A 56,909-nucleotide genomic window follows, 5' to 3' on the forward strand; every position below is an offset into this window, starting at 1 on the left:
AAGTTCCTGACGCATGGACACGGCAAACTGGACCGAGCCGGTTTCAGAGGAAGACGGAGAGCAACTCGCGAGTAGCGTCGTAGCCAGCGAAAGTAACAGGTAGATGGTACGCATCGGCATATGTGTGTGCCTCCAGTGAGCGGTGAAGCAGGAAGTACACTTGAACCGGTGAGTTGATCATAGGGAAATCGAGGACTCCCTGTGGGGAGTGGACTGGTGCAGAGAGGTGTAGAAGGGCGGATGACGTATAGGGCGAATAAGAGGGCGGTGGAGGGAGTGGGCTGGGGCAGAGGGGCCGAAGAGGGCCGCAGACGGGGGCCAGCAGGGCTGAGCACCCGGCGGGTGGAGAGGCCGAGCAGCTCCCATGGGGCACACGCCTGCTCAGGCCGCGTTACCCTCAGGGGCAAGGCAGGGGGCTTGGGTCTGTGGGCAACCGCGACTTGGCGCTCAACACCACGCGAGCTGCGGTGGCGTATAGGCGAGATAGAGGCCATGTTGAGGGTGAGGACTGGAGCGGAGGGGCCGAGGAGGGCCGCAGACGGGGACCGCCCGAGCTGTGCGCTAGTACTACTTGGTCACTTCGGGCACTGCCCGAGGTGGCTTTCCATTCAAGTTTCCACGGCGGCCTTTGACAAGTGACCAGGTAGTAATAGGGACGATGTCAGGCTCGATTTTTGACCCTGGCTTCCTCTGGCTTCCCTCTGAGAAGCCGTCCCTTTCTTCGCGCTGGAGCCACCCGAAATGGCGAAAGTTGAGTCAGAGACCGATCTCGCTCAGTCCTGAGTGATTCGAGGGTCGCGGTCCAAAGGGCCAGTGGAACTTGCGGTCCGAGGCGGAGATGGCCACGTCGTTAATGCTCGCCTCGCGCCGGCGCATGAAGCCGTGCTCATCGAACTCCCATTGCTCGTTCCCGTGAGAGCGGAACCAGTGGCCCGTGGCATCGTGACATTCGTACAGGAAGCGCACCGCGATGCGGTTCTCGTGCAACGCCCAAAGTTCCTTGATGAGCCGGTAGTCGAACTCCTTCTGCCACCTGCGGGTCAGCAGTCCGATGATCTCGGGATGTCCCTGGATGAACTCGGAGCGGTTGCGCCAACGGCTGTCCTGAGTATAGGCCAGCGCCACGCGCTGTGGATCGCGGGTGTTCCACGCATCCTCGGCATTGCGGACCTTCTCGACTGCGGTCTCGTAGGTGACGGGAGGCAGGGACGGTCGGGACTCGGACATGGGGCATCTCCTTGGGACGGCTCGGGATGGCACCACAAGATGACGATCATCAGGAAGAGTTTCGCTGCCTCCACCGCACGAGCGCGCACCCGAGCGAGAACCCCACGAGCGTGCCCGTCACCGTGGGCCAGAACGCCCACCAGACTTGCGCCTCGAGCGCCCCCATGGACTCGTAGCGCGACAGCCTCCACGCGAGCCCCGCGCAGGCTCCGGCGAGCGTGGGCAGCAGCAGCCGGAGGAAGGCCGCCCACGAGCCTCCCGGCACGGGCTCCAGGTGCCGGTAGCGCCTCGCCATGTACCCGAGAACCCCGAGCGAGCCGACCACGGACGAGAGGTGCTGGAAGACGCGGGCGAGCGACAGCTCCCGGCTCCCCACGGGGACGTAGATGCCCAGGTAGAGCGCGTTCGCGGGCCACATGTCGCGATGGGTGAAACCGTCCCAGAGCAGGTGCGTGGCGGCGCCCACCAGCAGGGCCCCGGGCACCGCGGCCCACGCGAGCATGGTGCGCGGAGGGCGCTCGGGCCGCACGAAGCGGCCCCACTGCACGCCCGCCACCTCGGGCAGGGCCCACCTGAGCGCGGGCAGGACGAACACCTCCAGCCACGCCAGCACCGCGAGCCCCATGGGGAGGCAGTACTGCAAGAGGCCCGGAACGGTGTGCGCCACCCGTCCCCACCCCTCGGGCACGTAGATATAGGAGAAGTCCGGAGCGCAGGCGCCGACGACGAGCGCGGTGCGCACCCAGCCGCTGGGAACGAAACGGAAGAACGGCAGGACCGCGGCGGCGTGCGCGGGCAGGGTCACGGGCATGTCAGGCGGCGTCCGTGCGGGAGGGGGCGTCCTCCGCCCCATCGGGTTTCCAGGGCCATACGCGGGGAGCGATACGCGCGTAAAGCAGGAACAGGGCCTCGCCCTCCCCGTGCTCCGCGCAGACCCGGGTGGCCTCGCGCAGCAGCGCGCCCGGCCCCAGCGACCGCCCGGACCTGCGCAGCATCTCGCGCAGTTCGACGGGCACCGCCGCGAGGATGTCCTCCTTGGTGAGCCGCTCGTCATTGGCCTCGGCGCACAGCTCCAGGTGCCGCGCCAGCTCGGCCTTCAACCGCGCGTCGTACCCGAAGACGTACGCGCACATCTGGAACAGCTCCGAGCCCGCCTCCGTCACCAGGTCCGACTGCTCGCGCGCGAAGCCCGGCTCGGCCGCGGCGCGCCACAGGCAGTCCCACCGCGCCTGGGACGCATACCGCGCGAACAGCGCCCGGGCCGTGAGGTAGCTCTGCATCGAGTCATGGAAGAAGCGCACGTGCGTGGGCACCGGGCCCGGCCGCGCGTCCGCGGGCACCAGCAGCCCCGCGTCCAAGAGCCCCTGCAGCTTGTGCTCGTCCGGACTGTCCCGGAAGACGATGAGCCGGCTGCGGTGCTCCCAATAGCTGTCCAGGCACAGCGTCTCCGCGAACGCGAGCATCTCCGAGGTGGCCGCGTCGTCCGGGTCGCGCTTGAGCAGTCCCGCGAACACGGAGCGGTAGAGGTTGATGACGCTGTCCACGCCCCCTCCGCCGAAGCGCAGCGCCAGGCGCACCAGCAGCGGCACATAGGTGCCGTCCGCCCCGCGCCCCCGGCAGATGCGTTGCAGGGCGCCGGAGAGCACCTGGGGCTGTCCCTTCTCGTCCGGGTACGCGGCCTGGAAACGCGCGAGCCCCGCCTCGTCCAGGCGCTTGGGCTCCACCGCCATCCAGCGCAGCGCATGGGACATCGCCGAGCGGTACGCCTCGTTGGGCCGGGCCGACAGGAGCAGCGGCGCATGCAGCCCCATCTCGCGCTCCAGGTAGCGGCGCAGCGCCTCGGGCTCCACCCGCGACTCGGTGAGGCCGTCCAGCACGAGGAAGAAGTCCCCCGACTCGAGCAGCGCGTCGCGCAGCTCCTCCGGCAGGCCCAGGTCCTGGAGCGCCTCCTTCGCCGCGCTCTCCAGGTCCTCCGCCGCGGGGTCGATGAAGACGGGCAGGGGCGAGGAGGGCTTCTGCTCGAAGCGCTCCAAGGACAGCCGCACGAGCTGACGCAAGAGGGCGCTCTTGCCCCGGCCTCCCGCGCACTGGAGGAGCAGGTGCGCGCGCTCGTGCGTGAGCAGCAGGCACAGCTCCGCGGCGGTGCGCTCGGAGGGAGAGGGCGGCACGCCGGGCCCCGCGTACTCGACGACGTGCGCGGAGAGGTCCACGAACACCTCGCCATTGGCCTGGGCCGAGGCCACGTCCACCCGGCGGCGCACCTGCCGCACGTGCGTGGTGAAGAAGCGGCGGCGGAAGGCGGGCGAGCGCAATAGCGGCGCGGCGGCCCAGGAGAACGGGTGGGTGAAGACGAGCTTGCGGAACACGGCGGGAGACAACAGGCCCAGGCACGCGCACAGCACGACCTCGGCGCTCACCACGCCCACCACCGTGGGCAGGTGGATGCGCAGTCCACTCAACAGGCCCAGCACCTCGCTGCCCCCCGCGCCCACGAGCGACACGCTGTAGCCGAGCAGGGGCAACCACCGGCGGGGCGCGGCCGAGGGACGCAGGAACACCAGGGGCAACAGCAAGAGCAGCGTCAACCCGACGCACGCGAGCGCGGTGCGCACCCACACCTGATCGAGCAGGGGCACGCCGAAGGGCACGTGGCGGAAGGTGGCGGTGAGCCGCGAGCCGTTCTCCACCTCGGGCGAGGACACCTGGATGTCGTAGAGGTGCTCGGTGCTCCCCGGCGGCTCCGTCCATTGAAAGAGCAGTCCCTCGGGCTCGACGAACCGCCGCAGGCCCTGCCCCGCCAGCTGGCCGTTCTCGTCGCGCACTTCGATGCGCAGGCCGCTCTCCAGGCCCTTCGCCCGCGTGAGCCCCGGCCACTCCACCTCCAGGGACGACAGCGTCGCCCCCGCCTCGGGCGTCCCGGTCATCCGGACCGCGCCCTCCGCGCCGCGCTCCAGCACGGCACCACCCTCGAAGCCCACCTCCACGCGCCGCACCTCGGAGGCGGGAGCCTGGACGTAGCTGCGCGGGGTGCTGGAGATCCAGAAGCGCTCCGTGCCCGAGATGGGCCGCACGTCGCCCAGGCCCACGCCCTCGAGCACCAGGGCGAGGGAGAGCCCCTCCGCTCCGAGCCGCAGCCGGTGCAAGCGCGTCTCCTCATCCGAGACGAACCACACGCCGTGCGCGTCCCACGCGCGTGCGACCGGAGCACGCAGGCCCGTCGAGACCCAGGCCGTCACGGAGAGCGCCGGGCCCTTCTCCGAGCCCTTCATGGACAGCAGGCGGACGAAGCCATCGCGCGACACCATCCAGGCGTGCTCCGCCGACACCGGCAGCAGCGCGTCCATGTCGGAGAAGGCCTGGCTGCGCGCCAACTCATCCCCCGTGTCGCCCAGGCGGTAGACGCGGTGCTCATCGCGCGCCCACACGGCCCCGTCCGGGGAATGCTCGATCGAGGGAGTGCCTTCCACCTGCACGCCGGAGCCCACCGGCCCCTCGGGCGTCACCAGCTTCAGCGAGAACCCCGCGGGCGAGGTGGCCGAGCCCTCGGGGGACTTCGCGGCCCGGGGCTCGGGGACCACCAACCAGAGCGAGTCGCCGCCCTGATGGACGACAGGCCGCTGGACCGTGTCGGGGAGGGGCGTTGGGGGCACCAGCTTCTTGTGGGCCCCACCCTCCGGGCCCGTCTGGAGCAACCGGGGCGCCGTCTGTCCGGACGACTCCACCACCCAGACACGCTGGGCCTGAGAGGTGGGAATCAGCTCCCTCACGTTGCGAGTGCTCAGCGGACGGGGGTTGAACTTGGATTTCGCCTGGAGATCCACCTGGTGGAGGTTCTGGTCGAGCACGAGCCAGCCCTGCCGCCCATCTCCCACCGGCACCAGCGTCGCCCGGCCCACGGCGGCGGAGGCCTGTCCCGGGATGGACAGGGGAACGCCCTCCACGCCCCCCGCCGGGTCGATGACCCAGAGGGTCTTCGTGGTGAACAGGGACACGACCCACAGCCGCTCATGGCCCTTGGAGGGCGCGAGCACCAGTTCCTGCGAGGGAAGCGCGTCGATGCGCTGGAGCGAGCCGTGATGATCCACGCTGTACACGGCGTTGGCCCGCCCGGCCTCCGGTGAGACCACCTCCACGTGGACCCAGGCACGCTCGGGGTCCGCCGAGGGGATGACGTCCACCACCCGCGCGCTCTCGTCTCCGAGCTTCACCGCCAGCTCGCCACCATCCGCGTCCACCAGCCCCAGCCCGGCCCGCTGGGGTGTCCAGGCCCAGACATGGTTGCCGTGTCCGCACGGCTCCAGGCGGCTGGCCCGGGAGAAGGGCCGCACCCAGTACCCCTCGACCGAGGCCTCCACGGGCGTGGGAGCCTGCTCGCTCCGGGCACAGCCCGCCCCACCCACGAGACCCAGCAGCACGGCGCTCACGAGCCACGGCGCCCGACGAAGCAGGCTCCGCCAGGTGAATCCAGCGCGGGGGGAAGTCTTCATGGGGGCGGCCCTCCGTGACACCGGAGAATCCAGGCGCCGATGCCCGGCCTCCCGCGACACACCACATTGTGCCACAGCGAGGAGCCCTGTCGGGCTCGCCTCCCAGGGTCTTCACCAGCCAACACTTCGAGGCCCCGCGGTCGCAAAAGAATGAAGGGGTGGGTGGTGCACTCCCCGGGAGGGAGACCCATCTTCCGCGCACGGTTATGACCAGGAGACCCGTGTCTATGCGGCTTGTCGCTTCCTTGTTGTGTCTTGGACTGCTGTCCGCCCCGGGGATCGCGCGGGCACAATCCTCGCAATCCACGGAGGCCTCGCCTCCCCTGCTCGCCCAGACGGAGCCCATCCCGGCGGCGCCGCCTCCTCCCGAGTACGTCCCGCCGCCGCCACCCAGCCAGGGACCCGCGGAGGCCCCCGCCGAGCGCGCGGCGCGCTACAGCCGCTTCTCCAGTGGCGAGGGCGGCCTGCTGCTCATCTTCACCGAGCTGCTCAGCGGCGTGGTGACGGGCGGCATCTACGGCCATGCGCTCGGGACGACCAACGGGGCGTACGTGGGCGGAGTCGTCACCGGGTTGACACTCGGCACGGCGGCGGCGGTGTACCAGTACTACGTGCCGGTGGAGCGCAACGAGTCGATGCTCGCCGCGGGAGGCGCGGCGCTCGGCTTCCTGGCGGGCTTCGGGTACGGCACCACGCAGAAGCTCAGCGACACCAGCCGCGCGGTCACCGCCCTGCTCACCACCCAGCTGGGCATCATCGGCGTGCTCGCGGCCACCGCGCCCTATGGGGACGTGAGTGATGGGGACACGGCGCTCGTGGGGATGAGCGCGCTCTACGCCTTCGTGCTCACCGGGCTGGTGCAGTCGACGTTCGTGCTCGCGGACGACCGGGACATCGATCTCACCCCGGCGCTGGTGGCGCCCCTGATTGGCATGGGCGTGGGCGGACTGCTGGCGGTGCCCTTCGAGCTGTCGCCTGGCCGCGTCTTCAAGCTCACCGCGCTGCCCCTGGGCGTGGGCGCGGTGTTGCTGGTGGTGGGCACGGCACTGGCGGATGGTCCCGCCGTGCCGCTGTCCGCGATGGGAGGCGTGGCGGCCACCTTCGTCATCACGCTGCTGGCCACGGCCGAACCGCCCACGGAGTACCCGCCCACGCGGACCGGGCCGGGGCTGCGCTCCACGCGCTTCCAGGCCATGCCGGTGCCGGTGCTCATGCGCAACCGCAACGACTCGATGACGGCGGGCCCCGGCATGCTGCTGCGCTTCTAGGCGCGGGAGCACATCGTGGCGGAGGGCGGGCACGCCCTCCCCCCCTTGTCTCGTGGGCAGGGCCCTCGTCTATCCTCCCGGGTCGTTTCCACTGGGGGGGGCAGCCTTGGAGAGACGGCACCGCCGTACCGACACGAGAGAGGGCCAGCGGAGACGAGCACGTCCACGGTGGGCGGCGACCGGAGTCCTCTGGCTGATTGTCCTGGTCCTCCAGGCGGCCTGCGCCACGAGCCTTCCTCGGGGCAGTCTGCTGGCGGAGGCCGGGGAGGAGCAGGGGGGCGAGGCCGCGGACGAGCGGGTTCGCCTCTCCCTGCCCACCCGATTCGGGGCCGTGCGGGTGAGCGACTTCGAGCTCGATGAAGCCCTCACCACCCTGGTGCTGAACATGCCGCTGCGGGTGGCCGGCGCCCACGTCCCGCTCTACCTCCACCGGAAGCTGGCGTTGGCCTCGGTTCCGCTCACGGGAGAGGAGTGGCGCACGCCCCTTGCACGGTCCTACGGGGGCTTCTGCGAGCGGCAAGGCACGCCGGGCGATTGCCTCGAGTTGTTCAAGAACGGGCCGGGCCTGGATGGCGAGGACAAGCGCGACCTCGCCCTGGCGCTCTCCGTGAATGCCGCGCTGGAGTCCCGGGATGCGCAGCTGCGCGGCATGCTCTCCACGGCGCAACTGTGGACGACGCTGAGCCTCACCCTCATTGGATACATGGCTTTGGTCGCGGCGCCCGAGCCCGTTTCCAAGGGCGTCGCCGCGGCCCTGGCCCTGCTCATGTGGGGGTACCTCGGCTGGGAGCTCTTCGACCTGGTTCGGGCTTACTTCCAGCTCTGGGAGGAGGCGGCGGAGGCCAGCACGTTCGCGGAGCTGCGCGAGGCGGGAGAGCGCTTCGGCAAGGTCATCGGGCCCAACAGCGTGCGGATTCTCCTCCTGCTGGGCACCGCGGCGGTGGGGGAGACGGCAGCGCTCGCGTCCAAGGCCCCAACGCTACCGGGCTTCGCGAAAGCCGCCGGTGCACTCAAATCCCAGGCCGGCATCCGAGACGTGCTCACGGCCGTACAGGAGGCGGACAAGGTGAAGGTCGCCGTGGCCGAGGGCACCTTCAATGTCATCCTACCCGCCCATGCCGTGAGCATGGCCGCCAGGGGCGCTCCGGCACGCGCGGACCCGCCGAAGAAGAAGCCGGAGGTGCACCACATCGCGACTGTCGAGAACAGCAAGTCCACTGCGCGCGGCGGGCCTTGGACGCCGTTGTTCAAGAAAATCTTCGACAAGGCGAGCATGTCGATGGAGCACCCGGCCAACAAGCTCAAACTGCCCGGGCACTATGGGCCGCATCCCGAGGAGTACCACCAAGCCGTTTTCAACCACCTCGACAAGGCGACGGCAACCTGTCCCAATCAACAGGCATGTGCCGTGGCATTGCAGCAAGCACTCCGCGAATTGGCCGCGGAAATCTCTACCCGGGGCAGCAGACTCTACATGCTGTTGACCCGAGGGGCGCCACCCTAGGAATTCTTCATGGCAAAGCGGTATTTCGATCTGTTCGAAGACGTCCACGTCCCGGGACGCTGGCATCTGGATGAGCCCGTGGACCAGCGGGGACAGAAGCTCGGAAACGGCCTGTTCAGACGGGGCGAACCCGCACACATCGAGGGGCGGCTCCGGATTCCCCTTTATTTCCCTGGCAAGGCGCTCGACTTTTCCCTGGCGGGTACGTCAATCCCGGTAGTCCATGCCCGGGTGGCGGCTGTGTTCGCTGAGCTGGCTCCCGACGATGTGCAGCTCATTCCGGTCGAGGTGGAGGGACAGAGCGAGCCATACTTCCTTCTCAACATCACGCGTGTCGTGAAGTGCATCGACGACGAGGCTTCCGACGAGGTGCGCTACGTGACACCGGAGCATGACTTGCCGGACCAGCTCGGAGAGTACCGCTCCGTCATCGGCATGCGCATCGATTCCTCGAAGGTAGGCAATGCCCAGGTGTTCCGTACTTGGGGCTGGGTGGCCATCGTCGTCTCCGAGGCCCTCAAGGAGGCCCTGGAAAGCGTGAGTGCTACCGGGACGAAGTTCACGGAGGTCACCGGTCCGAGTTCCATCAGCGCGGAGGAGCGCACGAGGGACCGGAAGATCCGCGAACTGCTGGAGACGGCGACCACCGCTCGTGAGGCGGCGTGGCGCACCCTGGGGTCACTGGACAAGGAGGTCTTCATGCCCATCGCCATGAGTGGCTCGTGGCCGGGCCACCGGCAGCTCTGGAGCGTCATCCGTCGCGAGGCAGGGCGTACGTTGCTTGTCACGCACGGGCTCTCGGACCCCTTCATCGAGCGCCTGGAGTCCTCCGTGGGCTTCGGTCTGGAGCTCGCCCTGGAAGTGGACGCGGCCGTGAAGGACATCTCGAAGGGCTGGCCCCTGCTGCTGCTGGACCGTGTGGCGGATGAAGTCGCCGAGCACGAGCAGGTGCGCGAGAGCGCGAAGGCGGGCCTCTTCTCCATGGAAGTATCCGGCAAGGGCCTGCCCAAGTCCCTCGTCACTGAGGAAGGCCGGGTGGCCGTGCTGCTGGGCGTGGAGTCACGCACACTGCCGGGTCACTTCTCCACGCCGTATGGGGAGGTGAAGCTCATCACCGTCAAGGCGCTGCTGCCCTCGGAACTGGCGTACCTGCTGGAGCACGGCGCGGACGGCCAGGCCCAGCTGGCGCGGCGCTTCGTGGAGAGCGGTGAGGAGCACCTGTCACGTCTCAGAAGGAAGCCCGTGGCGTAGCACGGTGCGGCGGTGGTTCCGGGCCAGGGCAGGCCCACCCGCCCGCTCACCCCTCGGTGTTGCGCAGGAAGTCGGCCACTTCGGCGAAGCGCTGGTCGAGGAAGCGCCGCACTCCGCCCTTCACGCCCCGGGCATCCAGGGCCCGCTGCATGCTGCGCACCCAGGCATCCCGGTGGCCGAGGTTCACCGGCAGGTGGCCATGGCGCATGCGCAGGCGCGGGTGGCCGTGCTTCTCCATGTAGTGCTGGGGACCGCCGAGCCAGCCCATGAGGAAGAGGCCGAAGCGCTCCCGGGTGCCCGGCCCCACCTTGCCGTTCGCATCCAGCTCGTGCAGCCGGGCGAGCTCCGGCTCGTTCGCGTCCATGGCGTCATAGAAGGCCTCGGCCAGGGCGCGCACGCCGGCTTCTCCCCCCAGGCGATGGAAGGGCATGTCCTCCATGCGGGGAATCCAGTCATCGTCGGCGTCGGGAATGTTCAGTCCGATGGGCTTCATCTCAATGGACATAGTGTTGTTCAACCCACTCTACCTCTGCGCCATTTCGGCGCGTCCCACAACCCCGGAGATAGGGCGTGGGCGCGAGCGAGCAGCACATGCGGTATGAGTCGTGCTCATGCGAGTGAACGGGCTCGGAAGGACGTCCCCGCGAGGGGTGGACCTGGGAGGGCGGGTCTGGGCTAAGCTGCGCCCCCTCATGCGACGCGCGACGAGTCTCGGAAGCCTGGTGGTGCTGCTGTGGGCGGGGACGTCGGAAGCGGGGCCGTGGCGGGGGTACGCCTCGCTGAGCGCCGGTTTCGTCATCGATCATACCTCCGGCATTGGAGCCCGCGGTGGAGGGCTCCAGGCCTATGTGGGCGTGGAAGCCCCCTTCGGGCTCTCCCTCGGCGTGGTGGGCGAGGGCGTGGAGACCTGGGGACGGCGCTTCCAGGGGCAGACGACCGAGCTGGACTACCTGTCGCTGGGAGGGGAGCTGCGGCTGCGCTTCCTGCGCGACGGCAACGTGACGCCCTGGGTCGGACTGCGCGTGGCGCAGAGCCGCGCCACGCCCCTGACCCTGACGGACCTGGGGACGGGCTCGCCGCAGCGCATGCTGCATTCGGGGTTGAGCACGGCGGTGCGCTTCGGCGTGGACGCGTGGCTGGGCGACCACCTGGGCATCACCGCCTCCACCGCCTGGCAATGGTGCGACGTGCGCGTGGACAGCCTCGAGTCCGCCACCGCCGAGGCCTGCGCCAAGCCGCTGCACTCCATCCTGCTCGGGCCCACGCTGCGCTTCTGAGCGGGCCCGCCCGGGGCCTCAGAGCACCTTGCTGGCCACGGCGTCGAAGAGCGCGTTGGGCACCCACCGGGCCATCCCCACCGCGCGCGCCATGGGCCAGGGGAAGCCGTACACGTCATCCCCGCGCAGGATGGCCTGGCCCATGTACTCCACGGCCGGATCCGCCTCCAGGAGGAAGGGCATGTAGTGCTGGATGGCCGCGGTGATCTCCGTCTTCACGAAGCCGGGCCGGATGCAGGTGACGCGCACCCGGGTGCCGTGCAGGTCCACGCGCAGGCTCTCCAGGAAGGTGTCGAGGAAGGCCTTGGAGGCGGAGTAGGCGGCGTTCTGCGGAAGACCGCGGCAGCTCGCCAGACTGGAGATGCCCACCAGGTGGCCGCGATCGCGCTCCACCATCCGGGGCAGCACCGCGGACAGCGTGGCCGCGGCCCCGGTGACGTTCACGTCGATGATCCGTTTGGCGTCCTCCCAGGGGAAGTCCAGGGCGTTCGTGGGAAAGCCCACGCCCGCGTTGGCCACCACCAGATCCAACCCGCCACAGGCCTCGTCCAGTTCGCGCACGCGCGCGAGCGTGGCGTCCGCCTGGGAGACGTCCAGCTCCACGGGCTCGATGGTGGCACCGAGGGCCTTGCCCTCCTGGGCGAGCGTCTCGAGCCGGGGCAGCCGCCGCGCGGCGGCGTACACCTTCACGCCCCGCTTGCCCAACCACAACGCCAGACCCCGCCCCAGACCACTGGAGGCCCCCGTCACCAGGGCCGTCCGATAGCTCAGCTCCGACATGTGCTTCCTCCTCGGCGGGAGGGCTTAGCGTGGGGCCCAATGACCACCAACACCGCTCTCGCGCATGGGCTCGCCAGAGCACACCGGCCGACATCCCAGCGGGTAGCGCCATGACATGGACTGTCCGGCGCAACACACGATCCGCGGGGAGTGGGTGCCTCGCTCCGGGTGTCAGGGAATGACGAAGCCCGGGTTCGTCTTGAAGCCGGTGTTGATGATGTTCTGGGCCTCGGTGCGGGCGAAGTCACGCATGGCCTGGGTGGTGCGGGTGCCGTCGACGCGGAACCACCACAGGTAGAGCACCTGATACATGTTGGCGCCCTTGTAGCCCCAGCTGCTGTCGCACGAGGCCCCGCGAGGGCACGACGTGCCGGCATCGTGGGACTTGCCCGCGCCGTGGCGGGACTCGTGGAGGATGGTGCCCGCGCGCTGCACCACGTTTTCCCCGTAGAAGAAGGGCCAGTACAGCTCGGTGTAGTTGTCGATGATGGGGCCGTGCACGGTCGTGGCGCGAGCGCCCGTGTTCTTGTCGCCGGAGCCACAGCGGCCATCCAGCTCGTCGATGTACGTGGACGAATACGGATAGGCCCAGCGCAGCGCGTTGCCGCTGAAGTCACTGGTGCTGCGGGCGTAGTCCTCGGCCGAATAGGCGAGCAGATACAGCGCGTTGAAGGTCCGCGCCAGGGGCCGGTTCAGATCGCACGCGGCCTCATAGCCAAAGCCATCGTCCCAGTCTCCCTTGTCGAAGTCGAAGTGATTCCAGAACTGGTCGATGTACTTCTGATTGCAGGTGAAGGCGCCATAGAAGGCGTCACCGCTCGTGGTGTTGTTGCCCGGCTGGTAGTAGCAGGTGGCGGCGCGCGCGGAGAGGGATGTCAGGCTGACGGCGGCCAGGAGCATCATCTTCGGAACGAAGTTCTTCATCGTGGGTTCTCCTCGAGATCAGGGGGACGGATTCAGCGGGCGATGGGGCTCTCGTCGTCGCGCTCGCGCGTCCGGGGCCGCATGTCCTCGGGGGTATCGTCCGGGTGCGCGACGCCGCGCACCTCGGTGACCCGGAGGGTGATGAGCCCGTGGTCGCTGGTGGGCAGGTTGGCCTGCAAGAGCTTCACCCGGGCGTCGTAGTCCGGACCGGCCGCGAGGTAGCCGCGCACCGCGCGCTGGCGGATGGACAGATCCGAGTGCTGGGAGAGGCGCAGCAGGTAGCTGCCGGCCTCGGTGACACCGAGCTTCGCCAGGGAGGCGAGCCCGTCCACGGCGGCCACGCGGATGTTGGACTCCTGCCCGGTGGTGAAGAACTCCGCGCTGCCGCGCTCGGCGGGAATCGTGGACACGGCGATGCGCACGAGTCCCGACAGGGCGTCGCGCTGGTTCAGCGACGCGAGCGTGTAGACGAGCTGCCAACGCAGGAAATACTCGGTCTCCACCGTCTTGGAATAGGCGTCCTGGAGCAGTCGCACGGCCTCGGGCTCCTTCTGGATGAGGCGCAGGGACTCCTGGTAGCGCGACTCGACCTCTTCGCCCACGGACACCATGAGGTTCAAGTGGCGAGTGAGCAGGTCGCCCACCGTCGACGAGGGGAAGAGCGGCGACGTGGGCACGGGAGCGCCGGGCTGGGCGACATCGGGCAGGGGGCGGGTCTGGGCATGCGCGGCCCCTCCGGTGGACAACAGGACGCAAGCGCTCAGCAGCGTGGCTCGAACAGCAGTCATGAGATCCTCGACGGGATGAAGGAAATGCCAGACAGCCAGTGCCCACCCCGCTCGGGACCGGGGGTGGGCTCCAATTCCTCGCTGCCTCGCATCTCCTCTACGCGGCGCCCGACGGATATTCCCGGGGCTTTTTTCGCGGCCCATGCGAGGACGGGCCCAGCGGAAATCCCGTGCGAGGCCCCTCAGGTTTTTGAGTCCGGCGGCACCTCGCGGCCTCCCTCGGACGAGCCCCCTCCTCGGAGAAAGGGAGCGGGCGGCCCTGGCATCCGCATTGCTCTTCCATCGTCCCGCGTTCTCTCCCTGGAGCCATCCATGCACTCGACCCGGCTGCGCCTGCTCTTCGCCCGCACCCTCCGTGCCTCACTCCTCTCGCCCCTGATGCTCTCGGGGTGTGGAATCATCGAGCCTGGAGGGCCCTGTGGAGAGCCAGAGCCGTACCGGGAGCAGTGTCCCGGCGTGGAGCTGACGGGCTACACCCTGCCCGCGTGCAACAAGAACTGGCTCGCGATGAGCGGCCTCTCGCCCGCGCTCCCTCCGGACGTCGTGCAGTTGCGGCTCTTCCAGCCGCGGCGCCTCCCAGACGAGGTCGCGCACCCGGTGGTCTCCGCCTCGGGCACGGCCTGCGCGACGGCGTCCGAGCCGTCGACGTGCCAGTCCGCGCTCGACCAACTCAAGGCGACCCAGGGCTTCCACGGCCGCTGCGAGGAGACGTGCAGCGCCTTCTACCTCGCGACGACCCGGGGCGACGAGGTGGCCGCCCACGCGTCACTGCAAGAGCTCAAGAACTTCCTCGGGACCATCGACACCCCCAGGAGGCCGTGCTGCTCGCCTTCGCCCAGGGACTCGACGTGGTCTGTGGGAGGTTGGAGTCCGGCGCGGTGAGGGCCAACCCCGATGGCACCTTCAACGTCGTTGGCAACCAGGGCGATACCTGTGGACCCGGCACCCAGCTGGACCAGGTCGTCCTGAAGGTCTCTCCATCGGGAGACGTCACGGAGGAGACGCGCACGTTGCTGCGGAAGGGCAATCCCAATTGCGTCACCGGCCGGAGGCCGGACGGGTTGCACGCCGCGGCGAGCGTGGACTGCGACAGCGCCCTGGGCCGTCACTTCGCCCAGGCCGCGCACCTGGAGGCGGCCTCCATCCAGGCCTTCCTCCGACTGCGCGAGGAACTCGCCCAGCATGGCGCGGACGAGTCCCTGCGCGCCGCGGCCCTGGCGAGCGCCCTGGACGAGGTGATGCACACCGACGTGAGCACCCGCCTGGCGCGCCGCTTCGGCGCGACGCCTCCCCGACTCCAGGTGGAGGCGCGGCCCCCGCGCTCCCTGTTCGAGGTGGCGCTGGAGAACATCGTGGAGGGCTGCACGCGCGAGACGTATGGCGCGCTGGTGGCGCACTACCAGGCACTGCACGCGCGGGACGAGGAGATCCGCGGCGTCATGGCGCGCATCGCCGAGGACGAGACGCGCCACGCCGAGCTGTCCTGGGCCATCGATCGCTGGGCCCACGAGCGGCTGTCGGACGCGGAGCGCGCCACCCTGCGAGAGGCGCGACAGCGGGCCGTGGAGACACTGCGCGAGGAGCTGGCCTCCGCGCCGGATGCCCAGCTCATCGACGCGGCGGGCATTCCCCCGCCCGAGGTCGCCGCGTCGATGCTGGCCTCGCTCGAGCGGGAACTCTGGGCCTGAGCCCTGGCGGCGGCTACTTCGCGGAGGCGCAGCGGCTGTCCGCGTAGTTGCCGGTGAAGGCCCCCAGCTTGGGCTTGTTCTTCGAGAGCGCCCACAGCTTCTTGCCGAAGTCCGTGAGGTTGGTGGGGCTGGTCCAATTGTCGACGGCGTTGAACTGGCCCGAGCTGGTCAGGTGGAAGGTGTCATCCCAGTTCGAGTTGGCGTGCCAGCCGAGGATGCCCACGCCGTAGGCCGGCGCGTTGTCGAAGCCCACCAGGCTGCCGGCCTTCAAGCGGGGCACGTCCGAGTCGGTCTTGTTCCAGCCCGTCTCGCCCACGATGAGCGCGAGCTTCTTGTCCTGCACCGACTTCAGGTACGCGATGAACTCCGCGGTGTGGGGCGAGCTGCCGCCGGCCTCGGCCCACGCGTTGTACATGTGGATGGAGAAGAGGATGTTGCACTGGCCCGACACGAGCTCCGGCCCGTGGCGGGGAATCAGGTTGCCCGGAATGCCCCAGCGGTTCCACTCCTGCCCCGCCACGCCGCCGTCGATGACGATGATGTTCTCCGCGCCCGTGGCCCGGACGGCATCGCGCAGCGTCTTGTGCACGCTCAGGTAGTTCGCCTCCGTCTGGCCCCAGACGGGCTCGTTGATCAGGTTGAACCAGACGTACGTGTTGCCCTTGTACTTGTTGGCCAACGTGACCCAGGCCTGCCGGGTCTGGTTCAGCATCGTCGTATCGATGTTGTTCCCGATCCACACCTTGTCGTGGAATTCGATCATCACGACGATCTTCTTCGAGGTGTAGGCCTGGACGATGCGGTCGATCTTGTCGAAGTTGGGCTTGGACAGCTCACCCGACACGAGCCCCTTCGTGTTGAATTCCGGGTGGGCCAGCTGCGCGCCATTGATGCGGAGGGTGTTCCACCCCCACTTCACGGCCGCATCGACCTGGTTCTCCGTGTCGCGCTGGAAGAAGTCCCACCCGTCGAGGTTGGCGCCCACCGGATAGAACTTGTTCCCACTCGGGTCCACGATGTCCTTGCCGACGATGTAGAAGCGGCCGGTGGGATTGGCGACGGTGGCCTCCCCGGTTCCGAGCACCTCGTCCCCCGTCGCCGCGGGAGCCACTTCACGCTCCGTCTCCAACTCGGGCCCAGCACAGGCCATGAGTCCGAAGGTCAGCAGGCACGCCATCTTCATCGGTCTGAGCGTCATCGATTCTCCAGGGGTTCGGCCGCGAGGGGCCCGGGGATGTGACGAGACCCAGAGCAAATCCGAGGCCCAAAAACGCTCTTCTTTTAAATCAAGAACTTACCGCCTACCGCGCTTCCCGGTTGTTCTCTCTCGAGGACAGGAACTGTTCACTCGACAGGACAGGACCCCTGAGAAGCCCGCACCGCGAGTGTCAGACGGCTGGGATAGAGAACAAGCAAGCAAACGCCGAACTCCCTTCCAGATGAGACTCATGAGAAAACCTTCCCGTCCCCTCGCCGCGCTCCTGACCCTGCTCGTCGTGGGTTGTTCCTCGAGGGACACGGATGGGCCCGATACGGGCTCTCCGACCGATATGCCGACCCAGGGCGCTCCGCCCGGCGACTCCCCGTTGGGCCTCGCTCCTCCCTCCGGGCTCGCGCCGCAGGCACTCGTCGAACTCGACACGGACTGTGACGGCCTGACGGACGCCGAGGAGTGGAGCAATGTCTACGTGGGGGTGAAGCTCACGGACCGGAGCAAGCAGGACACGGACGGCGATGGCCTGCGCGATGGCGTGGAAGTGACCCGGACTTCCACCCTCAACACCCAACCCGAGTGCGCGCTCTCCTTCATCGCGGACGCGGATCCCTCGAGCCGCACCAACCCGACCAACCCAGACACGGACGGGGACGGCATCCTCGACGGCCTGGAGGATCGCAATCGCAACGGCCGGGTGGACCCGGACGAGACGGATCCCGCCAGACAGGACTCGGATGCGGATGGTCTGACGGATGGCGAGGAAGACGCCAACCACAACGGCCTGGTGGACCCGGGCGAGACGAACCCCGCCCAACCCGACACGGACAGCGACGGCCTGTCGGATTTCATCGAACTCAAGACCAGCGGCACGGATCCGCTCAACGCCGACATGGACGGCGACACGTGCCTGGATGGGGCCGAGGACCGCAATGGCAACGGCATCCCGGATCCGGGCGAGACGAACCCGAGGAATGGCGCGGATTGCTCGGCGCCCAGCCCGGACACGGACGGCGACGGCCTCTCGGACGCGTTCGAGCAGGCACATGGCACCGACTGGCGCACCCCTGATTCGGACTGCGACGGCCTGTTGGATGGACCCAACCGGGGCACCTTCCTGGGCGAGGACCCGAACGCCAACGGCGTACTGGACCTGGGAGAGACGAACCCCACCCAGCGTGACACGGATGGAGACGGTCTGCTGGACGGCGTGGAGCGCGGCGTGACCTCCGGCGCGGCTCCTGTCTCGGGTTGTGGCTATGTGGGGGACATCGACCCGTCCACCAAGACGGATCCCACCCGCGCGGACAGCGACGGCGATGGCCTCTCCGATGGCGTCGAGGACTCCAACCGCAACGGCAAGGTGGACCCCGGCGAGCGCAACCCGGGTGATGGCACGGACGGCACCAGCACCTCGCCCGAGGGTCAGGCCTGCGCCCCGCAGAACCAGCGTCAGGTGATCTTCAAGGAAGACAACGGCAGCGACATCCGGCTGGCGCTCCGCCCCTCCTTCCAAGAGGTGAAGCCCATTTCCGTGGGCGGCGCCACCAAGGGATTCATTGGCTACGACAGCACCAACAAGGTGACCTTCATCGCCTACAAGCGTGGCCAGGCGGGCACCTCCACCACGGTGGCGGGCGACGAGCTGTTCGTGCGGAGCCAATTGGCGCCGTCGGTGACGGAGACCACCCAGCTCTTCACCACCTGGGACGGTCATCCCGCCTCGCAGGCCATCTACGAGCAGTCGTCCACCTCTACCCTGGCGGCCTACACCAACGCGGTGGCCAACGTGCTCGTCGGCACGGGGGCGGGGACGCTCGCGGGCGGCACGGAGGTCTCGGGCCCGTTCAAGATCCAGGCGCAATACGTGCACCGCTCCAACTCGAGCGTGCTCGTGGTGCTGGCCATCACCCCCAAGGCGCGCTTCGTGGAACCGGGGCTGTTCGTCATGGGCGACACCGCGGGTGGCACGGCGCTGGCCCAGTTCGGTGACGCGGACGCGGTGCGGTGCGAGACCTTCACCACCACGGGCAGCGGACCCACGGACTTCCTGTTCGTGGTGGATGACAGCGGCTCCATGGCCGCGTCCCAGAGCGCCCTGGGCAATGCGGCCAATGCCGTGGCCGCGCGACTGGGCAACTCCCAGCTCGACTGGCGCATCGCCCTGGTCACCACCTCCTACGGCGCGGCCTACAGCAACAACCGCAACATCTTCCGGGGCTTCACCCGGGACATCAACCAGTTCAAGGCCTGGCTGGATCAGAACGTCGCATGCCCGGACCCCACGCAGGGCTGCTGGATTGGCAACAGTGGCATCGCCGATGAAGTGCACCTGAAGCCGGCGCGCAAGGCCGTCAACGACATGACCGCCGCCACCACGACCGACGTCAACAAGCGGCTGCGTCCCGAGGCCCGCCTGGTCGTCATCTTCCTCACGGACGTGCGCGATCAGTCCACGGACAATGCCGCGCCCGGGTCTGGGGACACGCTTCCGGAGTTCATCAACTACTTCAAGGGCGCCAACCCCACGGGCAAGGCCATCCAGTTGCACGGCATCCTCTGCGATCCCGCCGACAGCACCACCCGGTGCAACAGCCAGGAGGACCACCTCAACCCGGTGCACAAGGACGCCATCCAGGAGCTGGGCGGCATCGTGGGCAGCATCCGCACCGCGACGGGCATCCAGACGGCCATCAACAGCATCCTGGACAACGTGATCGGCTCCGCGGGTTACAAGACGCTCGAGTTGCCCATCGGCGCGTCCGTGCGCGTGGCGCTGGCTCAGGTGCGTGACGCCTCGAAGTGCAACCCGAACGACCTGCCGCGCAGCCGCACGAATGGCTACGACGTGGACGGCCGCAGCCAGGCCCTGTCCTTCTACGGGGCGTGCCGTCCGCCCGAGGCGGGCACCACCCAGGGCGCCATCTCCTACCGCGCCTGGAGCGACGTCACGAGCAACCCGAATGGCAATCCGCCGCCCTGCTCCACCGACGTCTACTACGACCCGGCCGAGCCGGACTTCTGCCTGGGCACCCGCGTGTGCAACCGGCAGACGAATCGGTGCGAGTGACCCGAGGCTCGCGGCGGCGCACCCGGACTGAAACCGGTCGGGTGTGAAAGCAGGGGCCCGGCGGCGAAGTGGCCGCCGGGCCCCCGTCGCGACGGGCGCCTTCAGGGAGCGGGGGGCTGCTGGGCGAAGCGCCGGAAGAAGCTGTCGTCGTTCCAGCGCGGCCGGCTGGGAGCATTGGCCACGCCCTGGGTGAGCTCCTTCATCAGCCGCACGAAGCGGACCGCGGCCTCGAGGTTCACCGGTTGCGACAGGTCATCCGCCGGGCCGTGATAGCGCGCCGAGCGCCACTCCTTCATGAGGCGCTCCTCCCGGGAGCCCTTGCGGTAGCCCACCTTCAGGGCCAGCGCCGGAATCCCCTTGCGGATGAAGCTGTACTGGTCGCTGCGCACGAAGGAGTTCGCCTGGGGATTGGGATCGTCCACCAGGCGCACGCCCAGGCGCGTGGCGCTGGCCTCGAGGGAGGCGGACAAGGACGACTCCTGGGCCCCGTAGGCGAGGAGTTCCTTGAACGGGAGGATGGGCATGAACATGTCCATGTTCAGGTTGGCCACCATCTGGCCCGAGCCCTCGGGCGGGTGCTCGGCGAACCAGCGCGAGCCCAGCAGGCCCTTCTCTTCTCCCGTCACCGCCACGAAGAGCAGGGTGCGGCGGGGCTTGGGGCCCTTGTCGTGCTGGAAGGAGCGGGCCACCTCCAGCAGCGCGGCGACCCCGGAGGCATTGTCCATGGCGCCGTTGTAGATGCGGTCCCCCTTCAGCGGCTCCCCCACGCCCACGTGGTCCAGGTGCGCGGTGAGGACCACGGACTCGGCGGCGAGGGTGGGGTCGCTGCCCGGCAGGCGTCCCACGACGTTGCGGCAGTGCACCCGCGCGCGCTCCAGTGCCACCTCGCTCTGGACGGAGGTGGGCAGGGCGAAGTGCGGCAGGGGCTTGCCCGCGTCCGCCAGGGCCGCCAGTTCCTCGAGGGTGTGGCCACTGCCCGCCAGCAACGTGTGGGCGTGCTCCGGGTTGAAGGTGGCCAACCAGGGCAGGAGCCCGTCCCGCGGCGCGGGCTCGTCCAGCATCATCACGGGCTGCCGCGCCCCCGCCACGATGCGCTCCCAGGGGACTTCCTGGACGCTCGGGTTCGGCAACGCCAGCATGCCCACGGCCCCCGCGCGCAGCAGGGCCGCCGCGCGCTCCGCGCGTGAGCCGTAATGCGCGGCGAGGCCGCTGGACACTCCCTTGGGAATACCGCCGAGCAGGACGACGGCGATCTTCCCCTCGAGGTCCTGTCCGGCCAGGTCATCATGTCCGGCTTCCGGAATGCTCAAGCCGTAGCCCACGAAGACGAGCTCCGCCCGCAGGGGCCCCTCGCGGCTGGAGGCGGCGCCGAGCAGCACCTCCTTGCCAAGTTCCAGGGGCGTCTCCTTTCCCTCCCGCACCAGCGACAGCCGGCTGCGCTCCCACACCAGGCGCTGGGAGATGAAGGGCACGTCCTGGAAGAAGCCCCGCGGCGTGCCGGGCTGGACTCCAGCCTCGATCAGCTTCGCCGCGACGTACTCGGCGGCCCGGAGGTAGCCCGGGCTGCCCGTGTCGCGGCCTTCCATCTCATCACTGGCGAGGGCCTCGACGTGGGACCACCACCGTTGACCTTCGGGGCTCGGGACCTTGGCCCAGCAAAGGGAGGGAAGCAGCAGCAACAAGAGACAGATTCGCATGGGGCGCGAGCCTCTCCGCCCCCCGTCCTTCCGTCCAGGGGATCATCCCGCACGGCGGCTCCAGGCGGGATTCCAACCGGCGCGGCCCTGGCTCATCCAACTGCCAGGCATCCGTCCCCTCGCGACGGGCAGCGAGGTGACTGTCGCGCCGGACGATGGTTATGCTCAACCCCCGTCAGAGCCTCCACGTCCATCTCCAAGCGTCTCCGCCGTTTCGCGGCCGGCCCCACGTGTGCGCCCCGCGCCGACGGCCTTCGTCCCGCGCCATGACCACCCCGTCCTTCACGATAGCCACTCCCGATGAGCGGGCCACGCTCCTCTTCCAGGTCCAATACCTGGACATGCTGCGCTCCATCCTCGACAGCGCCTCCGAGGGCATGGCCGTCGTCGACATGACGGGCCGCCAGCTCTACATGAATGAGCAGGGCCACAAGCTGCTCGGCATCTCGCCCACGGACACCGCCCCGGACGATTGGAGCGCACATTACGGACTCTTCCTCGCGGACACGCGGACGCTGTGCCCCTCCGAGCGGCTCCCGATGAACCGCGCCTTCCTGGGCGAGGAGGCTCCCGTGGAGGAACTCTTCGTGCGCAACCGAGCCATCCCGGAAGGCCGGTACATCCACGTGAGCGCCAAACCCATCCGCGACCGCCAGGAAAGACAACTGGGCGCCGTGCTCTACGTGCGTGACATCCACGAGCAGCGCCACGCCGAGGCCGAGCGGCGCCGCACCGAGGTGCGCTTCCAGCGCATCGTGGAGGCCGCCCAGGAGGGCATGTGGATGGTCGACGGCGAGCGGCGCGTCACCTACGTCAACCGCTTCGCGGCCGAGCTGCTGGGCTACACGCCCGAGGAAATCATCGGCAGGGACCTCTACGAGTTCCTCGGGCAGGAGGAAGTCCGCCGCACCCAGGAGACCATCGAGGTGCAGCGCCAGGGCCAGACCGTCCTCATCAATGACTTCAAGATGTTGCACAAGGATGGAACGCACATCTGGACCATGATCTCCACCTGCCCGCTCAACGACGAGGGCGGCGGCTACGAGGGCTCGCTGGCCATCGTCATCGACATCCGCCAACGGCGCGAGACCGAGCAACAGGTGCACCAGCTCAATGCGCAGTTGGAGCGCCGCATCGCCGAGCGCACCGCCCAGCTCGAGTTCTCCAATCGCGAGCTGGAGGCCTTCGCCTACTCCGTGGCGCATGACCTGCGCACCCCCCTGCGCAGCATCTCCAACTTCACCCTCGCGCTGACGGAGGACTGCGCGGACAAGCTGGATGCCACCGGCCTGGACTACATCCAGCGCATCCGCACCGCCTCGCGGCGCATGGCCGAGCTCATCGACGGCATCCTCTCGCTCTCGCGCGTCAACCGCACCGAGTTCATCGAGACGGACGTGGACCTGTCCGCCCTGGCGCACGCCATCCGCGAGCAGCTCCAGCGCTGGCAGCCCCAGCGCACCGCGCGCTTCCACATCCAGGAGGGGCTCGTGGAGCGGGGGGACGCCCAGTTGCTGGGCGCGATGCTGGAGAACCTGCTGGGCAATGCCTGGAAGTTCTCCCGGGGCCGGGAGGTGGCGGAGATCGAGTTCGGCACCCTCGCGCCCCAGGAGGGCCCGCGCGTCTACTTCGTCCGGGACAACGGAGACGGCTTCGACATGGAGTACCAGAAGAAGCTCTTCGGCGTCTTCCAGCGGCTGCACACCCAACAGGAGTTCGAGGGCAATGGGGTGGGGCTCGCCACCGTGCAGCGCATCATCCAGCGCCACGGAGGGCACGTCTGGGGCGAGGGGCGCGTGGGACAGGGCGCCACCTTCTACTTCACCCTCCACGAGCCCACCGGACAGCGCGCCCCTCTTCCACCCGCCCAGGAATCCCCGAGGACAACCCCCCATGTATGATCCCACCCAACGCATCATCCTGCTCGTCGAGGACAACGCCGACGACGAGCTGATGACCCTGAGGGCCTTCCGCAAGAGCAACATCCACAACCCGGTGGTCGTCGTGCGCGACGGGGCCGAGGCGATCGACTACCTCTTCATCCAGGGCAAGCACGCGAACCGCAATCCGGACATCCGGCCCCAGGTCATCCTGTTGGACTTGCACCTGCCGCGCATCGACGGGCTGGAGGTGCTGCGGCGCATCCGCGCCCACGAGCAGACCCGGACCCTGCCGGTGGTCGTCCTCACCTCCTCCAAGGAGGAGAGGGATCTGGTGGACAGCTATCAGCTCGGGGTCAACAGCTTCGTGCACAAGCCGGTGGACGTCAGCTCCTTCTTCGAGGCGGTGCGGCAGCTCGGCATGTACTGGCTCGTCCTCAACGAGATGCCGCTTCCCCGACGCGGCTCCTGACAAGCCCCACGCGTGCGTGGCCGGCCCGTCAGGCGGGCCGGGAGGAGACGAGCGACGCCACCACCGAGAGCAACCGCGAGGCGTTCACCGGCTTGGCGACGTGCACATCGAAGCCCTCGGCCAGGGCGCGCCAGCGATCCTCGCTCCGGGCGAAGACCGTGAGCGCCACCGCGGGCAGCCGCTCCCCGCCACGCTCCCGGGCGCGCAGCTGGCGAATCAACTCGTAGCCGTCCTCTCCCGCCATGCCGATGTCCGAGATGAGCACGTCGACGCGCGGCGGGCCGAGCAGCAACGCGAGGGCCTCCTGGGCGCTCGCCGCGCACGTCACCTGGGCCCGGCTGCCCTCCAACACCTCGGTGAGCAGGGCCCGGGTATCCGGCGCGTCCTCCACCACGAGGACGCGAACCCCCTCGAGCGAAGGAGCCTCGGCCTCCGGAGACCCGGTACCCCGCACCGGCCGGACCCGAGGGGCGGGAAGCGGTTCTGGCGCGCCCGACGGCGCCAACGGCAGGACGACGCGGAAGGTGGAGCCCCGGCCCGGCCCTTCGCTGTGCGCCGACACGCTGCCCCCATGCATCTCCACCACGTGACGCACGATGGCCAGCCCCAGGCCCAGGCCCCCATGTTTGCGCGTGGTGCTGCTGTCCGCCTGCCGGAAGCGCTCGAAGACGTGGGGAAGGAAGGCCGGCTCTATCCCCTGGCCCGTGTCCTCCACTTCCAGCAAGGCCTCGCCCTCTCCCCGCTCCAGCCGGACCACCACCTGGCCTCCCGAGGACGTGAACTTGATGGCGTTGGTCAACAGGTTCCACACCACCTGCTGCAAGCGCTCGGCATCCACGAGCAGCGGCCCCATGCCGGGGGAGACGCGCAGGTCCAGCCGGATGCCCCGGGCCTCGGCCGCCGGGCGCATCGCATCGAGCGCCACCTCCAGCACCGGCAGGGGCTCCACCGGGCGCACCTCCAGCCGCATCTTCCCCGTGACGATGCGGCTGATGTCCAGCAGGTCCTCGATGAGCTGCGTCTGCGCCCGCGCGTTGCGCTCGATGGTCTCCAGGGCCCGCTGGCGCTTGTCCTCCGACATCGCGCGCGTGCGCAGCAGTTGGGCCCAGCCGAGGATGGAGGTGAGGGGCGTGCGCAGCTCGTGGGACAGCATGGAGAGGAACTCGTCCTTCGTCCGGCTGGCGGCCTCGGCCTCGTGGCGGGCCAGACGTTCCCGCGCCAGCAGGCGCTCGCGCTCCTGTTCGGCCTTGGCCTTCTCCATCGCCACCGAGGCGATGTGGGCCATGGTCTCGATGAGGTGCAGTTCCTGCTCCGTGGGGGCCCGGGGCTCGTTGTAATACATGGCCAGCGTCCCCAGCACCCGTCCCTCCGAGGAGAGGATGGGGCCGGACCAGCACGCCTGCAGCCGGAAGTCCTTCATCTTGTCCCGATAGGGCGCCCAGTTGGGATGCGTGCTGATGTCCGTCACCACCACCATCCGCTTCGAGTACGCGGCCGCGCCACAGGAGCCCACGGTGGGGCCGATCGCCAACCCCTCGACGACGGCGTTGTAGGCCGGCGGCAGGCTCGCCCCCGCCCCCACGTGGAGGATCCCCTCGTCGTCCACGAGCAGCACCGAGGCCATCATCCCCGGGCTCAACAACTCGATGGCGCGAGTGATGGAGTGCAGCATGTCCGGCAGCGGCGTGCCGCGCGCCACCAGCTCCAGCAACCGGTTCTGCATCGCCAGGCGTGCTTCCACCGGATCACGCTCGTCTGCCTTGCCGCTCGCGGCCTCGGAAAGCGTCTCCGAATTCCGAAGCGGCCCGTCCGGCACACCTGGCGAGGAAGCAGGGTGATGCTCCATGCGAGAACCTCATTCGCGCGAGCTTCGGAGAAAATGACGCGCAGTGGTATTCTACGAACCACACAGGTGGCGTACAGCGAGCCCTCGCCCGCTTGGAGCAGTCCAGGAATCGCGCGGCGGGAGCGAGGGAGGCACGCCGTCGGCAAGCAGCCCTGGAACTCGCTCCCTGCTCGAACAGTCCCGTGCCGACCCTCGGATGGGATTCTCACCCCATGTCTCATACGGGTGACCGACAGGGCGGGCCTCTCGGGAGGCCTGCCCGGCGCCCTCGCGGGAGGGCGCGGGACACGGGTGGCGCACTGGCCCCGTGCGTCATCCCTCCAGCCCTCCCGTGCGTCTCCTCCCAAGGAGGGCCTCGAGCGCATTCACGTGTCCAGACCCTCGGACGTATTCGCGCCTTCGGTCACGCGTCTCGAACCATCTTCAGTTCCAAGTGATAGGGTGGGTGACGGTTGACGACAATGAGTCGAATCACTCTGGTTAAAACCTTTTTGTGAGGGCGGTTGAGCCTTGAGAGCCCCCCCTGAGAAGGACCTGGAGTCACCTGGTGCGCTGATCGAGGAGAGCACGGAGGATCTCTATGAGAACGCACCTTGTGGCTACCTCTCCACGCGCCTGGACGGAACCATCATCAAGGTCAACCAGACATTCCTGAACTGGACGGGTTACTCACGGGAGGAACTCCTCGCGGGCAAGCGGTTCCAAGACGTGCTGGCCATTGGAAGCAAGATCTTCCATGAGACGCATTATGCACCCCTGCTGCGAATGCAGGGGTTCGTCAGCGAGCTCAACCTCGAGTTGGTGCACAAGGATCGCCAGAAGATCCCGGTCCTGATCAACACCCTCCAAAGAAGGGACGCGGCCGGAAATCCTCTCGTGAACCGGACGACCGTCTTCAACATCTCCGAGCGCAAGAAATACGAGCAGGAGCTGTTGCTGGCCCGGAAGAAGGCCGAGCAGGCCACGAAGGCGAAAGCGGACTTCCTGTCGATGATCAGCCACGAGATCCGCACCCCCATGAACGCCATCGTGGGGATCTCGAATCTCCTGCGGGAGACGCGGCTGTCGTCCGAGCAACAGGAGTATGTCCGCATCCTGGGCTTCTCCTCCGAGAACCTCCTCAACCTGCTCAACAACATCCTCGACTTCAGCAAGATCGAGGCGGGCAAGGTAACGCTGGAGGAGCGCGGCTTCGATATCCGCCAGTTGATCCACAACACCGTCTACAGCCTCGGCGTCAAGGCCGAGGAGAAGGGCCTGAAGGTCCAGGTCGACCTCGACGAGCGGGTACCGGCCTGCCTCCGCGGGGACCCGATCAAGATCGGGCAGCTCCTCACCAACCTGTTGAGCAACGCCATCAAGTTCACCGAGAGAGGTGGTGTCACGGTGGCGCTGCGGGTCCAGGAGTTGTTCCCGGATGCCGCGTCCCTCGAGTTCAGGGTCACCGACACGGGAATCGGCATCTCCGAGGATCGCCTGGGGCCCATCTTCGAGGAGTTCACCCAGGCCAGCTACGAGACCAGCATGAAGTACGGAGGGACCGGCCTGGGCCTCGCCATCAACCGGAAGCTGCTGGAGCTGTACGGCAGCAAGATGTCCGTGCAGAGCACGCCGGGAGCGGGGTCATCGTTCTCCTTCAACCTGCGCTTGAAGATCGGGCAGGACGCCGGCCAGCCGGAGGGCCCGAGGGAAGGCGCTCCAGACGAGCAGACCCTCCGGGGTGTCAAGGTCCTGGTCGCGGAAGACAACGAGGTCAATGTCTTCGTGATCGAACGCTTGCTGCGAAGGTGGGGTGTCGAGTTCGAGGTGGTGGCGAATGGACATCGGGCCATGGAGAAGGTCATGGCGAATGCCTACGATCTGGTGTTGATGGATCTCCAGATGCCGGAGCTGGATGGTTACGACGCCACCCGGAAGATTCGAAGTCTTCCCGAGGAGAGATTCCGGAGGCTGCCCATCATCGCGCTGACCGCCTCCTCGCGGATCGGAATGGATGACCGGTTGGAGCACGCGGGCTTCACGGACTTCGTCGGCAAGCCCTTCAAGCTCGAGGAGCTCTTCGCGAAGCTCGCCAGGTACGCCTCCCGGGCCTTGCCCCTCCAGGAGCGCCGCCAGCCCGTGTGGGCACGGGCACAGGAGGTAGCGGACTCAGCCCTCCCCTCGCGGAACTTCAACCTCGAGGGCTTCAGGAAGCTGACCGCGGGGGACCCGGAGGGACTGGTCGAGCTGCTCTCCATCACCCTCACGGGGTGTGAGCACTACAAGCGGGACTTCCAGGACGCGCTCGAAGCGGGCAGCCTGAAGCAGTTCAAGTTCCATACCCACAAAATCAAGATGACCCTGGAGCTGCTTCAGGCCCACGCACTGCGGGCCGCTCTCAAGGAGGGCAAGGCACTCCTCTCCGAGCAGGGGGACAATCCCGCCAGAATCCAGTCCATCGGGCAGGTCATCCAGCGGGAGCTGGATGCCATCATCGATGGCCTGAAGATGGAGCTGGGCAAGGGGTAGTGCCCCGCTTCCAGCGGAAATGCCGACGCCCTCTCCCCTGGCTCGTACGATGGGCGCACGGGCGCGGCGCCCTCTCCGCCCCCCGGCGGGCCTTCTTCCTCGACTTCACCCCCGCCCGCCGATCTCTGGGTGCCCCCCTCGCCTCCCATGCTCTATGCTCCCCTGCCCCATGCGCTTTGACATCGAAGCAAAGGCCTGCCATCAGCCTCGGGAGGAGCGCGACGCCTCGGAAGGTGTGGTCCGGGGAGGAAGTGCGCCGAGGGGGATGAGCTCCATGCGGGCCATGAAGAGGGACCGAGTCAGCCCATGAGCGCGAGCGGCGGGGTCATCCTCATCGAGAACGCGAACCCGTTACGGGCGCAGACCATCCAGGCGATCGAGGCCGCGCGCCATGAATGCGTCGCCGTGGAAGACCTCGCGGAGGCCATGGCCGAAGCCAGGAGGCAACGTCCCCTCATGCTCATGCTGGACTGCTCGTCCTTCATGCCAGCGGAGGAGAGTACCCTCACCCGGTTGCAGGAGCTGCGGCGGATGGTGGGCGCCCCCCTGGTCCTCCTGGCCAACCTGGAGACCCCCACCGAGTTCATCGAGAGCCTCAATCAGATGGGCGCGGATGACTGCCTGCTCAAGCCGCTGCGGCAGCATCAACTCCAGCCCCGCTTCGAGGTGGCCGCCACCGCCACGCCTCGCGTGTCCCCCGCGGCCCTGGGAAGGCTGGGCCCGAAGGTCGTCTCCCTCCTGCATGGGCGGCAGAACTTCGCCTGGCGCACGGGCGAGCTGCTCGAGCAGAGTGGCTACCACGTGCGCTACGGCTCGTTCGAGGACGAGCACGAGCCGCCCCCCGAATCCAACATCGAGCTGCACATCCTGTGCGCCGCGTCGCGCGAGGAGCTGGCCCAGGTGCTGCGGCTACGCCACCCGGAAGAGACCCGGGCGGGGTCGCGCTGGTTCCTCATCTGCCCCGGAGGTCCCGGGGAGCTCGTCACCCACTCCGGCGGGGGACTGGTGGCCGGCTTCGACATGGCCCAGGTCTTTCCGGAGCACGTCGTCCAGAAGGCCAATGCCTGGTTCTCCCGCGTCAGCAATGCCCTCCAGCCCGAGGCACGCGTGCCCTTCTTCTGCCCCGTCGAGTATCGTGAGGCGGGCAACCTCTTTGGCGACTGGAACTCCTGTTACTCGTATGACCTCAGCCCCGGGGGCATCTTCCTGCGCACGCTCGTGCCGGCACGTCCGGGGGCCGCGGTGGAGCTGAAGATCCACCTGACCACCCACCGCACGGAACTGCGGGGCTCGGGGGTGGTGGCCTGGGCCAATACGTATGCCCAGCGCAAGGCCTTCTCCCATCCCGTCGGCATGGGGGTGCAATTTCTCGGGATGAGCCCCAAGGGACTCTCGCTGCTGCGCGAGTTGTGTGGTGTGGATCCCACCGCGCGCGACAAGCCGGAATGAACGGCTCGCTCCGTCTGGAGAACGTGACGATGACACGCAAGAAGATCCTGCTCGTGGATGACTCCAACACCGTGCTGCTCATGCACCGGATGATGCTGAGTGGCGGCGGCTACGAGCTGCTGATCGCCCGCAATGGCGTGGAGGCGGTGGACCTGGCGCTGCGCGAGCGGCCGGATCTCATCTTCATGGACGTCGTGATGCCGCAGATGGACGGCCTGCAGGCCTGCAGGCGCATCCGCGCGAGCCCGGAGATGCACGCCACCCCCATCATCATGGTCACCACCCGCGGAGAGCCGCACAACGTGAAGGCCGGCTTCGAGAGCGGCTGCACCGAATACATCACCAAGCCCTTCGACAAGGGCGATCTGCTCCAGAAGCTGCGCCAGCACCTCGGCGAGTAGCCGTCCCTCTCGTGTCCTCATGAGCCAGGACCCTCCCTCCAAGCCCGCGACCCCCGACCCGGAAGCACTCCAGGGCACCGACGAGCGTCTGGGAGAGCTGCGGGCGGAGAACGCGTCCCTGCGCACCCAGTTGGAGGCCTTGCACCAGGAGCGGGCCCGGCTCGAGGAGCGGCTGTCCGAAGCGGACGCTCGGGTGACGAACCTGGTGGGCCTGTACGCGGCCAGCCACCGGCTGCACGAGACCTTCGAGCGGTGGGCCCTGCTCGACATCCTGCGCGACATCATCAACAACATCGTCGGCTCGGAGGAGCTGGGCATCTTCGAGCTCGATGAGGGCAGCTCGACGCTCGTGCTGGTGCACTCCATGGGCATCGAGCCGGCGGGCTTCCAATCCATCCCCCTGGGCCACGGCATCATCGGCCGGACGGCCCTCACCGGGCAGCTCTTCGTCGCCAGTGAGGGCAAGGGCCCCCCCGCCGCCAGCAACGAGTCGGCGCTCACCGCCTGCGTCCCGTTGCGCATCGGCAGCCGCGTCTGGGGCGTCATCGCCATCTTCGGCATGCTGCCTCACAAGCCCTCGCTGGGTGATTCGGACCTGGAGCTCTTCGCGCTGTTGGAAAAACAAGCGGGTCTGGTACTGGCCGCTTCCGAGATGGAGCCCGATGGACATCGATCGTGACGAGCTGCTGAAGGTCTTCCTCCTCGAGTGCGATGAGGTCTTCGCCCTCATGGAGGAGCAGCTCGTCGGACTGGAACAACAGCCGGATCCCGAGCGGCTGCGGACCATCTTCCGCGCGGCCCATACCCTCAAGGGCAACGCCACGTGCGTGGAGCTGCCCGCCTTCGTGGAGTTCACCCACGAGCTGGAGGACCTGCTCGAGCACCTGCACACCGGGGAGCTCGCCGTATCGCATGAGCTCGTGTCCCTGCTGCTGTCGGCCGTGGATGCGATGCGGGAGCTGCGAGGGCAGCTCGCGATGGGCCAGGTCGAGCTGACGGCCCAGCATCGCGCCCTGATGGCGCTCATGACGCGCTGGGCCCGGAAGGAGCTCACGGCCCCGGCTCCGGCCACCAGCGAGAAGGAAGCCTCGCCTCCCGCCCCGCCCCCTCCCTCCGAGCCGCCCGGGCGCAAGCCCCTGGCCGAGGAGGAGCGGGCGCGCAACCTCCGCGTGGGCATCAACAAGCTGGACCAGATGGTGGATCTCATCGGCGAGCTGTCCATCGCCCAGGGGAAGTTGACCGCCATGCTCGAGGGCGACCGGCCGCGCGAGCAGCTCATCGAGGCGAGCCGCGACGGCGAGCGCCTGCTGCGCGAGTTGCAGGAGCTGGTGATGAACGTGCGCATGGTGCCGCTCGGCCCCACGTTCCGCCAGTACGTGAGGACCGTGAGGGACCTGGCCGCGGCGCGGGGCAAGCACGTCGAGCTCGTCTTCGAGGGCGAGGACGTGGAGATGGACACCGCGCTGGTGGAGAACGTGAGGGATCCGCTGCTGCACATGATCCGCAACGCCATCGACCACGGCATCGAGACCCCGGACATCCGCCGGGCACGGGGCAAGCCGGAGCTCTCCCAGCTCAAGCTGCGCGCCGCCCATGACGCGGGCGGCATCCTGCTCGAGGTCATCGACGACGGGGCGGGCCTGAACAAGGAGCGGATCATCGAGCGCGCCCGCGCGCTGGGGCTCTCGCGGGAGCCCGAGGCGCTGCCAGAAGCGGAGCTCTTCTCGTTCATCTTCGAGCCGGGCTTCTCCACCGCGCGCGAGCTCACCGCCACGTCGGGCCGGGGCGTGGGCATGGACGTGGTGCGCCGCAACGTGGAGGCCCTGCGGGGCAAGGTCACCGTGCGCAGCAGGGAGGGACACGGGGTCACCCTCTCCCTCCGGCTCCCCCTCACGTTCGCCATCATCGACGGGTTCCTGGTGGGCGTCGGCGAGGAGACGTACGTCGTGCCGCTCGAGGCCGTGCACGAGTGCATCGAGCTGCCCGAGGGCGCGCGGGGGCGCAGCGGGGAGCGCGATGGGGTGCTGAACCTGCGGGGCGAGGCCATTCCCTATCTCCGGCTGCGCCACCTCTTCAGCCCCCACACCCCGGCGCCGGCGCGCGAGAGCATGGTCATCGTCCAGCACCCGCAGGGCAAGGTGGGCCTGGTCGTGGACATGCTCCACGGGGAGCGCCAGACGGTCATCAAGCCCCTGGGCTCGCTGTTCAAGGACCTTCCGTGCATCTCGGGCGCGAGCATCCTGGGCAACGGGCGGATCGCGTTGATCCTCGATGACGCCGCGCTCCTGCGAGAGGCCACCCGGGCGAGGCGCTCCGCGGCGTCCTGACCGAAGAGGTGGAGGAAGAGGAAGGGCTCGCTGACGGGGGCCCGGCTGGATCCCCATCTTCCCTGGTGGGACGGCCGGGTGGAGCCAGCCGCCCCTGTTCCCTCAGCGCGCGGAGGAGCGAGCGATGGCACAGCGAATGGATGTTCGGGTGGGCATGGCGGTGAAGAGCAGGGATGGGCACCGGATGGGCAGGGTGATCGGCCTGCTGGAAGACGCCTTCGTCGTGGAGAAGGGCGTGTTGTATGCCCGGGACTATCGGGTCCCCTTCTCCGCCGTGGAGCGGCTCGAGGACGAGGACATCCACCTCGTCCTGGACAAGGAGCAGATGCACAAGGCGAGCCTGGGCGAGGTGCTGGATGCGTCGATCGGCAACGGGTTGACCCTCGGACCCCAGGCGTTGAGCGAGGCCCGCATGGACATCACCAGGTTCCAGGACCACGACGCGTCCGACGCACGCCCCGAGGGAGAGAAGGACGAGGAGGCGGCACACCATCCGTAGGCCCCCCGTACGCCACCTCCAGCCGGGAGCCGGACGGTAGGGCCACCAGCATGCCTGGCACGGACCCGGAGTCCTATCCGCCGGGCCTCGGGTGGCGCGTGCGTGGAGTGGCGCGTAACCTCCAGGGGCCGCGACTCCTGACGCATGAGGTCGGCGGACGAGGGTGCGACTTGGCTCCTGTGTTGCGGGTGCTCGTGGTGGATGACTCGGCGGTGGTGCGCCAGGGCATGCTGATGCTGCTCAAGCACGTGCCGGACATGGTGGCCGAGGTGGCGTCGGATCCCCTCATCGCCCGGCAGAAGATGACGGGCCACCGGCCGGACGTGATCCTGTTGGATCTGGAGATGCCGCGCATGGACGGGCTGACGTTCCTGCGCGAGCTGATGCGGGAGGACGCACCGGTGCCGGTGGTGGTGTGCTCGGGGCTGGCGGGACCGGGCACGGAGCTGGCGGTGCGCGCGCTGGAGGAGGGCGCGGTGGAGATCATCTCCAAGCCTCCGCTGGGCGTGGGGGAGTTCCTGCGCGAGTCCCGGATGCGGTTCGTGCAGTCCCTGCGTGACGCGGCGAAGGCACGTCCCCGGCCGGAGCGCTACATGCCCCCGGCACGGATGGAGCCGGAGCCCGCGGAGCGGCCCGTGGCCTCCCTGCTCACGGTGACGACGGACAAGGTGGTGGCGGTGGGGGCCTCCACGGGGGGCACGGATGCGCTGCGGCAACTGCTGCGACCCATGCCTCCGGACTGCCCGGGGATCGTCATCGTGCAGCACATGCCGGAGCAGTTCACGTTGGCCTTCGCCCGGCGGCTCAACGAGCTGTGCCGCATCGAGGTGAAGGAGGCGGAGCAGGGGGATCGGGTGCTGCAGGGCCGGGCGCTCATCGCGCCGGGCAACCGGCACCTGCGGGTGCGGCGCACCGGGGGCCACTACCAGGTGGAGGTATTGGACGGGAAGCGGGTGTCGGGACACAAGCCGAGCGTGGACGTGCTGTTCCACTCGGTGGCGCACGCGGCGGGGGCGAACGCGGTGGGCGTGCTGCTCACGGGGATGGGCGAGGACGGAGCGGATGGGCTGCTGACGATGAAGCAGGCCGGCGCGGCGACGATTGCCCAGGACGAGGCGAGCAGCGTGGTGTTCGGCATGCCGCGCGCGGCCATCGAGCGGGGCGCGGTGGATCAGGTGCTCCCGCTCACCGCCATCAGCGAGGCCATCCGGCGCCGGGCCCGCCAGGGCTGAGCGGGTGCCGTTTCAGCTCGACGTGGGCACGCGGACGACGAAGGTGTAGTCCACGTCGATCGGCTTGCCCTGCGTGGTGGCGGGAGTGACGCGCCAGGTGGACAGGGACTCGAGCAGCTCCTGATTCATGTAGGGCAGGCCATTGAGCAGCCGGCAATTCGTCACCCGGCCCTCGCGGGTCACCACGCAGCGCACCAGCGCGGTGCCACGCACGTGCTCGGCCTGGGCCTCCGGGGTGAGCCGGGGCTCCCGTCCGCTCACCCGCTGGGGCCGCGTCATCACCGAGGGATCGAAGGCCACGGGCTCGCCCGACTCGAGCGACATGCCGTCTGACTGGGGCCGCCTCGGCTCGGACGCCCTCGCCGCCATGGAGGTCCTCGTCGCCGCCTTCGCCTCGGGCACGGGCCGGGCCGCGCGCTTCGAGGCCTTGGGGCGTTCGGCCTTCACCACGGGCTCCGGGGCTGGCGGAGGCTCGGGCGCCGGAGCCGGCTCGGCGATGGGCTCGGGCGCGGGGGTCGCCGCGACCGTCGCCCGAGAGGCCGTGGCGCACCCGGTCCCCCCCAGGGAGACCACCGCGGCCAGCAGGCACAAGAGGGCAAGTCGAGACTTCACGGACAAGACGGAGCCAATCATGGTGTAATTTTACACCAAAAAGGCCCCATGTGCTCACCCTTCCATGGGCCGGAGGGTGCCGGCGCTCTGGCGCTCGAAGCGCCACAGGAGCGCGAGGCCCACGAAGGTGAGACCCGCGCACAAGCCCCACCAGATGCCCACCACGCCCAGCTTCAGTCCGAAGCCGAGCACCAGCGCCACGGGCAGGCCCACCGCGTAGTGCCCCACCACGTTGGCCAGGAAGGTGAAGCGCGTCTCGCCCGCGCCGCGCAGCACGCCCGCGCCCACGCCCTGCACGCCGTCGGACAACTGGAAGACGGCGCACACCATCAGCAGGGGCACCACCAGGGGCCGCACCTCGGGGGGCGTGCCCATGAGGTCCGCCAGTTGCGGAGCGAAGAGGGCGTAGCCCAGTCCGGCGAGCGCCATGAAGGCCGCGCCCGAGGCGAACGCCATCATCCCGCTGCGCCGGGCGCGCGGCGTGTCCCGCGCCCCCACCGCCCAGCCCACGCGCACGCTGCCCGCGTTGCCGATGCCCAGCGCCATGGCGAAGGAGAGGCTGCCGTAGGAGATGGCGATCTGATGCGCGCTCATGCTCTCCGGGCTCACCCAGCGCGCGAGCACTCCCGCCAGGGAGAAGACGCCCACCTCCGCCGCGAGGTGCAGGCCGATGGGCACGCCCACACGCAACGCCTGGAGGATGTCCGCGCGCACCGGACGCACCCAGCCCGGTCCCGCCGCGCCCGGCGTCATCCGCACCGCCCACGCGACGATGGCCCACTGCACGAGCGTCGCCAGCAGCGTGGCGAGCGCCGAGCCCTTCACGCCCAGGGCGGGCATCGCGCGCAGGGGCCCGAGGAAGGAGGGCAGCCCCTCGCCGCCGAAGACGAACAGGACGTTGGCCGCGAGGTTGAACACGTTGGCCACCACGGTGGACACCACCAGGACGTGGGGCCGCCCCACCCCCTGGAGGTAGGCCCGGGCGGTGATGAAGAGCAGCACCAGCGGCAGGCTGGGCGCGCGCCAGGTGAGGTAGTCCTGGACCTCGGGCAGCTCCGGGAAGCTCACGCCCACGAGCGGCAGCAGCCGGGGCCCCACCACCAGGGGCACCGCCAGCACCGTCCCGACGATCAGCGCCAGGTAGCTGCCCTGCCAGAAGAGCACCCGCGCGCGGGAGAAGTTGCGCGCGCCGATGGCCTGGGACACCAGCGGATCCAACCCCATCATCAGCCCCATGGCGAAGCTGCTCAGGGCGAAGAAGATGGAGGAGGACAGTCCCACCGCCGCCAGCGCCTGGGTCCCCGCGCGGCTCACCACCGCCGTGTCCACGAAGCCCATGAGGTGCTGGCCCGCCTGGGCGATGGCGATGGGCAGGGCGAGCTTCCAGAGTTGCTGGAGTTCCTCGCGGCGGCTGGGAAGGGGTTCGGACGTCATGGCAGCGGGGCCCTTATCACGGCCCGGCGTGCCCGGCGCGCGCGCCCCTTCCCCAACGCCATGCGTCAGTACACGACGGTGGGCTGGAAACGCGCCGTGGCCAGCGGCGTGGAGAGCTGGTTCACGTGGGACACGCGCACACCGGCGTCCGAGATGGCGTACACGTAGTCATCCGCCATCACGCTGCGGCGCACGTAGGGCTGGTACCAGTAGTTCCACCGGTTGGTGTCGTGGGTGCGGTACACGTCGCTCATGGAGAGCGAGCCCAGGGGAGTGAAGCCCGTGGCCCTATCCACGCGGAAGACGCGCAGGTCGCTCACGAAGTAGTCCCAGTAATAGCCCGAGTACGACGGGACCCAGTCGGTGAAGGGAATGGCCAGCAGACCCTTGGCCGCGAAGAAGTTGAAGGCCTTGTGATCATAGAGCGCCTCGCTCCCGCTGTTGGGCGAGCCCACCAGTTGAGTGAAGGCCTCGCGGGGGTGGGCGAGGTCGGACACGTCGAAGAGCGACAGCTTGAGTGAGCGCGAGCGCCAGTCGCCATTCTCCGCCACCTGCACGCCCAGGGTCAGCAGGTGCGTGTCGCCCAGCGGGTGGATGTACGTGGAGAAGCCCGGCACCTTGAGCTCGCCCACCTTGCGCGGGTGCGCCGGGTCCGAGAGATCGAAGGTGAAGAGCGGATCCACCTGGCGGAACGTCACCACGTAGCCCTTGTTGCCCAGGAAGCGCGCGCTGTAGATGCGCTCGCCCTTGGCGAGGTCCTCGCTGCGCCCCAGCGGCTTGAGCCGGTTGCCGTCCTGGCGCAGGGTGGAGACGCGGTTGGTCGTCTCGATGCGGCCCCAGGGGTTGCCGGCCTCCGCCACCCGCCAGGAGATGGTGGTGGCCGCGCGCAGCACGCCCTCGTGCTCATCCAGGCTGAACTGGTCCAGCAGGTGGCCCTCCAGGGTGCCGCTGGCCACGTAGCGGGCGTGCCCCGACTGCTCCAGGTCGAGCTTGTGGACGTAGGTGTAGTCCCGCTGCCCCGACTCCCACCACCACCACCAGTGCCGCGCGGTGAGGTAGAGCGCGCCGCCATTGGCGTAGAGGATGTCTGGCTGGGCCACCAGGGTGGTGCGTCCGGGCGCCTGCGTCACCGCCGCGTCCAGGTCGAGCGAGGCCACGGTGACGTAGCCGAGCTGCGTGGGCGCGTTCGTCCTGTGGAAGTCGCGGCAGTCCTGGGCCACCGGCACCCGGGTGCCATCCGGCTGCTTGAAGTACCCGTCCCGCCGCCAGTCCGACAGGGAGCGCGCGCGGATGAGCTGCTCGTTGGTGTTCTTGAGCGCGTCGATCTCCCGCTCCAGCCGCGGCGTGTCATTCCAGAGCCCTGGATCGTAGTCGGGGTACCAGCGCATCCCGGCGGGCCAGGCGAAGGACTCGTTCAACACCAGGCGCACCGAGCCGCCCGACAGCCGCGCGTCATGGTAGCCACCCGGCAGATACAACTCGCCCGTCACCTGGGGCGCGGAGAGCTGGGACACGTCCACCGTGGTGACCTTGGTGGAGGCGAGCCCACCGGCCACGCAGAGCGACAGGTAGTTGCACCCGATCGGCGCGCCACTCGAGCCACTCGAGCCCCCGGCCTCCGACGGGTTCGTATACACCTCGGAGAAGACGACCACCTTGTCGCCGTGCAGGAACATCTGCCGGGGCCAGCCCTCGATGGAGAGCGAGGACTCGGTGCGCAACGACTCGGCGGGCCAGGAGCGGTGGACATGGAGCTTCTGTCCGGAGAGGACGAAGAGGCGCGTGCCGTCGTTCTTCACGAAGTCCGCCTCGTCCACGCCGGCCACCTGGTTGTTGGTGCCCGTGTAGCTGCCCGGCGAGGTCGGCGAGCCCGGAGGGGCGCCCGAGCCCGAGCCCGCGTTCGGGGCGTTGGGAGACGCCACGTCATCCATGGGCACGCCGCCCCCCCGGCCCTGCCAGTAGGAGGGCTTGGAGCGCTCCAGCGAGGCGCGCATGTCGAGCACCGCGGCGTCCTCGATATAGGACTCGAGCTTCTCACAGCTCTCGAAGGACTCCAGCTTCGCCGACATCTGCACGGGCTGGTTCTCCGGGATGTCTCGTGAATCAGAGCACCCCACGAGGCCCACCAGCGCGAATACCACCCCAGCTTGTTTGTTTGAATGCATGACCCTGACTCCTCGCAACGTGTCTTCCGGCCGGGGCGCGTATTGCCACGCGTGTGCCAGCGGGGAGCGCGCGCCGGGTGTCTGGGATTCCAAGGGGTTGGCGCGGCGCACGCGGAGGCGGGGCCCTCGGAAAACCGAGACCCGGAGGAAGGGGTGGGCCAGAAAACCGCCAGCGAGCGCGCCGCCGCCTAGCGTCCCGCGAGGAGTTGGGTGAGCTGACGGGCCACCTGGGCGCACTGCTCGGCGTTCTGCGCCTGGAGGGCGGCGTGCCCCGACTCCAGGAGCGAGCGCACGTTGGCCACCGCCGCCTGGGCCTCCTCGCTGGGGTTGTCCTCGGCGGTGTGCTGCAGGAGCCGGGCGAGCTTCTCCCCCCGCTCCAGGAGCTTGCGGAACTTGTCCTCGGACTTGCGCGCGTCCTGCTGGGCCTGCTTCTGCGCGTACGCGGCCTGCTCCTTGCCGAGCCGATCGGCCTCCTTGGCCGGCAGGTGGGGACGTGCCTCCATACGCACCTCCTCGCTCAGGCCCGATTGCAGATCCACGGCGCGCACCGCGAGCAGCCCCTCGTTGGACAGCTCGAAGGTGACCTCCAGGGACGTGTCCGCGCGCGAGCCCGCCTGGAGGTTGCGCAGCACGACCTCGCCGAGCTTGCGGTTCTCGTCCTGCAGGTCGCTCTCCCCCTGGTACACGGGGATGCGCGCCTCGGTCTGTCCATGGCGGCCGGGGTGGAAGATCTCCTTGGCCACCACGGGCACCGCGCGGTTGCGGGGGATGAGGCGCCGCACCTTGCCGCCCAGCACCCCCACGCCCAGTGAGTTGCTCACCACGTCGAGCAGCAGCGCCGCGCCGGACTGACGCGCCAGCTCGTCGGCCTGGATGGCCGCGCCGAGCGCCACCGCCTCGTCGGGGTTGACCTCGGTGGAGGGGGGCTTGCCGAAGAAGTCCGTCACGAGCTGGCGGATGAGGGGCACGCGCGTCATGCCGCCCACCAGCAGCACCGTGTCCACCGCCGAGGGCTCCAGGCCCGCGTCCCTCATCACCGAGCGGCACACCGCCAGACAGCGCTCGGAGAGCGACTCGCACAGCTGGTTGAAGTAGGAGCGCGTGAGCACGGTCTCCAACCCCGTCAGCTTGCGCGCCGACTGCGACTGGTCCCCCAGGCCCGCCAGCGAGATGAGCGTCTCCTCGTACTCGGACAGTTCGCGCTTGGCCTGTTCGGCGGCCACCTTCAGCTTGTGCTGGGACACCACGTCGCGCTGCACGCTCTCGCGCAGCGGCTCGTCGATCTGCGACAGCAACCAGTCGACGATCTTCAGGTCGAAGTCCTCGCCGCCCAGCGCCGCGTCGCCCCCGGTGGCCTTGACCTCGTAGACGCCGTCGGTGACCTCCAGCACGGTCACGTCGAAGGTGCCGCCGCCCAGGTCGAAGACGAGCGCGTGGCCCTGGAAGCCCCGCGACAGGCCATAGGCGAGCGCCGCGGCGGTGGGCTCGTTGATGAGGCGCAGCACGTCCAGCCCGGCGATGGCGGCGGCCTCGCGCGTGGCCTGCCGCTGCCCGTCGTCGAAGTTGGCCGGAACGGTGATGACACACCGGCGCGTCTCACGTCCGAAGTAGGCCTCGGCGTCCAGCTTCAGCTCGCCGAGGATCATCGCCGACACCTGGGTGACGGGCACGGTGCGCCCGGCCACCTTCACGCGCACGTCCCCGGTGGTGCCGCCCAGGATGGGATAGGGCACCACCGAGCGCGCCGCCTGGACGAGCTCCGGGGTGAAGCGCCTCCCGATGAAGCGCTTGGTGGCCCACACCACGCAGTCCGGGTGCTCCGAGGCGAGCGCCTGGGCGGGAGCGCCCACCACGCGCTCGGTCGTGTTCGGGGTGAAGCCCACGACGGAAGGCGTCAGGCGCCCTCCGACGCGCGAGGGAATGACACGGGGCCGCCCCTCCTCCACGGTGGCCACCACGCTGTTGGTGGTGCCCAGGTCGATGCCGATGATGGGGTCACGCATGGAGGGAAACCAGGGTCCGGAGGGCAATTCCGTACGGTCATGATACGCCGGGAAAGCCGGACACTGGCGCGCCTCTTTCAGCGCTTCACCCCGCGTGCGGCCGGGGGCGCAGGAGAACTAATGGCTCGCTCCGGACGGTGGATGTGCGAGGCATTGCCCAGAAAGGAGGGGCGTGCTAAGCGCGCCGCGCCATGGTGAACGTGTCTATTGCCCGCCGCTACGCCCGTGCCCTCCTCGACGTCGCCACCGAGACGGGGCGCGCCGACGCCGTGTCCGAGCAGGTCTCGACCTTCGCCAGACTGGTGGCCGACAACCGGGAGCTGGCCGACATCCTCCTCAATCCGGCCTACAGCCGCGAGCAGCGGCTGAACGTGGTCGAGGCCCTCATCAAGGCCTCCGGCACCGTGGAGCCGGCGCTGGTCAACACCCTGCGCCTGCTGGTGGACCGCAACCGGCTCGGCTACCTGCCGGACATCGCCCGGCTCTACCGTGACATGGCCGATGCCCAGGCGGGCCGCCTGCGGGGCCACGTCACCAGCGCCATCCCCCTGTCCAAGGACACCCTCCAGAAGCTCTCGGGCACCCTGCAGACCCTCACCCAGCGCAACGTGGTGCTCGAGTCCCGGGTGGACCCCAGCGTGCTCGGTGGAGTCGCCGCCCAGGTGGGCAGCATCCTCTATGACGGCACCCTGCGCACCCAGCTCGAGCAGATGCGCCGCGAGCTGAAGCAGCGCTGAGCACCCTCCTGGGGAAGTCGCGTTGTCCGCTCGCGCGCATTTCCCAGCAAGCCCGGTATTCCCAGCGCCTCCGGGAACGGCTATGGTGGGGTCACGGGCCCGGCCCGTGACCCTTCCGATCATGGCGCAGCCCGTCCTCCACCGCTCTCACGCCGGCTCACAGGCGCCCTCCCTGGCCGAGGAGGCCTTGCCGTGTCTGGGGGCGTTGCTCCAGTCCACGGGACTGGGTCTGGCCTTCCTGGACCGGGACTCCCGCTTCCACTTCGTCAACACCGCCCTCATCACCCTGAGTGGGTTGCCCGGCACCTCGTACGAGGGCCGCACGGTGGCGGAGGCGTGGCCGGGGCTGGCGCCGGTGCTGATGCCGCTGCTCCAGCGCGCGCTCGCGGGCGAGTCCATCCAGGGCGCGCAGGTGTCCGGCACGTTCGGTGGCACCGCGGGCATCTGCCGCCACTTCCGGCTCTGCCTGTTTCCCTCCTCCCAGGGGACGTCGCGCTCGGGCGTGAGCCTGATGGTGGAGGACGACACGGCGCGGGTGAACCGGGAGGTCGCCCTGCGCGAGAGCGAGGAGCGCCTGCGCAACCTCGTCGCCGTCTCCTGTGATGGCTTCTGCCTGCACGAGAACGGCATCATCCTGGAGACGAGCCCGGCCCTGGCCCATCTGCTGGGCACCACGCCCGAGGACATGGTGGGCCAGTCGCTCATGCGGTGGATCGCCCCCGAGTCGCGCGAGACCGTGCAGCGCGCCATGACGCGGCGGGTGGAGGCGCCCTACGAGGCGACGGGCATGCGCGCCGACGGCAAGCGGCTGTTCCTGGAGCTGCTGGCCCGGCAGGTGGAGCATGGCAGCCGCTCGGTGCGCATGGCGGCCGTCTGGGACATCAGCGCGCGCAAGGCAACCGAGGAGGCCGCGGCCCGCGCCGACACCTTCCGCGAGCAGTTGCTGGGTGTGGTGGGGCATGATCTGCGCACCCCGCTGCATGCCATCCAGCTGAGCGTGGGGGCCCTGCAGCGTGGGGGCGAGCTGAACGAGAACCAGGCCCGGCAGGTGACGCACGTGGCCACCGCCACCCGGCGCATGGAGCGGATGATCCACGAGTTGCTGGATTACACCCGCGCTCGGCTGGCCGGGGGCATCCCCGTGCGCCCCACGTCCTTCGCCCTGGACAAGCTGCTGGAGCGGGTGGTGGAGCAGTTCCAGGTGTCGCACCCCACCCGCCTCATCGTCTCCAAGACGGAAGGCGACCTGGTGGGCACCTGGGACGAGTCCCGGCTCGGCCAGCTGCTGGACAACCTGATGGGCAACGCCCTGCAGCACAGCCCCGAGGACACCCCGGTGGAGGTGCGCCTGGAGGGCAAGGCGGAGGGCATCAACCTCTCGGTGCGCAACGAGGGGGCGCCCGTGCCCCTGGAGGAGCGCGCCACCCTCTTCGAGCCCTTCAAGCGGGGCAAGCGCGCCAATGGCGACGGGCTGGGCCTGGGCCTCTACATCGTCCGGCAGATCGCCTCGGCACACGGGGGCCGCATCTCGGTGGAGTCCGGAACGGGCCTCGGCACGCGCTTCGTCGTCTGGCTCCCGCGCCACGCTCCCGGCTGCTGAACCCCCTTCAGCGGCGAGTCCGTGGCTTAAGGGCCCGATGATCCCCTGTTTCCCAGAGCCCCCATGCGCGTTGCGGTGGGCCGGGAACGCGTGTTAAGGGCCCCCCCCACGACGACTTTCAGGTAGCCCCCCTCCGGCGGCCCCTCGCACGTGCCGCCCCGTGCCAAGGACTCAGAGATGGAAATCCGCGCCGACGAGATCAGCAGAATCATCCGGGAGCAGATCAAGGACTATGGCAAGAAGGTCACCGTCTCCGAGACCGGAACGGTGCTGTCGGTGGGCGACGGTATCGCCCGCATCTACGGCCTGGAGGGCGTGCTCTCGGGCGAGCTGGTGGAGTTCGCCAACGGGGTGAAGGGCCTGGTGCTCAACCTCGAGGAGGACAACGTCGGTGTCGCCATCATGGGCGACTTCAAGGACATCCGCGAGGGCGACACGGTCAAGCGCACCGCGCAGATCGCCTCGGTGCCCGTGGGCAAGGGCCTGCTGGGCCGCGTGGTGAACGCGCTCGGCGAGCCGGTGGACGGCAAGGGCCCCATCGTGTCCACCGAGACGCGCAAGCTGGAGGTGAAGGCCCCCGGCATCGTCAAGCGCAAGAGCGTGCACGAGCCCCTGCAGACGGGCATCAAGGCCCTGGACGCCCTGGTGCCGATCGGCCGCGGCCAGCGCGAGCTCATCATCGGTGACCGCCAGACGGGCAAGACGGCCGTCGCCATCGACGCCATCATCAACCAGAAGGGCCTCAACGTCTTCTGCGTGTACGTGGCCATTGGCCAGAAGCAGTCCACCGTGGCCCAGGTGGTGGAGAAGCTCACCCGCGCGGGCGCCATGGAGTACACCGTGGTGGTGACGGCCAACGCCTCCGACCCGGCCCCCATGCAGTTCTTCGCCCCGTACGCGGGCGTGGCCATCGGCGAGTACTTCCGCGACAACAAGATGCACTCGCTCATCGTGTACGACGACCTGTCCAAGCAGGCCGTGGCGTACCGCCAGCTCTCGCTGCTGCTGCGCCGTCCGCCGGGACGCGAGGCCTACCCGGGCGACGTGTTCTTCATCCACAGCCGCCTGCTCGAGCGCGCCGCCAAGCTGTCGGACGCCGAGGGCGCGGGCTCCCTCACCGCCCTGCCCATCATCGAGACGCAGGCCGGTGACGTGTCCGCCTACATCCCGACGAACGTCATCTCCATCACCGACGGGCAGATCTTCCTCGAGACGGACCTGTTCTTCGCCGGTGTGCGCCCCGCCATCAACGTGGGTCTCTCCGTGTCGCGCGTGGGCAGCGCCGCGCAGATCAAGGCCATGAAGCAGGTGGCCGGCACGCTCAAGCTGGACCTGGCCCAGTACCGCGAGCTGGCGGCCTTCGCCCAGTTCGGCTCGGACCTCGACAAGGCCACCCAGGACACGCTGGCGCGCGGCGCCCGCCTCGTGGAGGTGCTCAAGCAGGGCCAGTACGAGCCCATGCCCGTCGAGAAGCAGGTCATGCAGCTCTACGCCGCCATCAACCGCGAGGACCCGAGCAAGCGCGGGTGGATCCGCCAGGTGCCCGTGGCCGACGTGGTGCGCTGGATGAAGGAGTTCCTCGAGTTCACCGACAGCCGCCACCCGCAGGTCGCCAAGGACATCCTCGCCAAGCGCGAGCTGACGGCCGACATCAAGACCGCGCTGAACAAGGCCATCACCGAGTTCAACGAGCTGTTCCAGGCCACCCCGGGCGCCAAGGTCTGACCCAGGCCCCACCCCGGTGAAGTCCCGCCCGGCCCCGCGCTCCCTCCTGGGAACGCGGGGCTCGGCGTTTCAGGGGCCCCTCTTCAGGCGATGACCTTGCCCGCCACCGCGAGCGCCTGATCCAGGTAGCCGGCGAGCTCGCCCAGCCGGGCCACCACCTGGGTGGCCTGCTTCACGTCCTGGGCGGCGCGGGCGAGCTCCTGGTTGGTGTCACGCAGCGAGGCGCTGGCCTTCTGGAACTCGGCCGAGGCCGCGTCGAAGCGCGCGCCGAGCAGCCGCATCAACAACTCGCGCAGGCGCTTGCCGTGGGCGAGGTACTCGGCGCGCGTCGCGGGCGGCACGGCGCCACTCATGGACAGATCGAAGCAGCGCTCGACGAGCTGGGTCAGCGTCTGGGTATCGAAGAACATGGCTCACTCCCGGGGCGACGCGTGGATGGCCTGGACGGCGGCGGCGGCGATGCGCACCCGGCCCTGGAAGGCCTGCATCGCGCCGGACAGCTCCTCGAACGACGTCAGCTCGCGCCCGGAGCGGGCGAAGCGCAACAGGGCCTCGTGCGCGTCGCGCAGCGCCCGCGCCAGCTCCACCGGGTGCGCCACCACCAGGGCCTCGTACACGGTGGAGGCCTCGCGGATGTCCTCGAGCACCGCCCGGCGCTCGGCCAGCGAGAGCTTGTCGCGCTGGAGGTTGTAGTACATCACCCGCGAGGACAGGGCCTGCTTGGCCCCCGTGAGGCGCTGGGGCCCGAGCACCTCCACCAGATCCGTCTCGAGCAGCTCCAACAGCGCCCCCACCACCGGCGCCCCCTGCTCCAGGCCCTTCTGGAGCGCCTGGGCCTGCTGGTGCTCCAGGTAGAGCGAGGCGACCACGCCCACCAGCGCGGTGACCGGGGCCACGTAGCGGCTGGCGGTGGCGTCCCCCCGGCCCGCCAGCGTCTCCATCCGCGCGCCCAACGAGCCCAACTGCTTGCCCAACGCCTGCGCGCCCTCGGGCAGCTTGCCCGCGTCCTCGGCGCCCGCCAGCGTCGCCAGCCGCTCGGCGTACACCCCCAACAGGGCGATGGCGTCCATGCGCGCCTGGATGGACTCGGGCGAGAAGAGCTTGCCCACCAGGGGCGTGGGCTGGCCGGCCGCGTCGGTGGCGAGCACCTCCAGGCCCGTGTCGTACAGGCGCTCGTCGAGGTAGAGGTCGCGCTCGAACCGGTTGAGCTCCGCGTAGTACGTGCCCAGGGCGGTGCTCGCCGCGGTGTTGCCCTCCTGGAAGAGGGCCACGGGCTCGCGGAAGCTGCCCGGCGTCTTGCAGCCCGGCCCCAACACCAGCGCCAGCGCCAGCACCCCCCCCGGCAACGCCCGGGTCCTGCCTCGCATGCGATTCATCGGCTCCCCCTGGAGACGGTGTGGCGGATGTCTCCGGCCCACCAGCCTAGCGCGATGGAATGACTTCAGCCCACCACGCGCGGGAGGATGGCGCGCAGGCTGGGATCCATGCCGCCCCTGTCCCCGAGCGCGAGGATGGCCCGGCGCTCGTACTCCAACGCGTTGTGGCGCGTCACGAACTGCACCTGGGCGCCCAGGGCCGCGGGCATCGCCAGGTCCAACTCGAAGATGTCGCCCGCCACCAGCGTCGTCTCCGGGGTGGTGCCCGTGTCGCGCCAGATGCGGCGCAGCGCCTCATAATAGTGGCCCCGGCGCAGGTGGATGGGCCGCTTCAGCGCCCCCTCCACCCGCGTCGTCTCGGGTAGGGCGTCAAAGCGCGCGTCCGGCTCCGCGGGCGGCTCGACGAGGAACTTGCGCGCATCCCCCGACACCCGCAGGCGCTCGCGGCCCCGGGGCGCCAGCTTCGTGAGCTTGGCCTCCACCGTGTCCGTGTGCGCGTTGGTCACCACGTGCACCGGCAGCCCCGTGTCCAGCAGCGCCTCCAGCACCTCCTTGGCCTCGGGCTTGAAGGCCACCCCCGCCAGCACGTAGGCCTCGCGGTAGAGCACGTTGAGCAGCTCCCCCCGCTCGGCCTGGTCCGGCAGCACCCCCAGCCGGTCACACAGCCGCCGCGCCACGAAGTTGCTCAGCAGGTAGGGGTCCGCGATGGCCGGCGCCACCACGCGCCCCGCCACCTCCCAGCCGGGCTCCTCGGAGCTGTGCAGCACCCGCGCCTCCTCCTCCGCCCACCCCGCCTCCTCCACGTCCCGGCCAAGCAGCTCCGACATGCGCCGACGGAAGTGCTCGACGTAGGGGGCCCCCTCGGCCACCACGTCCGTGAACGTCCCATCGAAGTCCAACACCACGCACCGGATCGCCATCGTCGCCATGCCCTCGCAGTCGAGCCGGGCAGTGTGCAACAGGAGCCCTTCCCTTTGGAATGCACCCCGGGCATGGGCATGTCAGACCCCCCCTGTACATCCGTGGGCGTTGGCGCGCGACACGCCAGCTGCCCCGTGAGCCCCCTGGGAGGAGCTCCGGTGCACCTCGAAGTACCGCTGCACGTCCGCCCGCTCCTGCCCGGGAGCGGTGTGGTGGAGGCGGCGCGTCCGAACCCCTCCACGGACGCGCCGCCTTTATTTTCGACGCACCGCACCATCCAGGCCGCCCCGCCCATCCACTGGGTGACACGGCTGGATTCTTCTCCTTGAGACCTACCCGCGCCCTCTGAATACAGTCGGCACTCCAACCTTCTCCCGGAAGGAACCCATGGAGCTGACGGCGGATGACGAGGTGGTGCCCCGAAGCACCCGGCGGCCCAGGTGGCTGCTCATGGGAACACTGGCGGTGTTGGGGCTGGGCGGCTGGATGGCCACCCGGTCCATCACCTCGCTGGTGGAGCGCACGGAGCAGCTGGAGCGCGAGGCGGCCGAGTCCGAGGCCCGGGTGGCGGAGTTGCAGGTGCTGCGCGACAGCATGGCCCGGAGGTTGCGCGTGCTGGAGCAGCAGCAGCGCGCGGAGGCCGCGCACCGGGTGGCCTCGGCGCGGCGGCAGGGCGAGGCGGGCGTGAAGCTCGCGCGGCGCGAGGCGGCACGCGGGGAACTGGAGTCTTTATTACAGCCCGAAAGGGAACGCGGCGCCGCCTTCCTGGAGGAGTCCGAGGGCCAGCTCCGGGTGGAGTTGGCGGATCCCCTGCTCTTCGCCCCGCGCGACACGGCGCTGACCCCCGAGGGCACGGCGCTGCTCACCCGGGTGGGTGCGAAGCTGGCGGTGGAGGGTCATGTCATCCAGGTGGCGGCATACACCGACACCCTGCCCGACGCCTCCCCCTCAAGCTGGGAGCTGTCGGCGGCCCGGGCGGTGACGGTGACGCGCTTCCTGGCGGAGACGCTGAAACTTCCTCCGGAGCGGCTCGTGGCCATGGGCCACGTGCTGGCCCCGGCGTCGGCGTGGGCGCAGCAGGGCTCCGGGATGGAGCCCACCCGGCGGCTGGAGTTGCGGCTGGTGCCCGCGCCCCGCGCCCCGGGCCACGACCGGCCCAGGGGGTAGGACCCGAGAAGGGGGAAACCTCCCTCGGGACCCCGGCCGGGTCCCGAGCCCCCCGGCACTCACGTGCCCTGTAGTCCCTCGGAGGCCGCGTTCAAGGACGACGCGGACGTGTCCTCCTCGGTAGTGGTGGACGTCTCCGCCTTCTTGCCGCGGCGCTTGGGTGGCGGCGCGAGCTTGGGCGCCGAGCCGAACAGCCGCTCGTAGGTCTCCGGGGTGTTGATGTTGACGATGACGCCCGGATCCTTCACGGGGATGCGGCGCAGTTGCAGGCCGCGCACGGCGCCCTCCAGCTGGGCCTCCCCCGCCGTCTCGCGGAGCCGCTCGGCCGTCGCGCGCGACAAGAGCAGCGGATAGCCCGGCGCCCCCTCGAACTCGGGACGCAGCCCCTCGGTGGACTCCCCGAGCGCCTTGAGCAACGACTTGAGGGTGGTGGCACGCACGGCCGGCATGTCCACCGGGTGGAGCAACACCACGTCCGCCCCCTCTTCCAACGCCGCGTCCAGGCCGGCCTTCACCGAGCTGAACTGGCTGTCGGCCCAACGTGTGTTCTCCACCAGATGGATGGCCGGGTGCTGCTCGCGCACCGCCTCCGCGTCCTTGCCCACGACGGCGAGTACGGAGCAGCCCGCCTTGCCGAACGTCGATGAGAGCGATTGGAGGAAGCTCTTGCCCCCCTCATGCTCGATGAGCGCCTTGGAATGGCTGATCCGCCTGGCTTCACCCGCTGCGAGAATGACCGCGATGACCTTCATGGCCCACGCCTCCTTCTAGCCCCCATCGGTTGGCGTGGGGGCGACCCATTACACCCTGGCAAGCCCGGAAGCTTCTGGCCGCGACCCCAAGGGCAGGTCGTCGGGAAGAAGGCACTTGGCGAACACGAGATGTTCACCATGTGGCCACTTTTCCCTCAATGAACCCAGGTCGAACACGACCCCTGTCCTTCTGGGATGAAGTCCACGCGCGGGGGACGCGCCGCTGCAATTCCTTCCGAGGCCAGCGCCGCGCGTGCCGTCAGAATTTCAGCCATCCGGGCCAGCGGCAGCGTGTTGCCCAGCCGACGCAGCTCCTCGAGCGTCACGTGCCCGAGCACCTCGCCGTGCCGCTCCTCCACCACCGGCAACAGGTGCGCCCCATAGCGGTGCATCACCTCGAGCGCCCGCATCACCGTATCCCGGGGATAGAGGATGATGTCAGGCATTGCTTCGACTTGGGTCTCGACCGTGTGCGGCATCGCTGCGACCTCCGATGGGAAAACCATCCAGTGGTCTGAAGCCTTAGCAATCTCCTTGCCGCTCACGGGCCCCGCGGGAGGACCCACCCGGGTGGGCCCTCGACCGCTCGTCTCCTCGTCTGCTCCCTACTTCTTCTTCACCGACTCCACGAGCTTGCGGAAGCCCTTCTCCGCGCCGGCCACCGTGCGCTCGGCGCCGGTGAGCTTGAAGAACAGCGGACCCTCGGGCCCCTCGACGATGATGCCCAGCAGACGCGAGCCCGGCTTGGGCGAGGAGGGACCCATCATCGGACCGCCCCCGGTGTAGGTGCCCTTCACGTCCACCGTGGTGACGGCGAGCCCGTTGAGCGTCTCCTTCTTCGTGCGCACGTCCTTGTCCGTGAGCGCCGTGCCGTCCGCCTTCTGGAACTGCCCCACCCAGCGCTTCACGTTGGCGTCCACCGCGCCGCCCTGGCCCTGGCCGAAGTAGAAGACGGCCAGCTCCGCCGGCTCCGTGTCTCCCTTCGCGGGAGCAATCCGATAGGTCGCCGCCCGCATGGGCCGCGCCGGCAGGGCCTCCCACTCCTTGGGAGCCGTCCAGCTCAACCCACCCGCCTCCGCCCCCGCCGCCTGCGCGGCCGGCTGCGCCGCCGCGGGAGGAGCCTTCTGCGTCTGCTGCGCCTGGGCCAGGCCCACCGCCGCCAGGATGGTCATCGCACCGAGGAATCGTTTCATGCCCTCGAACCTAACGCCAAAACGGCCTCCCGGCATGAACCGTTTCCCCTCCAGCGCCGCCACGGCCGTGGACCTCGCGACGCCGGAACACCTCTGCTAGAGGGGCTCGGATTCTTCGACAGGAGAGGTGGACGTGAGCCGCCAGAAGCCCGGACGCAACGAGCCCTGCCCTTGCGGCAGCGGCAAGAAGTACAAGGTCTGTCACGCCGCCGAGGACCGGGCGCGCGAGGCGGCGACCCCTCCCCCGCCTTCCCGTCACCCGCTCGCCGATGATCTCCAGGCGGCCATGGAGATGCTGCGCGGCGAGGACCTGTCGCGCGTCTCCTCCACCCTGGAGCACCTGGGCACGCTGCTCACCGGCTGGGGGCCCGTGCCCGGCCTGCGCTTCGACGCCGAGCGCTTCCACGCGCACGTGTCGCGGCAGCTCGATGAGCTCACCGAGGCCGTCGAGCGCGACCCCGCCCAGGCGCGCCACATGCTGCGGCTGAGCACCGTGCGCGAATTGGGCACGCGCGCCTTCCTCGAGAAGCTGCGCGCCGCGCTGCTCGCGCGCGCCACCACCGCGGGCCTGTCCGCCGAGGACCGGCGGGCGCTGTGCCTCGGCGCCCTGCTCGCCTCCACCCCCAAGGATGGCCGCGTCGCCGCCGAGGACCGGCCGGTGCTCGACGTGCTGTTCAACGTGCAGTGGCGCGAGTGGGGCGCCCAGCACGGCCAGAAGCTCGCCGCGGGCCTGGAGGGACAGGAGGCGGACCTGCCCGAGGAGGCGCGCGAGGCGCTGCGCAAGGCGAGCGAGGGCGAGATGGAGGCCCTGGTGAAGTACGTGGAGTCGGATCCCGGCCTCGCCACGCGCATCGCCCAGGAGGCCCGCGAGCGCGCCACGCGCGTGGAGGCCCTCATGCGCCAGCCAAACACGCCCTCGCTGCTCGCCCCCGAGGAGCAGGTGTGGCTCACCGCCGTCCTCTGGGAGCCCCTGAGCGCGCTCAAGTCCCCGGACATGGACGCCAAGGCCCGGAGCGCCGCGGTGGTCACCTTCCTGGGCGCCGTGCGCAAGGCCCTGGACTCGGACAAGGACTTCCTCACCCACCTGCTCGAGCGCGTGCGCGCCCGCTCCAAGGACGCCGCGCTCGACGACGCGACGCGCGCCTTCTTCACCGAGGCCGCCGTGGCCTTCGAGGCCGAGCCGGTGCGCATGGTGCTCGCCGCCATCCTCACCTCGCGCGCCGAGCCCGAGGCCCGCTCGGCCGAGGAGCAGGTGGTGCGCGCGGACCTGGAGGCCAAGACGCGCTGGACGGCCGAGGACCTCGAGCCCTACCGCGCGCTGCTCGCGAGCATGAACCTGCCCGCCGCCACCGAGCGCATCCACCGCGCCCAGGAGTGGCTGCGCGCCCATCCCATCGAACTGCCCCCCGCGGGCGCGTGAGCCCCCGCGGGGACACCGGGCCGCGCGGCTACGGGTGCGTCTGGACGTAGAGGTGCGAGCCACACGGGTGATCCCCGTTGGCCACGTCGGCGAGGGTGATGTTGTTGCCCGCGGCGTTCTTCGGGTAGCCGGTGAAGGTCTGCGGCCCGGTGATGAATTGCGTGAGTCCGCCCGTGGCCCAGTACTGGGGGTAGGTGGCGGACGCCGGGGGCGTGGAGGTGAGCGTGAGGTTGGTGCCGCAGTAGGCGGGCGCGCCCGGGGGGAACTCCACGGACAGCTTCAGGGCGGTGCTGGCGCGCAGGTTGGTGAGCGCGATGAACGACGTGCCCGAGCCCGTCACCAGCGTCTTCGACTTGGGCGTCCCGCTCAGGGTGTTCTGCTCGAAGCCCACCTCGATGCCGGGCTCGGGCGTGGTGCCCGGGGGCGGGTTGTAGCAATCCAGGGGGATGTTCACGAACTCGATGAGCGTGCACGCGGGGGTGGTCACCTCGATGTCCGCGTTCCACGTCCCCAGGCCATCACCGGGAGGGACGTTGCCCTTGCGCTCGCCGACAATCTTCAAGGAGGTGCCCGAGGTGGAGAACTGGGCGTTCGCCGCCTTCTCCTTCCACAGGCCCGTGAGCGGATCGAACAGCCAGATGGCGGCCCGGCAGGTCCCGTTGAGCACGCACGCGGGCATGCTTCCCCCCACGGCCGCGGGGACGGGGATGCGCACGTCCAGCACCTTGCCGGGAATCAGGCTCAGGGTGTTGCCCCGGGCGTCCACCGCCGCCAGCGTCACCGCGCCCACGGTCTCGAGCGCCACCGGCTGACCGGCGGAGTTCCTCGCGCTGAAGTCACCGGGCATCGTGTCCGGGCCGTGCGGCGAGATGAAGAACGTCACCTGCCCCGTGGCGGGTACGCCCGCCGGATCCTGGAGGCTGTTGGCGGGCACCACCACCCGGATGCCCGATTTCGTGTCGACGATGTCATTGGTGGCCGCCGGGTTGATCACCTTCGTGAAGCCCCGGGCGAGCACGTGCTTCTGCCCGATCTGGCCCGCCGTCTTGAGCGTGTTCACCGGCGCATAGCCATCCTTGCGGATGTCGAGCCGGTAGCCGGTCCCCGAGTCGCTCACCGAGACGCTGTACGCCCCGTTGTCGCTGGTGATGCGGAGGATTCCATTCACCGTCACGCGCGCGCCGGCGATGGGCTTGCCCAGCTCATCCACCACCGTGCCCGAGAAGACCGCCGAGAGGGCGGCGGACTCGAGCCGGGTGGACTCGGGGGTGGACCTGGCGGCGGGCTCCGCCTCACCACAGGCGAGACCGAGAAGCGAGGGCAACAACAGCAGGGCAGTGCGATTCATGGCGGGATTCTCCTGCGACGGGGTCCTGTCAGGAATTGCACGGCCCATACCAAGACACGCCGCGCCCGCGTTCTCCTCTGGAGCACCCGGGCCGCGAGCCCGCCACGCACCGGTTTGTCGACCCGAGGGCAACAAGGAGGACCCTGGGCCGTGGCCCTCCTGGCTACGCACCCGCGCGGTTCAGGGTGTCTGGTGTTGGAACACGAGAAAATACTGCTCGGGAAGGAAGGAGAGCGTCTGGGTCTGGCGGTAGCCCGCGGCCTCCAATTCCTCCCGCACGCGCTCGGGCGACAGCTTGTGCGCGGGCGGAGGCCCCATGGAGGACTCCACGCGGAAGTCGATGATGGCCACGCGCCCGCCCGGGCGGAGCTTCTCCGCCAACCGCTGGAGCCAAACCACGCGCTCGCCCACGTGATGATACGTGTCAACGATGAGCACCAGGTCCACCGGCTCGGGCAGCCGGGCGTCCTCGGCCGAGGCCAGCACGGGCGTGAGGTTGCTCAATCCCTCGCGCTGGGCGCGCTCGCCCATGTAACGCACCATGTCGGGCTCGAGGTCGACGCCGTACACCCGGCCCTGGGGCACGGCGCGCGCGAGCCGCACCGCGAAGTAGCCCGTGCCAGCGCCGATGTCCGCCACCTTCGCGTCCGCGGCGAGCCCGAGCGCCTTCACCACCTCGTCGGGCTTCTGCCACGCCTCGCGCCCCGGCTCCTCGAAGCGCTTCACCCACTCCTCCGCGTTCTCGAAGCGGTGGGGCATCCCTCCGTGATGTCCTCCATGGCCGTGCCGCGGCGCGGCGTCCGCGGCCGGCGCGGGAGCCTCGGACGAGGTCCGGTGTGCACAGGCGCCCAAGCCCAACAGCAGCGTGGTGCCCCAGGTGCATGCGGCGCGGCGGAAGAAGGAGCGCTTCGAGGTCATGACGGTCTCCAGGTGGGTGGTGTCAGGGCTCGGGGAAGATGAGCAGCCCCCGCGAGGTATCGATGACATACACAAACCCATCGCCCGGCACCCGCATCCCGATGGCCCCATCGTAGAAACTCGTGCCCCGCTCCGGGTCCGTCTCGCGGAAGGTGTTGAAGTAGGCCACCTCGCGCGGGCTCTCCGGCACCGACACGTCCAGCACCCGCACGCCGTGCTGGTAGTGCGCCACGTAGAGCCTCGAGCCCTTGAGCACCATGTTGTGGGGGGACACGTTCGCGCCCAGCGAGTACTCGCCCACCTGCACCGGATGCGTCGGGTCCGTCACGTCCAGCACCCGCAGGTGCGTGCCCCAGTTCTCTCCGCCCTCGAAGGCGATGAGCCGCTCGCCGAACCGGCCCACCGCGTTGGCGTGGCTCGTGGCGTAGGGGTAGACGAACCCGCCCAGCTTCCTCGGGGCCGCCGGATCGCTCACGTCCACGATGAGGTAACCCTGGGACCAGTGATTGATGTACAGCCGCCCCTCCAGGGCCAGCGCGTCGTGGGGATAGCCCGGGGGGAGGCCAACGGCTGGCGGCTCCACGTACTCACCGAGCAGCACCGGCTCCTGGGGCTGACGGATGTCGAAGACGAGCGTCCGGGCGCGGGGGCTCGGCGACATGGCATACAGCCGCTCTCCCTCCACGAACACGGTGTGCACGTCGAGCGCCCCCTGCTCCGAGGGAACCTGCCGCACGAGCCTCGGCGTGGCGGGCTCCGAGATGTCGAAGACAACCACTCCCGAATCGGCGCTCGCCACGTAGAGCGCGTTTCCCTTCGCCCACACCCCATTCCAATAGTTGTCCGTGGGCAGGCTGAGGGTGCTCCGGAGCACTGGGGCCGCCGGGTTGCTCACGTCGAACACCGTGAGTCCCCCCTTCTCGGGACCATTCGGTACGGACACCACATAGGCATGGCCCTGGGTGACGTAGATGTCCACCGGCATGCCCTGCTCCACGAAGGACTCGGACGTGAGCCGCAGCCCCGAGGCCTCCTCCTCCCCCGCGCGCCGTGTCCACCGCTCGGCCAGGAAGGTGCCGAAGCTGGTGTACCTGCCATTGCGACAACTGGCATAGCAGCCATACAGCCGGGTGCCCTCGGCGCGGCAGCCCACCAGGGTGTCGCGCACCGTGACGGTCGGGGAGAGCGTCCGGGTACTCGTCAGGAAGAACTCGCGCGGACCGATGCGACGTTCCGTCGGGGGCACACCGTGAAAGGAGTCGAGGCGACCATCCGCCGACACCCGGAAGGCGTCCGCGCCAATTCCTGGCACCTGTGAATCGGTGCGATACACCAGGGTATAGATGCCATCGGCCGGCACCTGGGTCAGCGACGCCGCGTCACACGAGGACACCTCGAGGGTCTCCCGGTCCCCACACGCCCTGCCCTGCACCGAGAACACGTTGCACGCGGCGTAGCGGCCCGTATCCGTCCAGTCCCCTCCCTCCTGGAGGACAGGCGGCGGAGGGACTGGCTTCTCCTCACAGCCCGACCCCCCCACCATCCCGGCGATCAGGATGGAGACTCCCCACTTGCTGCGCATGTGCATGCGGCCATCATACCGAGCCCCTCCAGAGCCGAAGTCCGGGCCGGGGCTCCTCAGAGTCGGCGCGGGAAGGGCTCGGGGGTGACGAATCGCTCCAGCGCCAGCACCCCCTCGCCCCGAGCGCCCGCTCATGAGAACCGCCTCCGCGGGTCCTGGCGCGCGGGTTGGTGGCGGAGCCGGGCTACGCAGCGCATCAAGCGAGGAACCGGGAGAGGGCTCCCTCTGACTTCAAATGACAGGTGCATTTTACGGGATTTTCTTGGTACCATCCAACTGAAAGATTCTTTCCCCATGGTCCGAGGAGCCCGAAGATGCGCCAGTACCGGATGAAGTCCCTACTGAGCTCTCTGTTCGCCGGACTGCTGGGGGTGGCCTGTGGCGGCGCGCAGGAGATGCCACCGGAGCCCTCCCCGCTGCCGGTGACGGCCCGGGAATCCAAGCTGTGCGCCGAGTTGGGCGTCACCACGCTGACCTTGACGGGTAGCAGCACCCATCAGGGAGAGCTGGCCGGGAGTGGAAGCTGGGCGGTCTCGGGCCCCGCCAACGGGGTCCGGCTGGAGTACTACGTCGACGACGTGCTGTACGCCGTCGAGGAGCAGCCCGGGAAGTCCGGCACCTGGTACGTCAGCCGCACCGGCGTCTCCTGCGGAGTCCTGCACCCCATCCAGGTGAAGGCCTGGCCGGTGCTCATCGACGGCGATGGGGTCCGTACCACCTGCACGTCTGGCTCGAAGACGATCTCCAAGCCGGACGTGGGGGAGGAGTGCGCGGGAAACCTTCCCTGTGAGAGCTGCCATGTCAGTGGAGCCATCCGGGGACGCTCCACGCGGGCGCTCGCCGACCACTGCCCTCGCGGTGCCCTGGACGAGCAGAACATGATGAAGCTGCTGGAGCGCGCGAAGAGCGAGGAAGGGCCCGCGCGGAGGTAGGCAACGGAGCCCTGTCCGGCGCTCCCCCTGCTCCACAAGGAGCAACTCTGTTTGTGCCGAGTTTGTGGTGACCCTTCACAGTGGAGGGTTCCCACAAACTCGGCACAAACTCGAAGGGCCAGGCAGCGAGGAGCAAGGACGAGAACTGGTCTTCAACGAAGGACCCGGCCGGAACCTGAACGCTCCCCGGTATACCGGGTCTCCCGGGACATCTATCGTGCGTCCTTCTCTCGGAGTTTCCCCTGATGAAGGTCTCCTCCCTGGTCCGCCGCGGCGTGTTGCTCGCCCTTCTCGCGCCCTGGGCCGCGCCCGCCCCGGCGCACAATGGCTACCCCGACACCACCAGCGTCACCCTGCGCGAGGGCCACCCCGAGCAGATGATCCTGGGCGCCACCTTCGGCGCCGTCATCACCCACAACGGCGGCGCGAGCTGGCACTGGGTATGTCCCCAGGCACTCGGCCTGGGCGGCTGGAGCCCCGAGAGCTACCTCTGGCAGGCCGACGGCACCTTGTTGGCCGCCACCGGCGCCGCCCTCATCCGCTCGAAGGATGGGGGCTGTACCTGGGCCCCCCACCCGTTCTTCACCCCTCCGGACAAGCCCCAGGCCGCCCTGTGGCCCAAGAGCCTCGCGTCGCTCCCCTCCCAGCCCTCGCGCCTGTGGGTGTCCACGGGCCGCCCCGGCCAGAACAACGCCCTCTACCGCAGCGACGATGGCGGAGAGACCTTCACCCCCACCCCGCTCCAGAGCACCACCGACGTCTACCCCAGCGTGAAGGTGGCCCCCTCGGATCCGCGGCGCCTCTACGTCTCCGCCAGCACGCCCACCGGCCCCCGCCTCTACCGCAGCGATGACGAGGGGCTCTCCTGGCGGTCCTTCTCCTCGCCCTTCCCCGGGAACCTGGCGGACGCGAAGCCCTACGATCTGTTCGTCCTGCGCGTGTCCGACCACGATCCGGACCGGCTCTGGGCTCGCATCAGCGCGGGGTTCTGGACCTACGTGCTGGAGAGCCGGGATGGAGGCCAGAGCTTCCAGTCCATCGTGCACCCGACCGGCCAGACCGAGGACGGAATCGACGAGGCGCTCATGGGCGTGGAGGTCTCCGAGGAGGGCGACACGCTCTGGGCCGCCACGCCCACGCGCCTCTTCCGCGTGCGTGCCGGGGAGACGTTCGCCACGCTGCTGTCGCTGCCCACGGGCAACGCCTGCGTGGAGCGGGAGAACGGCGTGCTCTTCG

48 protein-coding genes (2 of these 48 cut by a window edge) are annotated in these 56,909 nt (G+C 69.4%); 24 read left to right on the forward strand and 24 right to left on the reverse strand.

The window, feature by feature from the left end:
* The 4 genes from D187_RS52665 to D187_RS56420 all read right to left on the reverse strand — a co-directional run.
* Window positions 1-120 carry the beginning of a Kelch repeat-containing protein gene (locus tag D187_RS52665; protein ID WP_002625622.1) on the reverse strand. It extends 2,196 nt beyond the left edge of the window, so the window shows 120 of its 2,316 coding nt (coding positions 1-120); the start codon lies at window positions 118-120; the stop codon falls past the left edge of the window.
* Window positions 121-756: 636 nt separating this feature from the next.
* Window positions 757-1,227 (reverse strand): nuclear transport factor 2 family protein, encoded by a 471-nt coding sequence (locus tag D187_RS25655; RefSeq protein WP_002625620.1) that lies wholly within the window; start codon window positions 1,225-1,227, stop codon window positions 757-759.
* Between the two features lie 49 nt (window positions 1,228-1,276).
* On the reverse strand, window positions 1,277-2,038 hold the full coding sequence (locus tag D187_RS25660; RefSeq protein ID WP_002625618.1) for a DUF4184 family protein: 762 nt from the start codon (window positions 2,036-2,038) through the stop codon (window positions 1,277-1,279).
* Window position 2,039: 1 nt separating this feature from the next.
* Window positions 2,040-5,714, reverse strand: a complete 3,675-nt coding sequence (locus tag D187_RS56420) for an NACHT domain-containing protein (RefSeq protein ID WP_002625616.1) — start codon at window positions 5,712-5,714, stop codon at window positions 2,040-2,042.
* Between the two features lie 227 nt (window positions 5,715-5,941).
* Between D187_RS56420 and D187_RS25670 the strand changes: the two genes are divergently transcribed.
* The 3 genes from D187_RS25670 to D187_RS25680 all read left to right on the forward strand — a co-directional run bounded on the left by D187_RS25670 (window position 5,942) and on the right by D187_RS25680 (window position 9,737).
* On the forward strand, window positions 5,942-6,982 hold the full coding sequence (locus D187_RS25670; RefSeq protein WP_002625614.1) for a hypothetical protein: 1,041 nt from the start codon (window positions 5,942-5,944) through the stop codon (window positions 6,980-6,982).
* Between the two features lie 106 nt (window positions 6,983-7,088).
* On the forward strand, window positions 7,089-8,486 hold the full coding sequence (locus tag D187_RS25675) for an AHH domain-containing protein (protein ID WP_002625612.1): 1,398 nt from the start codon (window positions 7,089-7,091) through the stop codon (window positions 8,484-8,486).
* Window positions 8,487-8,495: 9 nt separating this feature from the next.
* On the forward strand, window positions 8,496-9,737 hold the full coding sequence (locus D187_RS25680) for an imm11 family protein (protein ID WP_002625611.1): 1,242 nt from the start codon (window positions 8,496-8,498) through the stop codon (window positions 9,735-9,737).
* 46 nt (window positions 9,738-9,783) lie between these two features.
* Here the strand turns inward: D187_RS25680 and D187_RS25685 are convergent, their stop codons facing one another.
* On the reverse strand, window positions 9,784-10,242 hold the full coding sequence (locus D187_RS25685) for a group II truncated hemoglobin (RefSeq protein ID WP_002625608.1): 459 nt from the start codon (window positions 10,240-10,242) through the stop codon (window positions 9,784-9,786).
* 187 nt (window positions 10,243-10,429) lie between these two features.
* Here D187_RS25685 and D187_RS25690 point away from each other — a divergent pair, with 187 nt between their 5' ends.
* Window positions 10,430-11,014 (forward strand): hypothetical protein, encoded by a 585-nt coding sequence (locus D187_RS25690; RefSeq protein ID WP_043431544.1) that lies wholly within the window; start codon window positions 10,430-10,432, stop codon window positions 11,012-11,014.
* A gap of 18 nt (window positions 11,015-11,032) precedes the next feature.
* On the opposite strand, the gene D187_RS25695 is transcribed toward D187_RS25690, so the two are convergent.
* The 3 genes from D187_RS25695 to D187_RS25705 form a co-directional block, all read right to left on the reverse strand.
* Complete coding sequence (locus tag D187_RS25695; protein ID WP_002625604.1) at window positions 11,033-11,794, reverse strand: SDR family NAD(P)-dependent oxidoreductase; 762 nt, start codon at window positions 11,792-11,794, stop codon at window positions 11,033-11,035.
* A gap of 171 nt (window positions 11,795-11,965) precedes the next feature.
* Entirely contained in the window at window positions 11,966-12,718 is a 753-nt protein-coding gene (locus tag D187_RS25700; RefSeq protein ID WP_002625603.1) for a hypothetical protein, read from the reverse strand.
* Window positions 12,719-12,750: 32 nt separating this feature from the next.
* Complete coding sequence (locus D187_RS25705; RefSeq protein ID WP_002625602.1) at window positions 12,751-13,506, reverse strand: hypothetical protein; 756 nt, start codon at window positions 13,504-13,506, stop codon at window positions 12,751-12,753.
* A gap of 312 nt (window positions 13,507-13,818) precedes the next feature.
* On the opposite strand from D187_RS25705, the gene D187_RS59105 reads away from it, so the two are divergent.
* Together D187_RS59105 and D187_RS59110 are read left to right on the forward strand one after the other, a co-directional pair.
* Window positions 13,819-14,388 (forward strand): hypothetical protein, encoded by a 570-nt coding sequence (locus D187_RS59105; RefSeq protein WP_002625601.1) that lies wholly within the window; start codon window positions 13,819-13,821, stop codon window positions 14,386-14,388.
* Window positions 14,325-15,194 carry a ferritin family protein gene (locus D187_RS59110; protein WP_306413575.1) on the forward strand — a complete coding sequence of 290 codons (870 nt, stop codon included), beginning with the start codon at window positions 14,325-14,327 and terminating at the stop codon, window positions 15,192-15,194. Before D187_RS59105 ends, D187_RS59110 begins: the two co-directional genes overlap by 64 nt.
* 13 nt (window positions 15,195-15,207) lie before the next feature.
* On the opposite strand, the gene D187_RS25715 is transcribed toward D187_RS59110, so the two are convergent.
* Window positions 15,208-16,392, reverse strand: coding sequence for a glycoside hydrolase family 5 protein (locus D187_RS25715; protein ID WP_002625599.1), 1,185 nt, complete (start codon window positions 16,390-16,392; stop codon window positions 15,208-15,210).
* A 250-nt stretch (window positions 16,393-16,642) separates the two neighbouring features.
* On the opposite strand from D187_RS25715, the gene cglD reads away from it, so the two are divergent.
* Window positions 16,643-19,477 (forward strand): adventurous gliding motility lipoprotein CglD, encoded by a 2,835-nt coding sequence (gene cglD, locus D187_RS25720; RefSeq protein WP_002625598.1) that lies wholly within the window; start codon window positions 16,643-16,645, stop codon window positions 19,475-19,477.
* A gap of 101 nt (window positions 19,478-19,578) precedes the next feature.
* On the opposite strand, the gene D187_RS25725 is transcribed toward cglD, so the two are convergent.
* Entirely contained in the window at window positions 19,579-21,174 is a 1,596-nt protein-coding gene (locus D187_RS25725; protein WP_002625597.1) for a M28 family metallopeptidase, read from the reverse strand.
* A gap of 266 nt (window positions 21,175-21,440) precedes the next feature.
* On the opposite strand from D187_RS25725, the gene D187_RS50335 reads away from it, so the two are divergent.
* Together D187_RS50335 and D187_RS25735 are read left to right on the forward strand one after the other, a co-directional pair.
* The gene (locus D187_RS50335; protein ID WP_002625595.1) at window positions 21,441-23,075 is read left to right on the forward strand and encodes a sensor histidine kinase; all 1,635 of its coding nucleotides are present in this window, start codon (window positions 21,441-21,443) and stop codon (window positions 23,073-23,075) included.
* Window positions 23,068-23,526 (forward strand): response regulator, encoded by a 459-nt coding sequence (locus tag D187_RS25735; protein ID WP_002625594.1) that lies wholly within the window; start codon window positions 23,068-23,070, stop codon window positions 23,524-23,526. The genes D187_RS50335 and D187_RS25735 overlap by 8 nt, the downstream gene beginning before the upstream one ends.
* Window positions 23,527-23,554: 28 nt before the next feature.
* Here the strand turns inward: D187_RS25735 and D187_RS25740 are convergent, their stop codons facing one another.
* Window positions 23,555-25,372 (reverse strand): hybrid sensor histidine kinase/response regulator, encoded by a 1,818-nt coding sequence (locus D187_RS25740; protein WP_043431547.1) that lies wholly within the window; start codon window positions 25,370-25,372, stop codon window positions 23,555-23,557.
* 510 nt (window positions 25,373-25,882) lie between these two features.
* Between D187_RS25740 and D187_RS25745 the strand changes: the two genes are divergently transcribed.
* The 7 genes from D187_RS25745 to D187_RS25775 all read left to right on the forward strand — a co-directional run bounded on the left by D187_RS25745 (window position 25,883) and on the right by D187_RS25775 (window position 33,788).
* A complete protein-coding gene (locus D187_RS25745; protein WP_002625591.1) occupies window positions 25,883-27,880 on the forward strand; it encodes a PAS domain-containing hybrid sensor histidine kinase/response regulator in 1,998 nt (665 codons plus the stop codon).
* A gap of 306 nt (window positions 27,881-28,186) precedes the next feature.
* Window positions 28,187-29,329, forward strand: a complete 1,143-nt coding sequence (locus D187_RS25750; protein ID WP_002625590.1) for a PilZ domain-containing protein — start codon at window positions 28,187-28,189, stop codon at window positions 29,327-29,329.
* Window positions 29,326-29,730: a response regulator gene (locus D187_RS25755; protein ID WP_002625589.1), complete on the forward strand. Its 405-nt coding sequence runs from the start codon at window positions 29,326-29,328 to the stop codon at window positions 29,728-29,730. Before D187_RS25750 ends, D187_RS25755 begins: the two co-directional genes overlap by 4 nt.
* A gap of 19 nt (window positions 29,731-29,749) precedes the next feature.
* Complete coding sequence (locus tag D187_RS25760) at window positions 29,750-30,409, forward strand: GAF domain-containing protein (RefSeq protein WP_002625588.1); 660 nt, start codon at window positions 29,750-29,752, stop codon at window positions 30,407-30,409.
* Entirely contained in the window at window positions 30,393-32,057 is a 1,665-nt protein-coding gene (locus D187_RS25765) for a chemotaxis protein CheA (protein ID WP_002625587.1), read from the forward strand. The genes D187_RS25760 and D187_RS25765 overlap by 17 nt, the downstream gene beginning before the upstream one ends.
* Window positions 32,058-32,181: 124 nt before the next feature.
* Window positions 32,182-32,556, forward strand: a complete 375-nt coding sequence (locus D187_RS25770) for a hypothetical protein (RefSeq protein WP_155893576.1) — start codon at window positions 32,182-32,184, stop codon at window positions 32,554-32,556.
* A 170-nt stretch (window positions 32,557-32,726) separates the two neighbouring features.
* Window positions 32,727-33,788, forward strand: coding sequence for a protein-glutamate methylesterase/protein-glutamine glutaminase (locus D187_RS25775; RefSeq protein ID WP_043431549.1), 1,062 nt, complete (start codon window positions 32,727-32,729; stop codon window positions 33,786-33,788).
* A 12-nt stretch (window positions 33,789-33,800) separates the two neighbouring features.
* Here the strand turns inward: D187_RS25775 and D187_RS54095 are convergent, their stop codons facing one another.
* From D187_RS54095 to D187_RS25800, 4 genes are all read right to left on the reverse strand, one after another.
* Window positions 33,801-34,421 (reverse strand): energy transducer TonB, encoded by a 621-nt coding sequence (locus tag D187_RS54095; protein ID WP_002625584.1) that lies wholly within the window; start codon window positions 34,419-34,421, stop codon window positions 33,801-33,803.
* A 33-nt stretch (window positions 34,422-34,454) separates the two neighbouring features.
* Complete coding sequence (locus tag D187_RS25790; protein WP_002625583.1) at window positions 34,455-35,834, reverse strand: MATE family efflux transporter; 1,380 nt, start codon at window positions 35,832-35,834, stop codon at window positions 34,455-34,457.
* A 65-nt stretch (window positions 35,835-35,899) separates the two neighbouring features.
* Window positions 35,900-37,999: a beta-propeller domain-containing protein gene (locus D187_RS25795; protein ID WP_002625582.1), complete on the reverse strand. Its 2,100-nt coding sequence runs from the start codon at window positions 37,997-37,999 to the stop codon at window positions 35,900-35,902.
* A gap of 188 nt (window positions 38,000-38,187) precedes the next feature.
* Window positions 38,188-40,002 carry an Hsp70 family protein gene (locus D187_RS25800; RefSeq protein ID WP_002625581.1) on the reverse strand — a complete coding sequence of 605 codons (1,815 nt, stop codon included), beginning with the start codon at window positions 40,000-40,002 and terminating at the stop codon, window positions 38,188-38,190.
* Between the two features lie 191 nt (window positions 40,003-40,193).
* Here D187_RS25800 and atpH point away from each other — a divergent pair, with 191 nt between their 5' ends.
* From atpH to atpA, 3 genes are all read left to right on the forward strand, one after another.
* Window positions 40,194-40,739: an ATP synthase F1 subunit delta gene (atpH, locus tag D187_RS25805; protein ID WP_002625580.1), complete on the forward strand. Its 546-nt coding sequence runs from the start codon at window positions 40,194-40,196 to the stop codon at window positions 40,737-40,739.
* 106 nt (window positions 40,740-40,845) lie between these two features.
* Window positions 40,846-42,339 (forward strand): sensor histidine kinase, encoded by a 1,494-nt coding sequence (locus D187_RS25810; RefSeq protein WP_245591822.1) that lies wholly within the window; start codon window positions 40,846-40,848, stop codon window positions 42,337-42,339.
* A gap of 177 nt (window positions 42,340-42,516) precedes the next feature.
* The gene (atpA, locus tag D187_RS25815; protein ID WP_002625578.1) at window positions 42,517-44,064 is read left to right on the forward strand and encodes a F0F1 ATP synthase subunit alpha; all 1,548 of its coding nucleotides are present in this window, start codon (window positions 42,517-42,519) and stop codon (window positions 44,062-44,064) included.
* Window positions 44,065-44,147: 83 nt separating this feature from the next.
* On the opposite strand, the gene D187_RS25820 is transcribed toward atpA, so the two are convergent.
* The 3 genes from D187_RS25820 to D187_RS25830 all read right to left on the reverse strand — a co-directional run bounded on the left by D187_RS25820 (window position 44,148) and on the right by D187_RS25830 (window position 46,360).
* Window positions 44,148-44,474, reverse strand: a complete 327-nt coding sequence (locus D187_RS25820; RefSeq protein WP_002625577.1) for a hypothetical protein — start codon at window positions 44,472-44,474, stop codon at window positions 44,148-44,150.
* Window positions 44,475-44,477: 3 nt separating this feature from the next.
* Complete coding sequence (locus tag D187_RS25825; RefSeq protein WP_155893577.1) at window positions 44,478-45,440, reverse strand: hypothetical protein; 963 nt, start codon at window positions 45,438-45,440, stop codon at window positions 44,478-44,480.
* A gap of 65 nt (window positions 45,441-45,505) precedes the next feature.
* Complete coding sequence (locus D187_RS25830) at window positions 45,506-46,360, reverse strand: HAD family hydrolase (RefSeq protein WP_002625575.1); 855 nt, start codon at window positions 46,358-46,360, stop codon at window positions 45,506-45,508.
* 159 nt (window positions 46,361-46,519) lie between these two features.
* On the opposite strand from D187_RS25830, the gene D187_RS55475 reads away from it, so the two are divergent.
* The gene (locus D187_RS55475) at window positions 46,520-46,690 is read left to right on the forward strand and encodes a hypothetical protein (RefSeq protein ID WP_002625574.1); all 171 of its coding nucleotides are present in this window, start codon (window positions 46,520-46,522) and stop codon (window positions 46,688-46,690) included.
* Between the two features lie 58 nt (window positions 46,691-46,748).
* Window positions 46,749-47,528, forward strand: coding sequence for an OmpA/MotB family protein (locus D187_RS56425; RefSeq protein ID WP_002625573.1), 780 nt, complete (start codon window positions 46,749-46,751; stop codon window positions 47,526-47,528).
* Between the two features lie 59 nt (window positions 47,529-47,587).
* Here D187_RS56425 and D187_RS25845 read toward each other — a convergent pair whose 3' ends face one another.
* The 3 genes from D187_RS25845 to D187_RS25855 form a co-directional block, all read right to left on the reverse strand.
* Window positions 47,588-48,280, reverse strand: coding sequence for a nucleotidyltransferase family protein (locus D187_RS25845; RefSeq protein WP_002625572.1), 693 nt, complete (start codon window positions 48,278-48,280; stop codon window positions 47,588-47,590).
* 155 nt (window positions 48,281-48,435) lie between these two features.
* The gene (locus tag D187_RS25850; RefSeq protein WP_211241571.1) at window positions 48,436-48,726 is read right to left on the reverse strand and encodes a CBS domain-containing protein; all 291 of its coding nucleotides are present in this window, start codon (window positions 48,724-48,726) and stop codon (window positions 48,436-48,438) included.
* 159 nt (window positions 48,727-48,885) lie between these two features.
* A complete protein-coding gene (locus D187_RS25855; RefSeq protein ID WP_245591823.1) occupies window positions 48,886-49,473 on the reverse strand; it encodes a hypothetical protein in 588 nt (195 codons plus the stop codon).
* A gap of 133 nt (window positions 49,474-49,606) precedes the next feature.
* Here D187_RS25855 and D187_RS25860 point away from each other — a divergent pair, with 133 nt between their 5' ends.
* Complete coding sequence (locus tag D187_RS25860) at window positions 49,607-50,893, forward strand: YecA family protein (RefSeq protein WP_002625569.1); 1,287 nt, start codon at window positions 49,607-49,609, stop codon at window positions 50,891-50,893.
* Between the two features lie 28 nt (window positions 50,894-50,921).
* Here the strand turns inward: D187_RS25860 and D187_RS25865 are convergent, their stop codons facing one another.
* The 3 genes from D187_RS25865 to D187_RS25875 form a co-directional block, all read right to left on the reverse strand.
* On the reverse strand, window positions 50,922-52,241 hold the full coding sequence (locus D187_RS25865; RefSeq protein ID WP_002625568.1) for a carboxypeptidase-like regulatory domain-containing protein: 1,320 nt from the start codon (window positions 52,239-52,241) through the stop codon (window positions 50,922-50,924).
* Between the two features lie 180 nt (window positions 52,242-52,421).
* On the reverse strand, window positions 52,422-53,159 hold the full coding sequence (locus tag D187_RS25870) for a class I SAM-dependent methyltransferase (protein ID WP_002625567.1): 738 nt from the start codon (window positions 53,157-53,159) through the stop codon (window positions 52,422-52,424).
* Between the two features lie 22 nt (window positions 53,160-53,181).
* Window positions 53,182-54,747 carry an LVIVD repeat-containing protein gene (locus tag D187_RS25875; RefSeq protein ID WP_002625566.1) on the reverse strand — a complete coding sequence of 522 codons (1,566 nt, stop codon included), beginning with the start codon at window positions 54,745-54,747 and terminating at the stop codon, window positions 53,182-53,184.
* Between the two features lie 308 nt (window positions 54,748-55,055).
* Between D187_RS25875 and D187_RS25880 the strand changes: the two genes are divergently transcribed.
* A complete protein-coding gene (locus D187_RS25880) occupies window positions 55,056-55,673 on the forward strand; it encodes a hypothetical protein (protein ID WP_002625565.1) in 618 nt (205 codons plus the stop codon).
* Between the two features lie 245 nt (window positions 55,674-55,918).
* A protein-coding gene (locus D187_RS25885) for a WD40/YVTN/BNR-like repeat-containing protein (protein ID WP_002625564.1) crosses the window boundary here: on the forward strand, window positions 55,919-56,909 show its 5' portion. The gene runs 332 nt beyond the window's last position; the window shows 991 of its 1,323 coding nt (coding positions 1-991); its start codon is at window positions 55,919-55,921; its stop codon lies beyond the right edge, outside the window.

Origin of the sequence: Cystobacter fuscus DSM 2262, from assembly GCF_000335475.2 — a bacterium.
GTDB lineage: Bacteria > Myxococcota > Myxococcia > Myxococcales > Myxococcaceae > Cystobacter > Cystobacter fuscus.

What these genes read in the sequence shown, in the direction of transcription:
- D187_RS25685 (WP_002625608.1), bottom strand. Translation starts at nt 10,242, where the DNA reads ATGTCCATTGAGATGAAGCCCATCGGACTGAACATTCCCGACGCCGAC.
- D187_RS25690 (WP_043431544.1), top strand. Translation starts at nt 10,430, where the DNA reads ATGCGACGCGCGACGAGTCTCGGAAGCCTGGTGGTGCTGCTGTGGGCG.
- D187_RS25875 (WP_002625566.1), bottom strand. Translation starts at nt 54,747, where the DNA reads ATGCACATGCGCAGCAAGTGGGGAGTCTCCATCCTGATCGCCGGGATG.
- D187_RS25855 (WP_245591823.1), bottom strand. Translation starts at nt 49,473, where the DNA reads ATGAAACGATTCCTCGGTGCGATGACCATCCTGGCGGCGGTGGGCCTG.
- D187_RS25765 (WP_002625587.1), top strand. Translation starts at nt 30,393, where the DNA reads ATGGACATCGATCGTGACGAGCTGCTGAAGGTCTTCCTCCTCGAGTGC.
- D187_RS25795 (WP_002625582.1), bottom strand. Translation starts at nt 37,999, where the DNA reads ATGCATTCAAACAAACAAGCTGGGGTGGTATTCGCGCTGGTGGGCCTC.
- D187_RS25820 (WP_002625577.1), bottom strand. Translation starts at nt 44,474, where the DNA reads ATGTTCTTCGATACCCAGACGCTGACCCAGCTCGTCGAGCGCTGCTTC.
- D187_RS25705 (WP_002625602.1), bottom strand. Translation starts at nt 13,506, where the DNA reads ATGACTGCTGTTCGAGCCACGCTGCTGAGCGCTTGCGTCCTGTTGTCC.
- D187_RS56425 (WP_002625573.1), top strand. Translation starts at nt 46,749, where the DNA reads ATGGAGCTGACGGCGGATGACGAGGTGGTGCCCCGAAGCACCCGGCGG.
- atpH (WP_002625580.1), top strand. Translation starts at nt 40,194, where the DNA reads ATGGTGAACGTGTCTATTGCCCGCCGCTACGCCCGTGCCCTCCTCGAC.
- D187_RS54095 (WP_002625584.1), bottom strand. Translation starts at nt 34,421, where the DNA reads ATGATTGGCTCCGTCTTGTCCGTGAAGTCTCGACTTGCCCTCTTGTGC.
- D187_RS25715 (WP_002625599.1), bottom strand. Translation starts at nt 16,392, where the DNA reads ATGACGCTCAGACCGATGAAGATGGCGTGCCTGCTGACCTTCGGACTC.
- cglD (WP_002625598.1), top strand. Translation starts at nt 16,643, where the DNA reads ATGAGAAAACCTTCCCGTCCCCTCGCCGCGCTCCTGACCCTGCTCGTC.
- D187_RS25865 (WP_002625568.1), bottom strand. Translation starts at nt 52,241, where the DNA reads ATGAATCGCACTGCCCTGCTGTTGTTGCCCTCGCTTCTCGGTCTCGCC.
- D187_RS25845 (WP_002625572.1), bottom strand. Translation starts at nt 48,280, where the DNA reads ATGAAGGTCATCGCGGTCATTCTCGCAGCGGGTGAAGCCAGGCGGATC.
- D187_RS56420 (WP_002625616.1), bottom strand. Translation starts at nt 5,714, where the DNA reads ATGAAGACTTCCCCCCGCGCTGGATTCACCTGGCGGAGCCTGCTTCGT.
- D187_RS25755 (WP_002625589.1), top strand. Translation starts at nt 29,326, where the DNA reads ATGAACGGCTCGCTCCGTCTGGAGAACGTGACGATGACACGCAAGAAG.
- D187_RS25770 (WP_155893576.1), top strand. Translation starts at nt 32,182, where the DNA reads ATGGCACAGCGAATGGATGTTCGGGTGGGCATGGCGGTGAAGAGCAGG.
- atpA (WP_002625578.1), top strand. Translation starts at nt 42,517, where the DNA reads ATGGAAATCCGCGCCGACGAGATCAGCAGAATCATCCGGGAGCAGATC.
- D187_RS25700 (WP_002625603.1), bottom strand. Translation starts at nt 12,718, where the DNA reads ATGAAGAACTTCGTTCCGAAGATGATGCTCCTGGCCGCCGTCAGCCTG.
- D187_RS25830 (WP_002625575.1), bottom strand. Translation starts at nt 46,360, where the DNA reads ATGGCGATCCGGTGCGTGGTGTTGGACTTCGATGGGACGTTCACGGAC.
- D187_RS25655 (WP_002625620.1), bottom strand. Translation starts at nt 1,227, where the DNA reads ATGTCCGAGTCCCGACCGTCCCTGCCTCCCGTCACCTACGAGACCGCA.
- D187_RS25870 (WP_002625567.1), bottom strand. Translation starts at nt 53,159, where the DNA reads ATGACCTCGAAGCGCTCCTTCTTCCGCCGCGCCGCATGCACCTGGGGC.
- D187_RS25760 (WP_002625588.1), top strand. Translation starts at nt 29,750, where the DNA reads ATGAGCCAGGACCCTCCCTCCAAGCCCGCGACCCCCGACCCGGAAGCA.
- D187_RS25880 (WP_002625565.1), top strand. Translation starts at nt 55,056, where the DNA reads ATGCGCCAGTACCGGATGAAGTCCCTACTGAGCTCTCTGTTCGCCGGA.
- D187_RS25725 (WP_002625597.1), bottom strand. Translation starts at nt 21,174, where the DNA reads ATGCGAATCTGTCTCTTGTTGCTGCTGCTTCCCTCCCTTTGCTGGGCC.
- D187_RS25735 (WP_002625594.1), top strand. Translation starts at nt 23,068, where the DNA reads ATGTATGATCCCACCCAACGCATCATCCTGCTCGTCGAGGACAACGCC.
- D187_RS25800 (WP_002625581.1), bottom strand. Translation starts at nt 40,002, where the DNA reads ATGCGTGACCCCATCATCGGCATCGACCTGGGCACCACCAACAGCGTG.
- D187_RS25790 (WP_002625583.1), bottom strand. Translation starts at nt 35,834, where the DNA reads ATGACGTCCGAACCCCTTCCCAGCCGCCGCGAGGAACTCCAGCAACTC.
- D187_RS25670 (WP_002625614.1), top strand. Translation starts at nt 5,942, where the DNA reads ATGCGGCTTGTCGCTTCCTTGTTGTGTCTTGGACTGCTGTCCGCCCCG.
- D187_RS25660 (WP_002625618.1), bottom strand. Translation starts at nt 2,038, where the DNA reads ATGCCCGTGACCCTGCCCGCGCACGCCGCCGCGGTCCTGCCGTTCTTC.
- D187_RS25740 (WP_043431547.1), bottom strand. Translation starts at nt 25,372, where the DNA reads ATGGAGCATCACCCTGCTTCCTCGCCAGGTGTGCCGGACGGGCCGCTT.
- D187_RS50335 (WP_002625595.1), top strand. Translation starts at nt 21,441, where the DNA reads ATGACCACCCCGTCCTTCACGATAGCCACTCCCGATGAGCGGGCCACG.
- D187_RS59105 (WP_002625601.1), top strand. Translation starts at nt 13,819, where the DNA reads ATGCACTCGACCCGGCTGCGCCTGCTCTTCGCCCGCACCCTCCGTGCC.
- D187_RS25850 (WP_211241571.1), bottom strand. Translation starts at nt 48,726, where the DNA reads ATGCCTGACATCATCCTCTATCCCCGGGATACGGTGATGCGGGCGCTC.
- D187_RS25680 (WP_002625611.1), top strand. Translation starts at nt 8,496, where the DNA reads ATGGCAAAGCGGTATTTCGATCTGTTCGAAGACGTCCACGTCCCGGGA.
- D187_RS25750 (WP_002625590.1), top strand. Translation starts at nt 28,187, where the DNA reads ATGAGCGCGAGCGGCGGGGTCATCCTCATCGAGAACGCGAACCCGTTA.
- D187_RS25825 (WP_155893577.1), bottom strand. Translation starts at nt 45,440, where the DNA reads ATGAATCGCATGCGAGGCAGGACCCGGGCGTTGCCGGGGGGGGTGCTG.
- D187_RS25695 (WP_002625604.1), bottom strand. Translation starts at nt 11,794, where the DNA reads ATGTCGGAGCTGAGCTATCGGACGGCCCTGGTGACGGGGGCCTCCAGT.